Source organism: Micromonospora noduli (assembly GCF_003264365.1).
In the GTDB taxonomy this organism is placed as follows: Bacteria; Actinomycetota; Actinomycetes; order Mycobacteriales; family Micromonosporaceae; genus Micromonospora; species Micromonospora noduli.
Genome location: NZ_PYAK01000043.1, coordinates 1 through 49,938, shown reverse-complemented (window position 1 = coordinate 49,938; position 49,938 = coordinate 1). Strand labels below are relative to the sequence as shown.

43 protein-coding genes are annotated in these 49,938 nt (G+C 72.1%); 28 read left to right on the top strand and 15 right to left on the bottom strand.

Annotated features, from left to right (window positions below; all coding sequences use genetic code 11):
- Positions 1–439 precede the first annotated feature (439 nt).
- Positions 440–4,042 (top strand): ATP-binding cassette domain-containing protein, encoded by a 3,603-nt coding sequence (locus GUI43_RS25025; protein ID WP_112699922.1) that lies wholly within the window; start codon positions 440–442, stop codon positions 4,040–4,042.
- Between the two features lie 13 nt (positions 4,043–4,055).
- Here the strand turns inward: GUI43_RS25025 and GUI43_RS25020 are convergent, their stop codons facing one another.
- From GUI43_RS25020 to GUI43_RS25005, 4 genes are all read right to left on the bottom strand, one after another.
- On the bottom strand, positions 4,056–5,123 hold the full coding sequence (locus GUI43_RS25020) for an NADH:flavin oxidoreductase/NADH oxidase (RefSeq protein ID WP_112699921.1): 1,068 nt from the start codon (positions 5,121–5,123) through the stop codon (positions 4,056–4,058).
- A gap of 69 nt (positions 5,124–5,192) precedes the next feature.
- Complete coding sequence (locus tag GUI43_RS25015) at positions 5,193–6,485, bottom strand: dicarboxylate/amino acid:cation symporter (protein ID WP_181518491.1); 1,293 nt, start codon at positions 6,483–6,485, stop codon at positions 5,193–5,195.
- A gap of 168 nt (positions 6,486–6,653) precedes the next feature.
- On the bottom strand, positions 6,654–7,304 hold the full coding sequence (locus tag GUI43_RS25010) for a DUF998 domain-containing protein (protein WP_249037843.1): 651 nt from the start codon (positions 7,302–7,304) through the stop codon (positions 6,654–6,656).
- Positions 7,305–7,329: 25 nt separating this feature from the next.
- Entirely contained in the window at positions 7,330–8,295 is a 966-nt protein-coding gene (locus GUI43_RS25005; protein ID WP_112586510.1) for a glutathione S-transferase family protein, read from the bottom strand.
- A gap of 104 nt (positions 8,296–8,399) precedes the next feature.
- Between GUI43_RS25005 and pcaF the strand changes: the two genes are divergently transcribed.
- From pcaF to GUI43_RS24950, 11 genes are all read left to right on the top strand, one after another.
- Positions 8,400–9,605 carry a 3-oxoadipyl-CoA thiolase gene (gene pcaF / locus GUI43_RS25000; RefSeq protein ID WP_112586512.1) on the top strand — a complete coding sequence of 402 codons (1,206 nt, stop codon included), beginning with the start codon at positions 8,400–8,402 and terminating at the stop codon, positions 9,603–9,605.
- 110 nt (positions 9,606–9,715) lie between these two features.
- A complete protein-coding gene (locus GUI43_RS24995; RefSeq protein WP_112602000.1) occupies positions 9,716–10,528 on the top strand; it encodes an SAM-dependent methyltransferase in 813 nt (270 codons plus the stop codon).
- 4 nt (positions 10,529–10,532) lie between these two features.
- Positions 10,533–12,722: a putative bifunctional diguanylate cyclase/phosphodiesterase gene (locus GUI43_RS24990; RefSeq protein WP_249037842.1), complete on the top strand. Its 2,190-nt coding sequence runs from the start codon at positions 10,533–10,535 to the stop codon at positions 12,720–12,722.
- Positions 12,723–12,768: 46 nt separating this feature from the next.
- On the top strand, positions 12,769–13,269 hold the full coding sequence (locus tag GUI43_RS24985) for a DUF456 domain-containing protein (RefSeq protein ID WP_112586780.1): 501 nt from the start codon (positions 12,769–12,771) through the stop codon (positions 13,267–13,269).
- A gap of 352 nt (positions 13,270–13,621) precedes the next feature.
- Positions 13,622–15,208: an amino acid permease gene (locus tag GUI43_RS24980; protein WP_112699919.1), complete on the top strand. Its 1,587-nt coding sequence runs from the start codon at positions 13,622–13,624 to the stop codon at positions 15,206–15,208.
- Positions 15,209–15,334: 126 nt separating this feature from the next.
- Positions 15,335–16,699 (top strand): glutamine synthetase family protein, encoded by a 1,365-nt coding sequence (locus GUI43_RS24975; RefSeq protein ID WP_112699918.1) that lies wholly within the window; start codon positions 15,335–15,337, stop codon positions 16,697–16,699.
- A 33-nt stretch (positions 16,700–16,732) separates the two neighbouring features.
- Complete coding sequence (locus tag GUI43_RS24970) at positions 16,733–18,079, top strand: aldehyde dehydrogenase family protein (protein ID WP_373861089.1); 1,347 nt, start codon at positions 16,733–16,735, stop codon at positions 18,077–18,079.
- Between the two features lie 5 nt (positions 18,080–18,084).
- Positions 18,085–18,852 carry a 3-oxoacyl-ACP reductase gene (locus tag GUI43_RS24965; protein WP_030489498.1) on the top strand — a complete coding sequence of 256 codons (768 nt, stop codon included), beginning with the start codon at positions 18,085–18,087 and terminating at the stop codon, positions 18,850–18,852.
- Between the two features lie 53 nt (positions 18,853–18,905).
- Positions 18,906–19,601, top strand: coding sequence for a gamma-glutamyl-gamma-aminobutyrate hydrolase family protein (locus GUI43_RS24960; RefSeq protein WP_112586522.1), 696 nt, complete (start codon positions 18,906–18,908; stop codon positions 19,599–19,601).
- Positions 19,602–19,648: 47 nt separating this feature from the next.
- On the top strand, positions 19,649–20,200 hold the full coding sequence (locus GUI43_RS24955; protein ID WP_112586524.1) for a pyridoxamine 5'-phosphate oxidase family protein: 552 nt from the start codon (positions 19,649–19,651) through the stop codon (positions 20,198–20,200).
- A gap of 193 nt (positions 20,201–20,393) precedes the next feature.
- Positions 20,394–24,053, top strand: coding sequence for a SpoIIE family protein phosphatase (locus GUI43_RS24950; RefSeq protein ID WP_112586526.1), 3,660 nt, complete (start codon positions 20,394–20,396; stop codon positions 24,051–24,053).
- Positions 24,054–24,068: 15 nt separating this feature from the next.
- Here the strand turns inward: GUI43_RS24950 and GUI43_RS24945 are convergent, their stop codons facing one another.
- Positions 24,069–24,383: an STAS domain-containing protein gene (locus tag GUI43_RS24945; RefSeq protein ID WP_181518489.1), complete on the bottom strand. Its 315-nt coding sequence runs from the start codon at positions 24,381–24,383 to the stop codon at positions 24,069–24,071.
- A 95-nt stretch (positions 24,384–24,478) separates the two neighbouring features.
- Between GUI43_RS24945 and map the strand changes: the two genes are divergently transcribed.
- Both map and GUI43_RS24935 read left to right on the top strand, forming a co-directional pair.
- Positions 24,479–25,336: a type I methionyl aminopeptidase gene (gene map / locus GUI43_RS24940; protein WP_112586528.1), complete on the top strand. Its 858-nt coding sequence runs from the start codon at positions 24,479–24,481 to the stop codon at positions 25,334–25,336.
- Positions 25,333–26,046 (top strand): VIT1/CCC1 transporter family protein, encoded by a 714-nt coding sequence (locus tag GUI43_RS24935; protein ID WP_091400358.1) that lies wholly within the window; start codon positions 25,333–25,335, stop codon positions 26,044–26,046. Before map ends, GUI43_RS24935 begins: the two co-directional genes overlap by 4 nt.
- Positions 26,047–26,052: 6 nt before the next feature.
- Here the strand turns inward: GUI43_RS24935 and GUI43_RS24930 are convergent, their stop codons facing one another.
- The 7 genes from GUI43_RS24930 to GUI43_RS24900 form a co-directional block, all read right to left on the bottom strand.
- The gene (locus GUI43_RS24930) at positions 26,053–26,781 is read right to left on the bottom strand and encodes a nucleotidyltransferase domain-containing protein (protein ID WP_112601981.1); all 729 of its coding nucleotides are present in this window, start codon (positions 26,779–26,781) and stop codon (positions 26,053–26,055) included.
- A gap of 92 nt (positions 26,782–26,873) precedes the next feature.
- Positions 26,874–27,374 (bottom strand): nitroreductase/quinone reductase family protein, encoded by a 501-nt coding sequence (locus GUI43_RS24925; RefSeq protein ID WP_112586532.1) that lies wholly within the window; start codon positions 27,372–27,374, stop codon positions 26,874–26,876.
- A gap of 74 nt (positions 27,375–27,448) precedes the next feature.
- The gene (locus tag GUI43_RS24920; RefSeq protein WP_112699917.1) at positions 27,449–30,223 is read right to left on the bottom strand and encodes an FtsX-like permease family protein; all 2,775 of its coding nucleotides are present in this window, start codon (positions 30,221–30,223) and stop codon (positions 27,449–27,451) included.
- Positions 30,220–30,978: an ABC transporter ATP-binding protein gene (locus GUI43_RS24915; protein ID WP_112586536.1), complete on the bottom strand. Its 759-nt coding sequence runs from the start codon at positions 30,976–30,978 to the stop codon at positions 30,220–30,222. The genes GUI43_RS24920 and GUI43_RS24915 overlap by 4 nt, the downstream gene beginning before the upstream one ends.
- A complete protein-coding gene (locus GUI43_RS24910) occupies positions 30,951–31,553 on the bottom strand; it encodes a PadR family transcriptional regulator (protein WP_112699916.1) in 603 nt (200 codons plus the stop codon). The genes GUI43_RS24915 and GUI43_RS24910 overlap by 28 nt, the downstream gene beginning before the upstream one ends.
- 52 nt (positions 31,554–31,605) lie before the next feature.
- Positions 31,606–32,043 (bottom strand): ferritin-like domain-containing protein, encoded by a 438-nt coding sequence (locus GUI43_RS24905; protein WP_030337610.1) that lies wholly within the window; start codon positions 32,041–32,043, stop codon positions 31,606–31,608.
- Positions 32,040–32,567, bottom strand: a complete 528-nt coding sequence (locus GUI43_RS24900) for a hypothetical protein (RefSeq protein ID WP_225855206.1) — start codon at positions 32,565–32,567, stop codon at positions 32,040–32,042. The genes GUI43_RS24905 and GUI43_RS24900 overlap by 4 nt, the downstream gene beginning before the upstream one ends.
- 155 nt (positions 32,568–32,722) lie before the next feature.
- Here GUI43_RS24900 and rimP point away from each other — a divergent pair, with 155 nt between their 5' ends.
- The 9 genes from rimP to GUI43_RS24855 all read left to right on the top strand — a co-directional run bounded on the left by rimP (position 32,723) and on the right by GUI43_RS24855 (position 40,689).
- Positions 32,723–33,415: a ribosome maturation factor RimP gene (gene rimP / locus GUI43_RS24895; RefSeq protein ID WP_112699915.1), complete on the top strand. Its 693-nt coding sequence runs from the start codon at positions 32,723–32,725 to the stop codon at positions 33,413–33,415.
- Positions 33,412–34,455 (top strand): transcription termination factor NusA, encoded by a 1,044-nt coding sequence (nusA, locus tag GUI43_RS24890; protein ID WP_091400372.1) that lies wholly within the window; start codon positions 33,412–33,414, stop codon positions 34,453–34,455. The genes rimP and nusA overlap by 4 nt, the downstream gene beginning before the upstream one ends.
- A gap of 16 nt (positions 34,456–34,471) precedes the next feature.
- Positions 34,472–34,804, top strand: coding sequence for a YlxR family protein (locus tag GUI43_RS24885; RefSeq protein WP_112699914.1), 333 nt, complete (start codon positions 34,472–34,474; stop codon positions 34,802–34,804).
- Between the two features lie 93 nt (positions 34,805–34,897).
- Positions 34,898–37,921 (top strand): translation initiation factor IF-2, encoded by a 3,024-nt coding sequence (infB, locus tag GUI43_RS24880; RefSeq protein ID WP_112601983.1) that lies wholly within the window; start codon positions 34,898–34,900, stop codon positions 37,919–37,921.
- 91 nt (positions 37,922–38,012) lie between these two features.
- Positions 38,013–38,309: a DUF503 domain-containing protein gene (locus tag GUI43_RS24875; RefSeq protein ID WP_091400377.1), complete on the top strand. Its 297-nt coding sequence runs from the start codon at positions 38,013–38,015 to the stop codon at positions 38,307–38,309.
- 127 nt (positions 38,310–38,436) lie between these two features.
- Entirely contained in the window at positions 38,437–38,925 is a 489-nt protein-coding gene (gene rbfA, locus GUI43_RS24870) for a 30S ribosome-binding factor RbfA (RefSeq protein WP_112699913.1), read from the top strand.
- On the top strand, positions 38,922–39,971 hold the full coding sequence (locus GUI43_RS24865; protein ID WP_112699912.1) for a DHH family phosphoesterase: 1,050 nt from the start codon (positions 38,922–38,924) through the stop codon (positions 39,969–39,971). The genes rbfA and GUI43_RS24865 overlap by 4 nt, the downstream gene beginning before the upstream one ends.
- 101 nt (positions 39,972–40,072) lie before the next feature.
- Positions 40,073–40,480, top strand: a complete 408-nt coding sequence (locus GUI43_RS24860; protein WP_112586549.1) for a hypothetical protein — start codon at positions 40,073–40,075, stop codon at positions 40,478–40,480.
- Positions 40,480–40,689, top strand: coding sequence for a DUF6186 family protein (locus tag GUI43_RS24855; protein WP_181518492.1), 210 nt, complete (start codon positions 40,480–40,482; stop codon positions 40,687–40,689). The genes GUI43_RS24860 and GUI43_RS24855 overlap by 1 nt, the downstream gene beginning before the upstream one ends.
- A gap of 445 nt (positions 40,690–41,134) precedes the next feature.
- On the opposite strand, the gene GUI43_RS24850 is transcribed toward GUI43_RS24855, so the two are convergent.
- Positions 41,135–41,974: a hypothetical protein gene (locus GUI43_RS24850; RefSeq protein ID WP_112586553.1), complete on the bottom strand. Its 840-nt coding sequence runs from the start codon at positions 41,972–41,974 to the stop codon at positions 41,135–41,137.
- A gap of 203 nt (positions 41,975–42,177) precedes the next feature.
- Here GUI43_RS24850 and GUI43_RS24845 point away from each other — a divergent pair, with 203 nt between their 5' ends.
- Positions 42,178–43,500, top strand: coding sequence for an MATE family efflux transporter (locus GUI43_RS24845; protein WP_112699911.1), 1,323 nt, complete (start codon positions 42,178–42,180; stop codon positions 43,498–43,500).
- A gap of 22 nt (positions 43,501–43,522) precedes the next feature.
- Here GUI43_RS24845 and GUI43_RS24840 read toward each other — a convergent pair whose 3' ends face one another.
- Both GUI43_RS24840 and GUI43_RS24835 read right to left on the bottom strand, forming a co-directional pair.
- On the bottom strand, positions 43,523–44,521 hold the full coding sequence (locus tag GUI43_RS24840) for a hypothetical protein (protein ID WP_112699910.1): 999 nt from the start codon (positions 44,519–44,521) through the stop codon (positions 43,523–43,525).
- Positions 44,522–44,531: 10 nt separating this feature from the next.
- Positions 44,532–44,834: a hypothetical protein gene (locus GUI43_RS24835; protein ID WP_112699909.1), complete on the bottom strand. Its 303-nt coding sequence runs from the start codon at positions 44,832–44,834 to the stop codon at positions 44,532–44,534.
- A gap of 201 nt (positions 44,835–45,035) precedes the next feature.
- Between GUI43_RS24835 and truB the strand changes: the two genes are divergently transcribed.
- The 4 genes from truB to GUI43_RS24815 form a co-directional block, all read left to right on the top strand.
- Positions 45,036–45,920, top strand: coding sequence for a tRNA pseudouridine(55) synthase TruB (gene truB, locus GUI43_RS24830; protein WP_112699908.1), 885 nt, complete (start codon positions 45,036–45,038; stop codon positions 45,918–45,920).
- A 75-nt stretch (positions 45,921–45,995) separates the two neighbouring features.
- Positions 45,996–46,925, top strand: a complete 930-nt coding sequence (locus tag GUI43_RS24825) for a bifunctional riboflavin kinase/FAD synthetase (RefSeq protein ID WP_112699907.1) — start codon at positions 45,996–45,998, stop codon at positions 46,923–46,925.
- Positions 46,926–47,124: 199 nt separating this feature from the next.
- The gene (gene rpsO, locus GUI43_RS24820; RefSeq protein WP_030337594.1) at positions 47,125–47,394 is read left to right on the top strand and encodes a 30S ribosomal protein S15; all 270 of its coding nucleotides are present in this window, start codon (positions 47,125–47,127) and stop codon (positions 47,392–47,394) included.
- 227 nt (positions 47,395–47,621) lie between these two features.
- Positions 47,622–49,938, top strand: a 2,317-nt coding sequence (locus GUI43_RS24815) for a polyribonucleotide nucleotidyltransferase (protein WP_112699906.1), incomplete at its 3' end; no start/stop codon positions are given.

The window sequence follows — 49,938 nt, the reverse complement described above, 5'->3', positions numbered from 1 at the left end:
CGCCGAACCGGCCCTCACCGGGTGATCCACTCGGGTTCACGGAAGTCGGGGCATCCCGGACGCCCGGACACCCCGACTTCATGAAACCCGAGTCGATCAAGAAGCCTCTGACGGCGACGCCTTGGCTAGACCGCATCAGATCGGGCGAAACGCCTGGGATGCCGGTGGAGCCGCCGGAGTTCTGCCGGCCGGCATCTGGTCCGCCACTGTGGCGTGCGTTGCCGGCTGCTGGCGGCGCTGACCTGAAACCGACGGTTTGTGCCACGTGTCTGGTTCGGGAAACGGGCGGCGTGGCCGTGGCCGGCAGCGTCGAGCAGGTCGGCTGCCGCCGCTGGCGGAACTGACGGAAGTCCAGCTCAGGGGCGGGAAAATCGGTTGAGTTGACGGGGTGGTGCCGGCAGGCTGAGGTCTCCGCCACCCACGTCCCGGAGGACTTTCCATGCGCCTGCTCCGTGATCTGTGGGGCACTTCGACCCGTCGTGTGACGATCGTGGCCGTCCTGATCGTGCTGGGTGCCGCTGGGCAGGCGGGTGCGTCGGCGCTGGCCGGCGCGGTGCTGGTGCATCGTTCGGCTGGCTTCTTCGCCGTACTGGCCGCGGCCCTGGTCGCCGTGGTCCTCAGCGACCTCGCTGTGAGTCTGCTGATGGCCGGCCTGACCGCCGACTGGTCCGCCGACGTGCGTCGCCGGCTCTGCCGCGTGGCTCTCGGGCAGGACCTGCCCACCTTGGAGACCACTCCGGTGGGCGAGTTGCTGGACCGGATCGACGGGGACGTCTATCAGGTGGCGTCGGCAATTCGTAACCAGGGCACCCGGCTCGCCCAGGGCCTCTGCGTCGGTCTGTTGTCGATGGTCGTGGCGCTTTTCGTGTGGTGGCCGGCCGGGATCGCGATGGTGCTGCTCACTGTGGTGCTCGCGGTCGGCCTGCGCCGGCCCACGGCGCGGATCGGCCCGGCCCGGATGGCCGAGGAGGAGGCGTGGTCCGACCTGGCCGCCGTGATGGAGGAGGCGGTGCACGGCCAGGACGACGTTCGCACCAGTCTGGCGCGGCCGTACGTGCTGCGGTTGTACGCCCGGCGGGCCTCCGCCGTGCTGTCCCGTGGCCTGGTGGTCTGGGTGCTGTCCGCCCGGGTGGCGACGGTGGCCACCGCGACGATCCGGGCGGGCATCGGCGCTGTGGTGCTCGGCGGTGCCTGGGCGTTGGCCACCGGCCGGATCGACGCCGCGCGGCTCACCGCCATCTGGCTGCTCGCCCTGGCCTTCGGGGCGACAGCGGAACACGTCAGCCGGATGGTGCCGGAGATCCAGGAGGCGCTCGGCGCGTGGGCGCGGGTGCAGTTGCTCTACAAGGCCCGGCAGGAGCCGGTCGGCGGGGCCAGCCCGAGCGAGGGTGACCTGCGCATCCGGGATCTGACATTCGGGTACGGGGAGAGTGACCGAGGTGCCGCGCTGCGCGGGCTCAGCCTCACCTTCGCGCGCGGTCGCTCGTACGCGCTGATCGGGCGGACCGGTTCGGGCAAGTCGACGCTGGCGAAGGTGCTCACCCGGGCGGTCGACGTGCCGCCGGGCACTGTCTTCCTTGGCGGCACCGACCTGTGCGACCTCGACGTCGAGCAGCTGCGCCGCTGGGTGGCGTTGGTGCCGCAGCGCACCGAGATCCTGGCCGGCACGCTCGCCGAGAACGTGGCGCTCTTCGACCCGGAGTTGCTCGAAGCGGCTGCTCGGGCGCTCGACGAGCTGGGCCTGGCCGGCTGGATCGCCGAGCTGCCGGACGGGTTGACGACCCGGCTGGGGGAGGGCGGGCATGTGCTCTCCGCCGGTCAGGAGCAGTTGGTGGCGTTCGCCCGGATCCTGGTCCGGGAGCCGCACGTGGTGATCCTCGACGAGGCCACCGCTCGGCTGGACCCGGTCACCGAGGCGCGGGTGCAGCGGGCCACCGAACGACTGCTGCGCGACCGGATCGGCATCGTCATCGCGCACCGACTCTCCTCGGTGCGCCGCTGTGACGAGGTGGTCGTCCTGGCCGACGGCGCGGTGGTCGAGGCCGGTCCGCTGGAGTCGTCGACCCGCTTCGCGGAACTGTTGGCGACCAGCCACGCTGCCGCGTACGCGACTGTGGCGCCGGCCGGTCGCAGCGGCGTCGGCACCGACCTTCTGGTCGGCCCCGGTCCGGACGCGTGGCCGAGCGAGCCGGCGCCCGCGCGGGGCGAGCCGGTCGCGCCGACCGAGCATGCCGCCGCCTGGCCGACCGAGCCGGCGCCCGCGCGGGCCGAGCCGAATAGGCAGACCGCGCCGGCGACACCGCCGAACGGCACGCAGGGCGCGGTCGGGCCGACCCGGGCCGACCCGCCGCCGCTGCCGCCGGTGCCGCAGGCCCGGACGCTGCGGGAGATCTTCCGACTCTGCACCAACGATCCCCGGTACGGTGCGGCCGCGATCGTGCTGTTCCTCGGGCTCAGCCTGCTCGGGCTGGACGGCCCGGTGCTGCCCTGGCTCTGGGCGGACCTGGTCGACGGGACGGGCAACCCGTACCTGCCGGCGGTGGGGATCGTCGCCGGGTTGCTGGTCACCCTGCCGCTGCCGTTCTACACCCACGTCTGGTTCCCGCAGTGGTGGGTGCGGCAGATGCTGAGGATCGGCCTTCGCCTGGTGCACGGGCAGACCGGGCCGCGCCGGGTCAGCTCACACACCCCCGCCGAGGTGGTGGCGCAGGGCGGGGACACCGAACGGGTGGTCCAGCTCGCCGACAACGTGCTGGACCAGACCGTCGCGCTGGTGCTCGTGGTCGCCATGACGGCGGTCACCGGCAGCGTCGTACCCGGGCTGTTCTTCCTCGGCACGATGGTCGTCTCCGGGCTGGCCGCGACGTTGTTCGGGCCGAAGCTGGAGCGTGCGGCCCGGGCGACCGTGGCGGCGCGGGCCTCCTTCGCCACGGCGCTGGTCTCCGCGCTCTCCGCGGCGCGGACGGTGAAGCTCGCCGGCGCGACCACTGCGGTGCTGCGCCACCTGGCGGGCCTGGACGTGCTGCGCAGCGACCGGCAGCGGCGGGAGATCTCGGTGCAGGTGTGGGCGCGCTCCACACCGTCGATGGCCAGTGGGCTGTTGCCGATCGGCGCCTGGGCGCTCTACCTGAACGGCTCGCTCTCCGCCGGGGCGGTGCTGGTGGCCGTCTCCACCCTGGGCGCGGCCCGCTGGTTCGCCTGGACGACGGCGTCGTTGATCTCGCAGCTGCCCTCGGCGCGGGTCTGGACCCGGCGCACGGCGGCGATGACCGGGGTGAGCGCGTACTCCGCGGGGGTGCCGGAGGTCGACCTGACCGCCGGGACGGCGCCCGCGCCGACCATGCCGCCGCGGCATCCGCTGCGCCGGCTGGAGCTGCGCGGCTTCGGGGTGGTGCACTCCGACGGCACGGTGGCCGTCCGGGACGTGGACCTGATCGTGCAGCGGGGGCAGTTGGTGCTGGTCGTCGGGCCGGTGGGGTCGGGCAAGTCCTCGTTGCTGCGCGGGCTGGCCGGGATCGTGCACCACACCGGCGAGCTGGCCTGGAACGGTGACCCGGTCACCGAGCCGGAGCTGTTCCTACGTCCCAACCAGGTCGGCTACGTCGGTCAGTTGCCCCGGGTGCTCTCCGGCACGGTGGCCGACAACATCGCCCTCGGGCACCAGGTGGACGCGGCGGGGGCGGTCAGCACCGCCCAGCTCGACCATGACCTGGCCGCCGCTGGTGGTGGGCTGGGCCTGCTCATCGGGCACAAGGGCACCCGGCTCTCCGGCGGGCAGTTGCAGCGGTTGGCGCTGGCCCGGGCGCTGGCGCCGCGTACCGAACTGCTGGTCGCCGACGACGTGTCGTCGGCGCTGGACGTCACCACCGAGCTGGCGCTGTGGCAGGCGTTGCGCGGCCACGGGGTGACAGTTGTCGGCTCGACCGCGAAACGCGCCGCGTTGGTCCGGGCCGACCACGTGGTGGTGCTGCTCGGCGGCACGGTGGCCGCCCAGGGCACCTGGCAGGACCTGGAGGGCGACTGGTCGCACCTGGCCGGCTGACCGGCGGTCGGGATCAGGAGGCGCGGGCGTACTGGGCGGGGCCGGAGTATGCGACGCCGAGCTTCGCGGCGGCCCGGCGCGGCCAGTACGGGTCGCGTAGCAACTCCCGACCCAGCAGCACCAGGTCGGCCTCGCCGCTGGCGACGATCTGCTCGGCGTGCTCGGGCTCCACGATGAGGCCCACCGCGCCGGTCGGAACGCCCGCCTCCCGGCGGATCTGGGCGGCGAGCGGCACCTGGTAACCCGGGCCGAGCGGGATGCGCTGTTCCGTGCTCACCCCACCGGAGGACGCGTCGACCAGGTCGACGCCGACGCCGGCCAGCTCACCGGCGAGCACCACGCTGTCCTCGATCGTCCAGCCGCCCTCGACCCAGTCGGTGGCGGAGATCCGGGTCAGCACCGGCACGTCCTCGCCGACCGCGGCGCGCACCGCGCGGGCCACCTCCAGGGTGAGCCGCATCCGGGCGGCCCGGTCGCCGCCGTACGCGTCGGTGCGGCGATTGGTCAGCGGCGAGAGGAACTCGTTGAGCAGGTAACCGTGGGCGGCGTGGATCTCCACGGCGGCGAAGCCGGCGGCCAGGGCGCGTTCGGCTCCGGCCGCGAACGCCTCGACCACACCGGCGATGCCGGCCTCGTCGAGGCTGGTCGGCGTCCGGTAGTCGGCGGTGAACGGCTCCGAACCGGGGGCGACGGGCGTCCAGCCGCCTTCGGCGTCCGGCACACCACCGCGCTCGGGTGCCCACGGCCGGTAGGTGGAGGCCTTGAAACCGGCGTGCGCGAGCTGCACGGCCGGCACTGCGCCGTGGGCGGCGACGAACGCGGTCACCGGCTTCCAGGCGTCGACGTGCGCGCCGGACCAGAGGCCGGTGTCCTGCGGGCTGATCCGGCCCTCGGGGAGTACGGCGGTCGCCTCGGTCAGCACCAGGCCGGCACCGCCGACCGCGCGGCTGCCGAGGTGGATCAGGTGCCAGTCGGTGGGCAGGCCGTCGGGGCCGGCGGAGTACTGGCACATGGGTGCCATGGCGATCCGGTTGGGCAGTGTGACCCCGCGCAGGGCCAGGGGAGTGAACAGGGAGCTCATGGGGTCATCCTCTCCGACACGGCGACGGGCCCCCGGGGAGAGGGGCCCGTCGCCGTACTGGTGAATCGGTCAGGCAGGAACAGGGCTGAGCTCGGGCCGGGTGTCGGCGACCGGCTCCGGGTCGGTCAGGTCACGCCGGCCTGCGGACTCGTACGCGGCGCGGTCGAGAGTGCCCTCGCGGGCGGCGACCACTGTCGGCACCAGCGCCTGCCCCGCGACGTTGGTGGCGGTGCGGATCATGTCGAGGATCGGGTCGATGGCCAGCAGCAGGCCGGCGCCGGCCAGCGGCAGGCCCAGCGTGCTGAGGGTCAGGGTCAGCATCACGATCGCGCCGGTCAGGCCGGCGGTGGCTGCCGAGCCGACCACCGAGACGAAGGCGATCAGCAGGTAGTCGCCGATGCCGAGGTGCACGCCGAACACCTGGGCCACGAAGATCGCGGCGAGGGCCGGGTAGATGGCGGCGCAACCGTCCATCTTCGTGGTGGCGCCGAAGGGCACCGCGAAGGAGGCGTACTCGCGGGGCACGCCGAGTCGCTCGACGGAGCGCTGGGTCACCGGCATGGTGCCGACCGAGGAGCGGGACACGAAGCCCAGCTCGATCGCCGGCCAGGCGCCGGCGAAGAAGCGCAGCGGGTTGAGGCGACCGGCCAGGATCAGCACCAGCGGGTAGACCACGAACAGCACGATGGCGCAGCCGACGTAGACGGCTGTGGTGAACTTCGCGAGGGGGGCCAGCAGGTCCCAGCCGTACGAGGCGACGGCGTTGCCGATCAGGCCGAGGGTGCCGATCGGGGCGAGCCGGATGACCCACCAGAGCGCCTTCTGGACGATCTCCAGCAGGGAGCGGTTCAGCGCCACGAACGGTTCGGCGGCCTCGCCGACCAGCAGGGCCGCAGCACCGATGACGACGGCGAGGAAAACGATCTGGAGGACGTTGCCCTCGACGAACGCGCCGACCGGGTTGGTGGGCACGATGCCGGTGAGGAAGTCGGTCCACGAGCCGGTCTTCTTCGGCGCCGCGGCGCCACCCAGGTCGAGGGTCACGCCCTTGCCCGGGTTGGTGAGCAGGCCGAGGCCGATGCCGATGCTCACCGCGATCAGCGCGGTGATGCCGAACCACATCAGGGTCTTGACGGCGAGCCGGGCGGCGTTGGCGACGCCGCGCAGGCTGACCACGCTGACCACGATGGCGGTGAAGACCAGTGGCGGCACGGCCAGCTTGAGCAGTTGGACGAAGAGGCTACCGACGGTGTGCAGGGTGCTGGTCAGCCAGCTCAGGTCGTTGCTGCGGGCAAGGAAGCCCAGCGCGACGCCGAGCACGAGGCCGAGCAGGATCTGCACGGAGAAGGGAATTTTGCGCAGGCTGAAGGGCATGAGGATGTATCCAATTGTCCGGTCCGATCGGGGCAGGCGTAGGAACGCGGCTAGCCCGGACAGATGCCACTGGCCTGCAGTCGGAGATCGACATACAGGCGGACAGTGAGGTCCCAGACATTGGTCATCGCTGGCCGACGATACGCCGATTCCCGCTCATCGGAAGGACCGGAACGCGTGAGGCTCCTTACAGAGGGCCAGCGCGGTGGCGGTACTCACGCCCCACAGCACCGCCAAGGCGAGGATCAGCCGTTCCAGCACCCCCACCACCGGGCCTCGACCGATCACGAGCATCGCCAGCCCCACAGTGGCGCAGAGCGGCAGGGCCAGCGCGGCGGCCATGCCGGCCAGCCGACGCACCGTCCGGCCGGCCGGCCCGGAGACCGCCAGCGTGATCATGGCGAAGACCACCGCAGCGGTCGCCGCGATGCTCGCGCCGCCGTGCACCAGATCCGCCGCCGTCGCGCGCTCGAACGGCGGCAACGGGCAGCCGCCGGAGCAGGTCACCGCCCCCGACACGGCGGTGAACACGGCCCCGGCGGCGAGCAGCGCCGGGGCCGCCGCCCACACCCCGGGGGGCAGCGCCGCGCCGATCAGCAGCAACGCGCCGGCAAGGGCAAGGATCCCGATCCGGTACGTCGCGGCGTGGGCGCTGCCGGCGATGCCCGCCTCGCTGACGTACCCGGTGAACCCTGGACCGGGACCGGCGACCACGGCGAGCGTCACCGCCACCGCACCGGCGAGGGTGCAGCCGGCCGCCGCGGACCCGGCGACCCGGCGGGCGACCTCGCCGCGGGCCCTCGACACGGTCGGGGAGGCCGGCCGACCAGGCTCAGCCACGCCCGTGCGGCGTGCTCCAGCCGGACTCGTCCGGCCCGAGTGGCACGATGCCGCTGGGATTGATCTCCCGGTGTGTGCCGTAGTAGTGCCGCTTGATGTGGTCGAAGTCCACCGTCTCGCCGAAACCCGGCGTCTGGAACAGGTCCCGGGCGTACGCCCAGAGCACCGGCATCTCGGTCAGCTTGTTGCGGTTGCACTTGAAGTGCCCGTGGTACGCGGCGTCGAAGCGGACCAGCGTGGTGAACAGCCGCACGTCCGCCTCGGTGATCGCTCCGCCCATCAGATAGCGCTGCCCGGCCAGCCGCTCGGAGAGCGCGTCCAGCCGGGCGAAGAGCGCCCGGAACGCCTCGTCGTACGCCTGCTGGGAGGTGGCGAACCCGCACCGGTAGACGCCGTTGTTCACGTCGGTGTGGATCTCGGCCATCAGCGCGTCCATCTCGGGGCGCAGTTCCACCGGGTACAGGTCCGGTGCCCCCGCACGGTGCAGCGACCGCCACTCGGTGGAGAAGTCGAGGGTGAGCTGCGGATAGTCGTTGGTGACCACCCGGCCGGTCAGGGTGTCGACGAGCGCAGGCACTGTCACCCGGCCGGTGTAGTCCTGGTCGGTGGCCAGGTACGCCTCGGACAGGAAGCTCACGCCGAGGACCGGGTCGAAGCCGTCCGGGTCGAGGGCGAACGCCCAGCCCCGCTCGTCCCGGATCGGGTCGACGGTGCCCAGCGAGATCGCGTCGTCCAGCCCGAGCAGGCCACGCACGATCCTCGCCCGGTGCGCCCACGGGCAGGCGCGGCACCAGATCAGCCGGTAACGGCCGGCCTCCAGCGGCCAGCGGTCCTGCTCGTCCGGGCCGCCGCCGGGTGGCGAGGTGGAGTCGGCGGTGACCCGACCGGTGAACCGGTTCGGCTGGCGGACGAACGCTCCGCCGCCGCTGGTCTCTGCGCTGAACTGGGCCCGGGCCATGCCGTCAACCTATCCGTTGCCGACGCGGATATCCTGGCGGCCGGCAGCCCTCGTGACCCGGTGGGCGCCCCACCCCCGCCGTCTGCACCCCCTAAGGACTCGCGATGACCGTGGCATACCTGGTGGCCGGTGTCCGCACCCCGATCGGCCGGTACGCGGGCGCGCTCGCCGGCGTCCGCCCCGACGACCTGGCCGCGCACGTGATCCGGGAACTGGTCGCCCGCCACCCGTCGGTGGACTGGGCGCGGGTCGACGACGTCGTGCTCGGCTGCGCCAACCAGGCCGGCGAGGACAACCGCAACGTGGCCCGGATGGCGGCGCTGCTGGCCGGTCTGCCCGAGGGGGTGCCGGGCAGCACTGTCAACCGGCTCTGCGGCTCGGGTCTGGACGCGCTCGCCACCGCCGCCCGGTCCATCGTCGCCGGGGATGCGGAGCTGGTGATCGCCGGCGGGGTGGAGAGCATGAGCCGGGCGCCGTTTGTCATGCCGAAGGCGACGTCGGCGTACTCCCGCTCGGCCGAGGTGTACGACACCACACTGGGCTGGCGGTTGGTGAACCCGTTGATGCGTGACGGGTGGGGGGTCGACTCGATGCCGGAGACGGCGGAGAACGTGGCCGCCGAGTACGGCGTGAGCCGGGCCGAGCAGGACGCCTTCGCGTACCGGTCGCAGCAGCGTGCGGCCAAGGCGCAGGCCGACGGCCGGTTCGCCGAGGAGATCGTGGCGGTGTCCGTGCCGGCCGGTCGTCGCGAGACCCGGCTGGTCGAGGTCGACGAGCACCCCCGGGAGACCTCGCTTGCGAAGCTGGCGGCGCTGCCCACCCCGTTCCGCGACGGCGGCACGGTGACCGCCGGCAACTCCTCGGGCGTCAACGACGGCGCTGTCGCGTTGCTGGTGGCCAGCGAGGCGGCTGTCGCCCGGTACGGCCTCACCCCGCTGGCCCGGATCGTCGGCGCGGCGGCGGCCGGTGTGCCACCCCGGATCATGGGGATCGGCCCGGTGCCGGCCACCCGCAAGCTGCTCGACCGCGTCGGCGTCGAGGTGGGCGCTGTGGACGTGGTGGAGTTGAACGAGGCGTTCGCCGCGCAGTCCGTGGCGGTGTTGCGGGAGCTGGGGCTGCCCGTGGACGCCGACCACGTCAACCCGAACGGTGGGGCCATCGCGCTGGGTCACCCGCTCGGCGCCAGTGGCGCGCGGCTGGCGCTGACCGCAGCCCTGGAGCTGCGCCGTCGCGGCGGACGCCGGGCTCTGGCCACCATGTGCATCGGCGTTGGTCAAGGCATCTCGCTGTTGCTGGAGTCAGCCGCCTAGAGTGGTCCACACCACACGACCCGCGGGTCGACCGGTGCCCACGCGTGCCCGCTGCGCGCCCCGACGCCGGTGCCGTCCCGCGCCGCGGCGATGAACTGGGGAGCACGCTGATGCCGGACGGACTGCCGACCGAGATCGATCTGACCAGGCCGAGCGCGGCCCGGGTGTACGACTACTTTCTGGGCGGAGCGCACAACTTCGAGATCGACAGGCAGTTGGCGGAGCAGATCGCCAGCATGACCCCGAATCTCGCCGCCACCATGCGCTCCGGCCGGGAGTTCCTGCGCCGGGCCGTCCGGGTGCTGCTCGACGCCGGCATCGACCAGTTCCTCGACATCGGCTCCGGAATTCCCACCGTGGGCAACGTGCACGAGGTGGCGCAGGGGGTGAACCCCAAGGCCCGCGTCGTGTACGTCGACATCGACCCGGTGGCGGTCGCGCACAGCCGGGAGTTGCTGGCTGGCAACGAGCTGACCGGGGTCATCCACGCCGACCTGCGTGAGCCGGAGCGGATCCTCGCCGAGACCCGACAGCTCGGGCTGATCGACTTCAGTCGTCCGATGGGCATCCTGCTGGCCGGGGTGGTGCACTTCATCCCGGACGCCGACCAGCCCGAGGCGATCCTGGCCACCCTGCGGGCCGCGGCCGCGCCCGGCAGCTTCCTGGTCGTCTCCCACTCCACCTTCGAGGACCAGCCGCAGGAGATGTTGGACGCCCAGCGCCTCTCCGCCCGCACCGCCACCGAGATCACCCTGCGCTCCCGCGCCCAGGTCACCGGCTTCTTCGGCGACTGGACCGTAGTGGAACCGGGCGTGGTGCACATGCCGCTCTGGCGCCCGGACTCACCGTCCGACGTGGACGAGCACCCGGAACGGTTCGGCGCCTTCGGGGGCGTCGCCCGGTACGACCAGCCCGCCGGCTGATCCCGTGGCCGCCGTCCCGGACCCCGCCGGGGTCGATTCCGGCCGGGACCCCGCCGGGGTCGTCGCCGGTCGGGCGGACGCCCAGGGGTACGCCGCCGACTGGGCCCGCGCGGTGCGCCGGCTCGGTTTCGTGCCGCTCAGCGTGGCCGAGACCGAGCGGCTGCTGCTGGCGCACACGATCCGGCTGGCTCAGGCGGTACGGGCGGAGCCGTTCAGCGCCTACCCGGCCGAGGAGGTCGGGCAGGCTCTGGTGGAGGCGCACCTCACCGAGCCGCAGGCCCTGGAGTGGACGCTGCACGCGCTCGGCGCGACCTTCGGGCGTCGGGTGCTGTGCGACGGTGACCGGCCGGCCGACCTCGCCGACCGGATCGCGGCGTTGCAGGGCGGGCTGGCCGCCGGGTTCGCCCGTGCGTTGCGCGACCGCACCTTCAGCCAGCAGGAGCGGATCGCCCGGTCCGCCTGGCAGGCGCGCGACGAGGTCGAGCAGGCGCTACGCGAGAGTGAGGCGCGGTTCCGGGCGGTGTTCACCGGCGCGGCGATCGGGATCGGGATCGCCGGCGTGGACGGTCGGATCATCGACGTCAATCAGGCGTTCGCCGACATGCTCGGCTACTCGATCGAGGAATTGCGCGAGATCAACGTGGCGTCGCTGTTCCACGCCGACGACGCCGCCGGGATGTGGGAGCTCTACCAGGAGCTGATCGAGGGAAAGCACGACGCCGCCCGGGTGGAGAAGCGCTACCACCGTAAGGACGGCACAGTGGTCTGGACGGATCTCGCCGTTTCGCTGATCCGACACGATGGCCGGCCGCGATTCACCGTCGCGATGATCGAGGACATCACCGAGCGGTACGAACTCCAGCAGCGGCTGCGCTTCCAGGCGCTGCACGACCCGCTGACCGGGTTGCCCAACCGGACGCTGTTCTTCGAGACGTTGGGACGGGTGCTCGACACCGCGGGCACCGGGCAGCAGGTCGGGGTGTGCTTCCTCGACCTGGACGGCTTCAAGGCGATCAACGACAGTCTCGGCCACGACCTCGGTGACCGGCTGCTCGTGATGATCGGCCGGCGGCTGGCCGCGTGCGTGGCCGACCACGGCCACCTGGTCGCCCGGATGGGCGGCGACGAGTTCGTGATCCTCGTCGACGGAGGGGACGACACCGACGACCCGGTCGCCGTCGCGCAGGCCGCGCTGGCCGCCGTCGCGGCCCCGGTCCACGTCGGCGAGCACCAGTTGGCCGTCTCGGCCAGTGTGGGCATCGTGCAGTGCCCGGCCTCGGAAACCAGCGCGTCGGAGCTGATGAAGGCCGCGGACACCACGCTCTACTGGGCCAAGGCGGCGGGCCGCGGCCGGTGGGCGGTCTACGACCCCGAGCGCGGTGCCCGGGACATCGCCCGGTCGGCGCTGGTCGCCGGTCTGCCCGCCGCACTGGAGCGGGGCGAGTTCGTGCTGCACTACCAACCGATCGTGTCGCTGCTGGAGGGCACCATGCTCGCGGTGGAGGCGCTGGTCCGTTGGGAGCATCCGGAACTGGGCCTGATCGGGCCGGACCGGTTCATCGGCCTGGCCGAGGAGACCGGCCTGATCGTCCGGCTCGGCGAGTGGGTGCTGCGGCGGGCCTGCGAGGACGCCGAACGGTGGTGGCGGGAGTTCCCCGACGCTCGGCTGGTGGTCAGCGTCAACCTGGCCGCCCGGCAGGCCGACGAACCGGCCATCGTGGACACCGTCGCCGACGCGTTGCAGACCAGCGGGCTGCCCGCGGAGCTGCTCCAACTGGAGCTGACCGAGAGCGCCGTGATGGGCAGTGCGGGTGAACCCCTGCGCAGCCTGCACCGGCTCGCGGCGCTCGGCGTCCGGCTGGCCGTGGACGACTTCGGCACCGGGTACTCCAACCTGGCGTACCTGCGCCGGTTGCCGATCCACTGCCTGAAGCTCGCCGGTCCGTTCGTCGAGGGCATCCGCGCGGACGGGACCGACGCGGCGGCCGACCACCGCGACGAACGGATCGTCGACGCGTTGGTCCGGTTGGCGCACGCCCTGGAGTTGTGGGTCACGGCCGAGGCGGTGGAGACCGGCGTGCAGGCGGAACGGCTGCGGGCGCTGCGCTGCGACACCGGGCAGGGCCGATACTTCGGTGCGCCCGCCCCGGCCGACGTGATCACCGCCCGGCTGCGCGGCGGAGCGTTGGCGTGAGTGGGGGACCGAACCGGTCCGAAGGGTGGCGACGGAGGGCAGCGGCGTGGACCTGACGGACTCGCAGACGGCGGTGACAGTGGTGGCCGGGCTGGCCATCCTGGCCGGGTTGGCCGGCGTGGTGGTGCCCGGTCTGCCGGCGCTGCCGCTGTGCTGGGGCGGCGTGCTGCTCTGGGCGATCTTCGGCGGCGCCGGCCTGGGTGGCTGGGCGGTGTTCGGCGCCGCCACAGTGGTCGCCGGGGGTGGCGCCGTGATCAAGTACGCGTGGCCGGGCCGGAACCTGAAGCGCACCGGTGTGCCGACGTCCACGCTGCTCGCCGGTGGGGTGCTCGGCATCATCGGGTTCTTCGTGGTGCCGGTCGTCGGCCTGGTGCTCGGCTTCGTCGCCGGGGTGTGGGCGGCCGAACGGCTCCGACTGGGCAGCAACCAGCTCGCGTGGCCCTCCACCGTGCAGGCCCTGAAGGCCGCCGGCCTGTCGATGCTGGTGGAGTTCCTGGCTGGCCTCCTGGTCGCGGCCCTCTGGGTAGCCGGCCTCCTCCTGACCTGACCCACGCCTCTACCGGGTTGATCAAGAGCTTTCGGTCGGGCACGGCCGGAAATCTGACGCAAACCTCTTGATCACGAGGGGGAGTGGGGCGCGGGGCACTTTTCGGGTACGGCGGAGTGGCCGTACGTGAGAGAGAGGCGTGCCCCGCGCCACCGGGTCGGGCGGTCCGAGCGCCCGGGGTGGGCCCTTGTCGGGCCTGGTCACTGGTCCAGGATGCGGCGCGGGGCGGTCGGTCGGCAACGCAATTAGCCCGACGGCGGTGAGATTCCCACCGACTACGTATTGACCGCCTTGATCGGCCGGGACGACACTTTGCCCACTCGCACGCGGAACCACCTCAGGGAGGTGTGCAGTGGCCACGACGCCCGTGCCGACCGCCGAGCAACCAATGGACGAGGATGCCCGACGGCTCGCCGAACTCGGCTACAAACAGGAGTTGCGCCGTAAGTGGAGTGGCTTCTCCAACTTCGCCATCTCCTTCTCGATCATCTCGATCCTGGCCGGCTGTTTCACCACCTTCGGTCAGGCGTGGAACAACGGCGGGCCGGTCGCCATCTCCTGGGGCTGGCCGCTGATCTCGCTGTTCATCCTGATCATCGGCTTCTGCATGGCGGAGCTGGTGTCGGCGTACCCGACAGCGGGTGGGATCTACTGGTGGGCGGCCACCATGGGCCGCCCGGTGCACGGCTGGTTCACCGGCTGGCTGAACCTGATCGGTCTGGTGGCGGTCACCGCCTCGGTGGACTACGGCTGTGCGACGTTCCTCAACCTCACCATGTCGGCGCTCTTCGACGGCTGGGCCGGGACGCTGCGTCAGGCGTTCGTCCTGTTCGTGATCATCCTGGTGCTGCACGGGCTGATCAACATCTTCGGGCACCGGATCATCGACGTACTCCAGAACGTCTCGGTCTGGTGGCACGTTGCCGGCGCGGCTGTCGTGGTCGCCATCCTGGTCTTCGTGCCCGACAACCACCAGAGCTTCCAGTTCGTGTTCACCGAGCGGTTCAACAACTCCGGCTTCGGCGACGGGGACATCGGCGGACTGACGTTCTGGTTCTACGTGCTGCCGCTGGGCTTCCTCCTGACCCAGTACACGATTACCGGCTTCGACGCCTGCGCGCACGTCTCTGAGGAGACCCGGGGCGCCTCCCAGGCCGCGGCCCGCGGACTCTGGCAGTCGATCTTCTACTCGGCGGTCGGCGGCTGGATCCTGCTGCTGGCGTTTCTCTTCGCGGCCACCGACGTCGAGGCGGTCAACGCCGCGGGCGGCTTCTCCGGCGCCATCTTCGAGTCCGCGCTGACCCCGGTCTTCTTCAAGATCGTCATCATCATCTCGACCATCGGCCAGTTCTTCTGCGGCATGAGCTGCGTGACCTCGATGAGCCGGATGGCGTACGCGTTCAGCCGGGACCGTGCCGTACCCGGATGGCGGCTGTGGTCGAGGGTCGACCGCAACGGCACCCCGGTCAACGCGATCATCGGCGCCACTCTGGCCGGCCTGGTGCTGACCCTGCCGGCGCTGTACGAGAGCTCCGCCGGTATCCCGATCGCCTTCTACGCGGTCGTCTCCGTCGCGGTACTCGGGCTCTACCTGTCGTTCCTCATTCCGATCGCGCTCCGACTGCGGATGGGCGACCGGTTCGTCCCGGGGCCGTGGACGCTGGGCCGCAAGTACAAGCTGCTCGGCTGGATCGCGGTGATCGAGATCGCGATCATCGCCGTCTACTTCGTGCTGCCGATCGTGCCAGCCGGAGTGCCCGGCAACGACGAGTTCACCTGGTCGGCGGTGAACTACGCGCCGCTCGCCGTCGGCGGGGTGCTACTGGTGGTCGCCGTCTGGTGGTACGCCTCGGCCCGCAAGTGGTTCACCGGCCCTGTTCGTACCGTCGAGGAACCCGCTGTGGCGGCCGACCCGGCGCCGGTCGACGGCCCGGTCTGATCGGCACCCGGCGGGACGGGCGGTGCTGCCGTCCCGCCGGCCGACGGCCGGGTTTGCCGCACGTGCCGCCGGGGGCATTGACGGTGATCCGGTTTGCCAGTAGACCTTGGTGATGGAGGCCCGCGAATGAGGAAAGCTCCGCTCACGCTGGAACAACTGCGGGTCGCCGTCGCCGAGGGTGAGATCGACACCGTGGTGCTGGCCCTCGTCGACATGCAGGGCCGGTTGCAGGGCAAGCGGTTCCACGCGCCCTTCTTCCTCGACCAGGTGGTGACCAACGGCAGCGAGGGCTGCAACTACCTGCTCGCCGTGGACGTCGACATGAACACAGTCGACGGGTACGCGATGTCGAGCTGGGAACGCGGCTACGGCGACTTCGCGATGGTGCCGGACTTCGCCACGTTGCGTCGGGTGCCCTGGCAGCCCGGCTCCGCCCTGTTGCTGGCAGACCTGACCTGGCTCGACGGCTCGGGTGACGTGGTCGCCTCGCCCCGGCAGATCCTGCGCCGGCAGCTGGACCGGCTGGCCGAGCACGGGCTGACCGCGTACGCCGGCACCGAGTTGGAGTTCGTGCTGTTCCGCGACTCGTACGAGGACGCCTGGCAGCGTGGCTACCGCGACCTCACCCCGGCCAACCAGTACAACGTCGACTACTCGCTGCTCGGCACCGCCCGGGTGGAGCCGCTGCTGCGCCGCATCCGCGTCGAGATGGCCGGCGCGGGGCTCACCCCGGAGAGCGCCAAGGGTGAGTGCAACCTCGGGCAACACGAGATCGCCTTCCGGTACGACGAGGCGGTGGCCTGCGCCGACCATCACGTCATCTACAAGAACGGCGCCAAGGAGATCGCCGCCCAGGAGGGGATGGCGATCACCTTCATGGCCAAGCCGAACGAGCGGGAGGGCAACTCCTGCCACATCCACTTCTCACTGCGGGACCAGTCCGGTTCGTCGGCGATGCTCGGCGACGGACCGGCGCACCTGTCGCAGACCGGGCAGCGGGTGCTCGCCGGGCTGCTGGCCACCATGCGGGAGTTCAGCCTGCTCTTCGCCCCGAACATCAACTCCTACAAGCGCTACCAGCCGGGATCGTTCGCCCCGACCGCGCTGCGCTGGGGTGTCGACAACCGCACCTGCGCACTGCGGGTGGTCGGGCACGGGCAGGGCATGCGAGTGGAGAACCGGGTGCCCGGCGCCGACGTCAACCCGTACCTGGCGATCGCCGGGCTGGTCGCCGGGGCGCTGCACGGCATCGACGGCGAGCTGGAGCTGGGTGCGGAGTGCACCGGCAACGCGTACGACGACCCGGAGGCCGAGCGGGTTCCCGGCACCCTGCGCGACGCCCTGGCCCTCTGGGAAGGTTCCACTGTGGCCCGGGAGGCGTTCGGCGCCGAGGTGGTGGCCCACTACGCCAACCAGGCGAGGGTCGAGCTGGCCGCCTTCGACGCCGCGGTGACGGACTGGGAGCTGACCCGTGGTTTCGAACGCCTCTGACCACGTGAGGATGGAGGTGGCGGTGTGACGGTCCTGGTGGACCCGGCTAGCGGGGTGGGGTTTCGGGAGGTTGCGGCGGCCTCGGTGGACGAGGTTGACGCGGCCATCTCGCGGGCGGCTGCCGCTTTCGAGACCTGGCGTCAGGTGGGTGCGGGTGATCGGGCACGGTTGCTGCGGCGGTTCGCCGCCGTGGTCGACGCGCATCTGGACGAGTTGGCAGTGCTGGAGGTGCGCAACTCCGGGCACACCGTCGGCAACGCCCGGTGGGAGGCGGGCAACGTCCGCGACGTCCTGGATTACTACGCCGGCGCGCCCGAGCGGTTGACCGGGCGGCAGATTCCGGTGCCCGGCGGGTTGGACGTCACCTTCCACGAGCCACTCGGTGTGGTCGGCGTGATCGTGCCCTGGAACTTCCCGATGCCGATCGCCGCCTGGGGGTTCGCCCCGGCGCTCGCCGCCGGCAACACAGTGGTGCTCAAGCCCGCCGAACTGACCCCGCTCACCGCACTGCGCCTGGCCGAGTTGGCCCGCGAGGCCGGCCTGCCCGACGGCGTCTTCACCGTCATCCCGGGCGAGGGCTCGGTCGTGGGGGAGCGGTTCGTCACCCACCCGGCGGTCCGCAAGATCTGCTTCACCGGCTCCACCGAGGTCGGCACCCGGATCATGGCCGGCTGCGCCGCCCAGGTGAAGCGACTCACCCTGGAGTTGGGTGGCAAGAGCGCGAACATCGTGTTCGCCGACGCCGACCTGGAACGCGCCGCCGCGACCGCGCCGGGCGCGGTCTTCGACAACGCCGGCCAGGACTGCTGCGCACGGTCGCGGATCCTGGTCCAGCGTTCGGTGTACGACCGGTTCCTGGAACTGCTCGAACCTGCGGTACGGGCGGTGCGGGTCGAGGACCCGTCCCGCGACACCGCCGAGATGGGCCCGCTGATCTCCGCCGCCCAACGGGACCGGGTAGCCGGTTACCTCGCTGGGGCGACTGTGGCCTTCACCGGCTCCTGCCCCGACGGCCCCGGGTTCTGGCACGCACCCACAGTGCTGCTGGCCGACTCGCCGGCCGACCGGCACTGGCGGGAGGAGATCTTCGGCCCGGTGGTCTCGGTGCTGCCGTTCGACGACGAGGCGGACGCGGTCCGGCTCGCCAACGACACCGAGTACGGCCTCTCCGGCTCGATCTGGACCCGGGACGTGGGTCGGGCCCTGCGCCTGGCCCGCGCCGTCGACTCGGGCAACCTCAGCGTCAACTCGCACTCCTCGGTGCGCTACTGGACCCCGTTCGGCGGGATGAAGCGCTCCGGGCTCGGCCGCGAGCTGGGCCCGGACGCGCTGCACTCCTTCACGGACGTCAAGAACGTGTTCATCGCGACGGAGGAGTGACGCCAGTGCAGGGTCGGTTGCAGGACCGGGTGGCAGTGGTCACCGGAGCGGGCAGTGGCATCGGGTTGGCCACCGTGCGGCGGTTCGCCGCCGAGGGGGCCCGGGTGGTGTGCGTGGACATCGACGCGGCGGCCGGTACGAAGGCCGCCGAGGAGTGCGGCGGAGAGTTCGTGGCCACCGACGTGGCCGACGAGTCGGCGGTACGCGACCTGTTCGACGGGGTGGCCGACCGGCACGGCCGGGTGGACATCGCGTTCAACAACGCCGGCATCTCCCCGCCGGACGACGACTCCATCCTGGACACCGGCCTGGACGCGTGGGAGCGGGTGTTGCGGGTCAACACCACGAGCGTCTACCTGTGCTGCAAGTACGCCATTCCGCACATGCGTCGGCAGGGCAAGGGCTCGATCATCAACACGGCCTCGTTCGTGGCGTTGATGGGTGCGGCCACGTCGCAGATCGCGTACACCGCGAGCAAGGGCGGGGTGCTGGCGATGACCCGGGAGTTGGGTGTGCAGTTCGCCCGTGAGGGCATCCGGGTCAACGCCCTCTGTCCCGGCCCGGTGGCCACCCCGTTGCTGCTGGAACTCTTCGCCGCCGACCCGGAGCGGGCCGCCCGTCGGCTGGTGCACGTGCCGATGGGACGCTTCGGGCAACCGGAGGAGATCGCCGCCGCGGTGGCGTTCCTGGCCAGCGACGACGCCTCGTTCATGACCGCCGCGCAGTTCGTGGTCGACGGCGGCATCACTGGCGCCTACGTCACGCCTCTGTGAGCGCGAGGAGTGAGCCGGGTTTGCGAGCCCCGCAGTCGCGAACCGTGCCAGCTATGAGAAGGCCGCTGATCGGGGTCAGCGCGTACGTCGAACCCGCCGACTGGGCGGTCTGGCGGGGTGTGCGGGCGGTGCTGGTACCCGAGGCGTACCCGCGGGCGGTGGCGGCCGCGGGTGGCCGGGCGGTGGTCCTGCCACCGGACGACGTGGACGCGGACGTGGTGGCAGTCCTCGACGGGTTGCTGTTGGCGGGTGGCGCGGACGTCGGCCCGGGGCGGTACGGCCAGCCGCCCGACCCCCGTACCGAGGATCGGCCGGACCGGGACGCCGGCGAGTTGACAGTGTTGGCCGCCGCGCTCGCCGCCGAGGTGCCGGTGCTGGGCGTGTGTCGGGGGATGCAGTTGCTCGCTGTCGCGTACGGCGGCACCTTGCACCAGCACCTGCCCGACGTGGTGGGTCACGAGGCGCACCGCCCCGCGTCCGGGGTGTACGGGGCGCACGCGGTGCGGTTCGCGCCGGGGAGCCTGGCCGCCTCGGTGCTGGCCGGTGTCGACCAGGTCAACTCGTACCACCACCAGGCGGTCGCCGATCCGGGCCGGCTCACAGTGACCGGTTGGGCGGGGGACGGCGTGGTCGAGGCGGTGGAGGACCCGGCCCTGCCGTTCGTGCTCGGAGTGCAGTGGCATCCGGAGAACGAGTCGGATCCCGCCCCGATCACCGCGTTGGTGCAGGCCGCCGGCCGGCGGGTGTGACTGAGATCGCCCCCGCCCGTCGATGGCACCGGTGGGAGGATCGGGGCATGGGCAAGGTTTATCCGGAGATCGACTGTCGACTGCGTGACTTCATCGTGGCGCAGCCGCTCTTCTTCGTGGCGACCGCCCCGTCCGGGGTCGAGGGGCACGTCAACGTGTCTCCGAAGGGCATGCGGGGCACGTTCGTGATCCTCGGCCCGCACCGGGTTGCCTACCTCGACTATCACGGCAGTGGAGCGGAGACCATCGCCCACCTGCGGGACAACGGCCGGATCACGCTGATGTTCTGTGCCTTCGACGGCCCGCCGAAGATCGTCCGGTTGCATGGTCGGGGCAGCAGCGTCGCGGTCACCGAGGACGCCTTCGCCGATCGGCTCGCCGAGTTTCCCGCACCGCCGGACGTGCACGCCGTCCGGGCGGTCATCACGGTCGAGGTGGAGCGGGTCAGTGACTCCTGCGGATACGCGGTGCCACTGATGGACTTCCGCGCCGAACGTGATCTGTTACTCACCTCACACTCTCGCCGCAGCGCCGATGATCTGGTCGCCTACCGGGCCACCAGGAACGCGGCAAGCATCGACGGACTGCCGGTCTTCTGACTCGTCAGAGCGTTCAGCCCGCCGCCGTTCGACGCCGCCGTCCACCCGCACTGTCCGGTGCCCGACGACCCAGGTGTACGTAACCAGCGTCCGTCGCTCGTGATGCGTTACGTTGCTGGTCCGCTGGGGTACAAGTCGAAGCACGGCGGGTGAAGATCAACGGTCGAGGGGTACGGCCGGAGCGGGAGGCTGCATGAGCTCGGCCCAGGGGGGCGCGGACATCGGGCATCCCGCCCTGTCCGGTCGCGAGACCCCGCCGATGCTGGCGGCCGCGTTCGCGGCCGGCGGCGAGATGGGCGAGCGGCTGGCCTCCTTCGACTGGTCCTCCGGTCCGCTGGGCGAGCCCGGTCAGTGGCCTCCGGCGCTCTCCAACGCGGTCGGCATGATGCTCGCCTCCAGCGCGCCGATCGTCATGTTCTGGGGCGACGAGCAGTTGGCCTTCTACAACGACGCCTACCGGCCGACCATCGGCGGCAAACACCCGGACGTGATCGGCCAACCGGCCCGCGCGAACTGGGCGGAGACCTGGCCGGTGCTCGGCCCGCTGCTCGACAGCGTCCGGAGCACCGGCCGCTCCTACCGGGGCGAGGACCATCCCTTTCTGCTGGACCGTTACGGCTTCGTCGAGCAGACCTACTTCAACGTCTCGTACGACCCGATCCGGGGGGACGACGGCTCGGTCAGTGGCGTCTACTGCATCGTCAGCGAGACCACCGGGCGGGTGCTCGGCGAGCGTCGACTGCGAGCGCTGTCCGAGCTGGGTGCCGAGCTGACCGATATCGGCAGCGCCACGGAACTGGGTCGGACCGCCGCCGGGGTGCTCGGCCGGCACCGGGCGGACGTGCCGTTCGCGCTGATCTATCTGGCTGACGACAACGACCAGCTCACCCTGGCCGGTTGCACCGGCACCACGCCGCCCGCCGTCGATGTCACAGCGCAGTTGTTGGCCCGGCTGACCGCCGATGGCGCGCCCGCCACGATCGAGGTGGCCGCTCTGTTCGACGCGTTGCCTGTCGACGCCGCCGACCAGGCCCTCGTGCTGCCGCTCACGGCGACCAACCAGACCGTCGGCGCGCTGGTCGTCGGCGTGGCCCGTCAGCTGCCGCTGAGCGACGACTACCGCGACTTCCTCGGCCTGGTCGCCGCCCAGATCTCCCGGGCGGTCGGCATGCAGCGGGCGTACGAGCAGGAACGGGCCCGCGCTGCCGAGTTGGCTGCGCTGGACCGGGCGAAGACCAACTTCTTCGCCAACGTCAGCCACGAGTTCCGCACCCCGCTGACCCTGGTGCTCGGCCCGCTGGAGGACATGCTGGCCGACCCGGAGCTGCCCGCCGCCGAAACCGACCGGCTCACCATGATGCACCGCAACGCGCTGCGCCTGCTCAAGCTGGTCAACACAGTGCTGGACTTCTCCCGACTGGAGTCCGGTCGGCTCGCGGCCCGCTACCAGCCCACCGACCTCGCCGGTTACACCGCCCGGCTGGCCAGTACCTTCCGCTCGGCCACCGACCGGGCCGGGTTGCGACTGGTGGTGGACTGTCCGCCGCTGCCGACACCGGTCTTCGTCGACCGGGACATGTGGGAGAAGATCGTCCTCAACCTGGTGTCGAACGCGGTCAAGTTCACCTTCGACGGCGAGATCCGGGTGCGGATCCGGGCCGTCGAGGGCGCGGCCCGGCTGGAGGTGACGGACACCGGCGTCGGCATCGTGCCGGACGAACTGCCGCACGTCTTCGAACGGTTCCACCGGGTGCCCGGGGTGCGGGCACGCACCCACGAGGGCACCGGCATCGGCCTCGCGCTGGTCCGGGAACTTGTCGAGATGCACGGCGGTGAGGTCGGGTTGACCAGCACTGTCGACGTGGGCAGCACCTTCACGGTGACCGTTCCGTTCGGCTCGGCGCACCTGCCGGCGGACCGGGTGGCGGCGTTCGACCCGCTGCCCGTGGGTGAGCCCGAGCAGGCCCGGCTCTTCGTGGCGGAGACCGCGCTGTGGGCCGGTGTCGCGTCGGCACCCGAGCTCGACCGGCAGCCGGCGAAGGGCACCTCGGCTGGCCGGATCCTGGTCGTCGACGACAACGCCGACCTGCAGGAACACGTCAGCCGGCTGCTCTCCCCGACCTGGGACGTGGTCACCGCGAACGACGGGCTCGATGCCCTGCCGCTGGCCCGCGAGGGCGGGTTCGACCTGGTGCTCACCGACGTGATGATGCCCCGGTTGGACGGGTTCGGGCTGGTGAGCGCGCTGCGCTCGGACTCGCGTACCCGGCACGTGCCGATCGTGCTGCTCTCCGCCCGTGCCGGCTCCGCGGAGGCCGTCGCCGGTCTCGCCGTCGGCGCCGACGACTACCTCACCAAGCCGTTCTCCGCGCAGGAGCTGATCGCCCGGGTCCGGGCCAACGTCGAGCTGGGCCAGCTGCGCGGGCAGATCATCCGCCGGCTCCGCGCGCTGGCCGACGCGGCGGTGGCGGTGAACACCGCCCGATCCACCGCGGATGTGCTCCAGGTCGCCGCCCGACACGCGTTGAGCCTCGCCGAGGCGGCTCGGGTGGTGGTCACCGCCGCTGAGGCGCGCTTCGAGGCGGACGGCGGCGGCACCACCGCCGCCGACCCGTCCTTCGTGACCGAGCTGGCCGGCACTACCGGCAAGCAGCTCGGTGAGCTGCAGGTCTGGCGGGCAGCCGGCGACGAGGCGCAGGCCGACGACGCCGCGTTGACCCAGCTGGCCCGGCTCGTCGGGGTGCGACTGGAGAACGCCCAGCTCTACGAAGCCGAACACCGCATCGCCACCACCCTGCAGCACAGCCTGCTGCCCCGGTCGCTGCCTCAACTGCCCGGCGCGGTGGTGGCCAGCCGTTATCTGCCGGGCAGCGCCGACGTCGAGGTCGGCGGCGACTGGTACGACGCGATCGCGCTGAACGGCGACGAGCTGGTGCTGGTCATCGGCGACGTGGTCGGTAAGGGCGTCCGGGCCGCCGCGGCGATGGGGCAGCTGCGCAACGCGCTGCGGGCGTACGTGCTGGAGGGCTTCGATCCGGGTGAGTCGCTGACCCGGCTCAACCGGCTGGTCGGCTCCACCGAGGGCCGCTCCTTCGCGACGGTGGTCTGCCTGCTGTTCAACCCCCGCACCGGTCGGCTGCGGTACGCGAGCGCCGGTCATCCGTCCCCACTGTTGATCACCGGAGGCGACGTGGCGTTCCTGCACGACCGGGCGCTCGGTCCACCGGTCGGCGCCCTACCCAACGCGACGTACGAGTCGGTCGAGGGCGAGTTGCCGGCCGGCACTCGACTGCTGCTCTACACCGACGGGCTGATCGAGGACCGTCAGCTCGGCATCGATGCCTCACTGGCCCAGCTGCGCATCGACGCGGCCAGCCCGAGTGAGCACGTGGTGGACCTGATCGACGCGGTCGTGGAGCGGGTCACCGGACGGCCGCGCCGTGACGACGTGGCGGTTCTCGCCCTGGAGGCGGCGGAGCTGAACCGCTTCGCGCTGCGGCTACCGGCGGACCCGACACGGCTCAGCGTGCTCCGGAAGCGGCTGGAGGACTTCCTGATCGCGCACTCCGTCGGCGAGACCGACCTGTTCGACCTGACCGTCGCCGTCTCCGAGGCCGCCGCCAACGCCATCGAGCACCCGGTCCACCCCGCCGAGGCCATGATCAGTGTGGAGGTGGCCATCGAGGATCGGACGGTGACGGCCACGGTGCGCGACAGCGGGCAGTGGCGGGAGTCGACCGGCTCCGGCTTCCGGGGCCGCGGCCTGGCCCTGATCAGAGCGCTGGGCGATCTGTCGGTACGGCGTACCGCTGAGGGCACCGAGGTGACGCTGCGCCGGCAGTTGCAGGACTGACCGCGCGCCGGGTGCCTAGGCCGGGTCGAGCCAGCTCTGCTCGCCGAGGCCGGAGATCTCCAGCACCCGACGGACCTGCCGGGACGGGCGAACGGTGAGCCGGCCCGGCAACTCCTGGGCGAGCCGGACCAGGGCGTGGATGGCGGCCGAGTCGAAGAAGGTGACAGCACTCAGGTCGAGAGTGATCTTCCCGGCGGGCTCGCGCAGCGCCGTCTGGAGCATCGTGTCCGCGGTTGCCATGTCGACCTCGCCGGCCACCACGACGTGGAGGTGGTCACCGTCGATCTCGGCGCTGGCGGAGAAGACGGGCGGTGCTCCCCCTTGATCCACGCTGACACCATGGCACAGCCACCCTGGCAGGGCAACAACCTCCACCGGGCGGCCGTGGCGCGGGTCACCAGCGGCCCCGGCGATAGGCTTGCGGCATGACCGTCCGTCCGCCGCTGACACCAGGCACGCTCTCCCCGATGCGACCGGTGCCACCCCAGATCGCCCGACCCGAGTACGTGGGCAAGGCGCGTCCGCGGGAGTGGCGTGGCTCGCACGTGCAGACGCCGGAGACCATCGAGAAGATGCGGCTCGCCAGCCGGCTCGCCGCCCAGGCGACCCAGCTCGCCGGCGAGCACTGCAAGCCCGGCGTGACCACCGACGAGATCGACAAGGTGGTGCACGAGTTCCTCTGCGACCACGGCGCGTACCCGTCGACGCTGGGCTACAAGGGCTTCCCGAAGTCCTGCTGCACCAGCCTCAACGAGGTCATCTGCCATGGCATCCCGGACACCACGGTCCTGACCGACGGCGACATCATCAACGTCGACGTGACCGCGTACATCGGTGGGGTGCACGGTGACACCGACGCCACCTTCTGCGTCGGCGAGGTCAGCGAAGAGGCCCGGCTGCTGGTCGAGCGGACCCACGAGGCGATGATGCGCGGCATCCGCGCCGTCGCCCCGGGGCGCCAGATCAACGTGGTGGGCCGCGTCATCGAGTCGTACGCCAAGCGGTTCGGCTACGGCGTGGTCCGCGACTTCACCGGCCACGGCATCGGTGAAGCCTTCCACAGCGGCCTCTACGTGCCGCACTACGACAGCCCGCGCCCCACTGACATCATGGAACCCGGGATGACGTTCACCATCGAGCCGATGATCACCCTCGGCACCTACCAGTACGACATGTGGGACGACGGGTGGACAGTGGTCACCAAGGACCGGAAGTGGACGGCGCAGTTCGAGCACACCATCGTGGTGACCGACGACGGCCACGAGATTCTGACCCTGCCGTGACCGACACCCCAGCGGCGCTGCGCGAGGCGCACCACGCGGACGTCTCCGGCGGCTGGCTGCGCCCGGCCGTCTTCGGCGCGATGGACGGCCTGGTCACCAACATCGCCCTGATCGCCGGCGTCGGCGGCGGCGGGGTCTCGCCCCGCAGCATCGTGCTCACCGGCAGCGCCGGCCTCGTCGCCGGTGCGATCTCCATGGGCCTCGGCGAGTACACCAGCGTGCGCTCCGCCAACGAGCAGGTCGCCGCCGAGGTGGCCAAGGAACGACGGGAACTGGAACGGCACCCCGAGGCGGAGGCCCGGGAGCTGGCCGACGCGTGGGTGGCCCGGGGCCTCCCCCGGGACCTCGCCACCCAGGTCGCCGAGGCGGTGCGGCGCGACCCGGAGGAGGCGCTGCGGGTGCACGTCCGCGAGGAGCTGGGCGTCGACCCTGACGACCAGCCCAGCCCGTGGGCCGCGGCGATCTCGTCGTTCCTGTTCTTCTCGATCGGCGCGCTGGTCCCGCTGCTGCCGTACCTGCTCGGCGCCACCGAACTGTGGCTGGCGCTCGCCGTCGGCGGGCTCGGGCTGTTCGCCGCCGGTGCCGTGGTGGCCCGCTTCACCCACCGTCCCTGGTGGACCAGTGGGCTGCGCCAGCTGCTGCTGGGCGCCGCGGCGGCCGGGGCCACCTACCTGATCGGCTCGCTGATCGGCGTACCGGGCGGGCTGTGACGCGCCTCAGGTGCTGAGCAGCTCGTCGATCGTGCCGTCGACCGCACGACCACGGGCGGCCAACTCCTCGGCCTGCCGGGCCAGCACCACACCCACCTCGGTCATGTCCGCGCCGGCCAACCCGGTGCGCCGCACCGCGTCCCCCGGGTCGCGGAAGTACGTGCGACTCAGCAGACCGTTCACCGTGGCCGCTGCCAGCCGGGCCTCACCGAGCATCAGCAGAGCCTGATCGGTCTCGTACCACTCGGCGAGCCGGGCCGCCCGGGAGTGCGCCGCGCTGCCCCTGTACCACGCCTGGCGGGCCGCTGTGCTGAACTCCGCCGGCCGGGCCCGAGCCAGCCGGCCGAGGTGCTCGTCGCGCAGCGTCCGCAACCAGCCCGTCGGATCGTGCAACGCCTGCGTGGTGACGTACCGGTCGGCGGTCAGCGGCCAGAGCGGGGAGAGCACCCGGGCCTGGGCCAGGTAGTCCTCGGCGGCGGCCACCGTCAGATCGACGAGCACCCCGTCCACCCGCCGGGTTGCCGGCGGCGGGCCCGTCCCGGGCCGATAGGTGACCACCAGCATTCCCGCCTCGCGGTCCCCGCCGCCGTCGTCGTCCCCGTGCGCCAGAGGCCCGTGCACCGCGATCGCGAGCGCATCGGCCGGGAACCGCCGTCGGACCGCCTCGGCGACCCGCTCCGCGACCGTCCACCGTCGATCGTCGACGCCCCGGTCGACACCGGCCAGCTCACTCACCGGGCCAGCTCTGTTCGCGGCTGCGGGGCTCGCAACCCCGGCTCACGCCTCGCGCTCACGGGACCACCTCGCTTTGGCTACCGAGCGTCAGCCTAGCCAGCCGACGGCGGAGCTTCGGGTGCGCCGCGCCCGGTCGGGGCCAGCCGGAAGATGTGGATCTCCCGGCCACCGGCCCGCTGCACGTACGTGTGGTACGCGGGCCACGCGGTGACCAGCAGCTGCCACAACCGGTCCCGTTCGGCGCCGGAGGCCCGCTCGGCCCGCACCGCGACCCGCCGGCCCTTCACGTCCACCTCGGCGGCGGGATCGGCGAGCAGGTTCATCGCCCAGCCGGGGTGGTGGGTCTGCCCCCAGTTGGAGCCGATCACCACGTACGCGTCGCCGTCGGGCACGTAGAGCAGCGGATTGCTGCGGGGCTTGCCGGAGCGGCGGCCCGTTGTGGTGATCAGCAGGGAGGGGAGGAGGCCGAGCGCTACCACCCGGCCCCGGGTGAGTCGACCAACCATCCGATCGGCCGGAACCAGCAGGCGCGCGGTGGCGCCGAACCAGCGCTGATGACCGACTCGACGGACGACATTCCTGAGCACTGACACGCCGATCAGTCTGCCGGCTGCCCGGCCCCGGCGGCACCCCCGCGCGGTCCCCTTTCGGTCGCCCGGCGGATCGGTCAGTCCAGCCGCCGTTCGATCGGCAGTCGGGCCCGGGTGAACAGGCCCGCCCCGAGCATCGCCACCACCGGCACCAGCACCAGGACCCCGAGCGCGGGCCACGGCACCAGAAAGGGGTACGGATCTGATACCGGCCAGTCACTGGCGTACTGCCGGTTCACCGATACCAGCACGATCGCGGCGGTGCCGAGACCGGCCACGATGCCGAGCACCGAACCGAGACCGGCGATGACCCCGGCCTGGCAGATCGCCAGCAGCCGGCGTACCGCTGGGGCCGCGCCGACGGCCGCGAGGGTGGTCAGCTCGGCGCGTCCCTCGGCGGCGGCGAGCGCGGTGGCGATCCCGGCCGCCCCCACGGTGATCAGTCCGGCCGCCGCCGCGAGCAGCAGGAGCAACGGTGAGACGTCGCGTGGGGCGCCACCGCTCTCCACGCTCAGCGCGAGCGTCCCGAATGGCCGCAGGACGGCGGCGAACCGTGCCTGTTGCTCCTCGTCGGGCGGGGTCGTGGTGCCGATCACCCAACCGGTCTGGGACCAGCTCAGGTCGAGTTGGCGGGCGGCGGCGGCGGACAGCAGCAGACGGGACTGGCCGGTCGCACGGGTCAGCGCGTACCCCGGAAGATCGTGGACGGTGATCGGCCGGTCCGGCCCGGCCTCCACCTCGCCGACCCGGACGGTCACCAGGCCGTCGTGCAGGTAGCGCGGGTCGGTCACCACCACGCCGCCGGCGCGCAGGACGGCCGTGGCGGCGGCGGTCGTGGCCGGGTCCACGCCGGTGAGCAGGGGCAGTGCGGTCCCGTCGTCGACTCCGGGTTCCACGTAGCCGCCGAAGTAGTCCGCCTCGCGGATCTGGCAGCGGGGATCGGCGCGGGCCTGCTGGCGCTGGGCCGCGGGAAGTTGAACGCCGGGCTGCCAGGGGCAGGCCCGGGTCAGCGGGAGCACCGGTGCGATGTCGCAGTAGCCGGTGCGCCCCGCCCCGCAGGTTGGCGTCTGCACCGGGGCGACAGCGCCGACCCCGAGGTGATTCCGGGCCGCGTCGGTGATCTGGGCCAGCGTGGGCTGCCCGGCCGATCCGACCGGGTTGACCATCACGTGGCCGGTCGGCAGCGCCGGCCGGTAGGCACGCGCGTCGCGGGCGTCGTCGCTGGCCAGGTATCCGCCGAGGGCGACGCTGCTCGCGACGGCGGCCATCACGGCGCAGATGGCCGGTGCCGCGGCTGCCCGGTTGCGGCTGGCATCGCGCAGCGCGATCCGTGGTGCCAGCGGCAACACCCGGCCGAGGCGGGCGAGCACCCCGAGCAGCGTGGGCGTGCAGCAGACCAGGCCCAACTCGCCGAGGATCAGCCCGGTGAGAACCACCGCCGGCGAAGTCTTGGTGGCCCCGAACGCCGCCAGCCCCGCCCCGCCGACCACCAGTGCCAGTCCGAGAGCCAACCACCGGCCCGGGGATTTCGCCGGGGTGCGTCGTCCGGCGAGCCCGGCGCTGACGTCCTGCCGGGCGGCGGTCCAGGCCGGTGCCAGCGCGGCGAGCACCCCGGCCAGCACCGCGACGCCACCGAGCAGGACCAGCGCGCTCGGCCAGCAGCGGTAGCCGCCGAAACGGGCGCTGAAGACGTACTGCTCCATCAGCGGGCGACCGGCGAACGCCGCGCCGACGCCGACCAGCAGGCCGGCGGCGGCCCCGAGCACACCCAGCACCACACCGTCGGCCAGCACGACCCGGCGAAGCTGGGCGGCGTCCCCGCCCGCCACCGCGACCAGCGCCAGATCCCGTCGGCGGCGACGGACTCCGACGGCGAAGGCCGGCCCGACCAGCAGGACGACCTCCAGCAGCCCGAGGCCGGCGATCAGGACGACGGTGCCCAGGTCGTTCGGGTTGTCCCCCATGATCGACCCGAGCCATGTCCGGTCCGCACCGGTGGCCGAGCCGAGGTGCCGCGCGGTGACCACCACCCCACGGTCGTTGAGCCGGGACACCAGCGCCGCGTCGACGGTGCCCGGCACGTCCGCCAGCCAGACTCCGTCCAGCTCCGGGCCGGTCGATGGCGCGGCCCCCGGGTGCAGCGCCACCACCGGTCCGAGGTCGTCGGGAAACTCGACCACCCCCACCACGGTGTACGCCCTGCTCCCGTCGGCGGCGGCCACGGCGTGGCCGAGGCGCAGGTCCAGGCGACGCAGCGCCACCGGACTGACCGCGACCTCACCGGGCTGCTGCGGCGCCCGGCCGGCCCGGAACCGCACCAGCCCGCGGGCCAGCGGATCGTCGAGGTCCAGCACCCGACCGTTCACGACCTCGTCGCGGTGCGGGCCACGCAGGTTCAGCGGGACGTGCTGACGCACCTCGGTGACTCGGCTGCCCGGCCCGAGCAGTGCCGTCAGCTGGGCCGCGCTGACCTTCGCTGGGGGCTCGCCGTCGCGGGTGTACCAACCCTCACCCCACTCGTCCTGCCCCACCGGGCCGTTGGCGATCCACTGCAGCTGCGCGTCGGCCACGCCGAGCCGGCGCTCGATGCGTTCCTGTGGGGTCAGCTCGGCCATGTCGTAGCTCGCCGCCAGGAAGGCCAGCGCCGCCACCGGCATGGCGATCATCGCGAGCACCAGCGCGGTCCGCCGCCGGGACCGGCGCGACTCGCGCCGGGCGATCCGCAGCGCCGCCCGCCAGGAGCCGGTCAGCTCGGCGAACCGTCGTCGGCCGACCGGGGCGGGCGGCGCGACCGGCCGCGGCGTCGCGGTGTCGGCCCGACCGGGGACCCGCGCCGGACGGCGAGTGGTCACCGGTCGCTGCCGGACAGCAGCTGCTCGACACTGCCCAGCGGTGCCGTCGTGTCGACCAGCACGCCGTCGCGGAGGAACACCACCCGGTCGGCCCAGCCGGCGTGCCGCGCCTCGTGGGTGACCAGCACTCCGGCGGCTCCGGCGTCGATCCGGCGGCGCAGCAGGTGCAGCACCGCCTCACCGGTCTGGGAATCCAACGCCCCGGTGGGCTCGTCGGCGAGGACCAGCCGGCGTTCGCCCACCAGTGCGCGCGCGATCGCCACCCGCTGCTGCTGCCCTCCGGAGAGCTGGTCCGGGAAACGGTCACCCAACGCGGGCAGACCCACCTCGGTGAGCGCGGCCATGGCCAGTGCGCGGGCCCGACGTCCGCTGGTCCCGTCGAGTTCCAGTGGGAGCGCGACGTTCTCCAGTGCGCTCAGACTGCCCAGCAGATTGAGCTGCTGGAAGATGTAGCCGATCCGACGGCGGCGCAGCTGGGCCAGCCCGCGGCGGTCCAGGGCCCCCAGCGGTTGCCCCTCGACCCGGACCTCGCCGCCGGTCGGACGGTCCAACCCACCGGCGAGAGCCAGCAGGGTCGATTTGCCGGAGCCGGACGGCCCCATCACGGCGACCAGCTCGCCGGGCCGGACGACCAGGCTGACGCCGCGCAGCGCGTGCACCGCCGCCGGCCCGGCGCCGTGGGTGCGGTGGACGGCGCGTAGCTCCAGCACCGCGTCGTCCGATCCGCTCACCGTCTTGCCTCCTCGCCGGCCCATCGAGCCGCGTCCCGCGCGTCGGCGTCATCGGGTCGGGGAACGGGAGGCGCCGGGCCGCTGGGTTGGTGCCGGACCAGACTGGTCTCGCAGTGGTCCAGCCAGCGCACCTCGGCCTCGGCCTGAAACACCATCGAGTCCAGCACGAGGCGCCAGGGAAGGTCCTCCGGCCGGTTGCTGCCGTACTTCAACCGGGTCAACTCCTGAAGGGCCCGCATCGTCGCGCTGCGTTGGGCCTGCACCACCGACCGGACGTCGACCCCGGGGGTGGTCAGCGCCAGCGCCAGCTTGATCGCCAGCTCGTCGCGAGGGCGGTCGGTACGGCTGATCGGGGTGGCGAACCACAGCGCCAGGTCCGCCCGGCCGGCGTCGGTGATTTCGTACGGGCGCTGCCCGGCCTCGCTCTCCGGCAGCGGGCGCACCAGACCGTCCCGTTCCAGCCGGGACAACGTGGTGTAGACCTGCCCGATGTTCAGTGGCCAGGTCGAGCCGGTCGACTCCTCGAACGCGGCGCGCAGCTGGTAGCCGTACATCTGGCCGCGTTCGAGCAGGGCGAGCAACCCGTGACGGATGGACATGGCAACGGAGTATGCATACCTGGTATGCGTACCGCAACCGGAGTGGAGCGGCTCAGGTCGGTCGACCGGGAAACGGGACAGTCAGCGGGGTCAGCCCGGCAGTCTTGCGCCACCGGGTGGCCCGCACGGCGTACTCGACAAGGGCGGCCAGCGCCTGGTCCCGGTCGGCGCCGGTGGTGGACGCCAGGGCGGCCCGCCAGTGCGCGGCCGTGCGCTCCTCCACCTCGGCGGCGAGCCGCAGGGCGCTGGCCCGGTCGGTGACCGGGAACGGCAGGGCGTACCCGGCGCGGTCCGGCGGGACGACGCCGCCGGCCGTGGTGAGCTGCACCACCAGCGCGTCGCGCCGGCGTCGATGCGCGGCCTCCGCCTGGCGTGCCGCGTCCCGCGCCGCTCCGCTGAGCCGGACACCGATCCGTCCGTAGGCGTAGATGGCCGCGTACTCGGCGGACAGGGCGGAGGCGAGTGCCTCTCCGGCGGACGGCTGCCTCACTTCAGTGCCTCCTGGTGAGTTGCCCGGGCGGCGACGATCGACCCGAGCAGCGCCGCCCGTTCCGCGGGCGCCGCGGCGCAGGCGGCGGTGGCGGACTGCTGGGCGGTCTTCTCCAACGCCCGCAGGGCGGCGCGCGCGCCCTTCGGGTCAGCGGCCGGGGCGGTGGTCGGGGCGGCGGAGGCTGCCGACGGCACTGTCACGCCGATCACCCGGGCCAGTTCGGTGGCGTGCGCGGTGTGCGTCTCGGCGATCGGGTTGAGCCGGTCGGCGAGCTCGGGATGGGCGGTCGCGCTCGCCCGGTACGCGGCGGCCAGCGCGAGTGACTCGTCCACCATCGGCCGCAGCGGGTCGGGCGGCGGGGCTGGTTGGTCGTCGCGGTCGAAAAGATCACAGCCGGTCAGCGGCGTCACGGCGCCGCCGAGCACCAGCAGCGCCCCGGCACTCAGGAGCTTTCGCCGGGAATGTCCGGATGCTTGGTCGCGCTGTGTCGTTCTGCCGATCCCCACCGGCCAAGTCAACACCATCCGTGCCGGTCCGGGGGTCACCGGCGTCGGTGCGCCGCCCGGTCCGCCGCCGGGCAGGCGCGTTACGCTCTGCGCAACCACCGGCGTGTCCACTCCAGTGGCGTGCCGGCATGGCGGGACGACCGGTCCCCGTCGACCAGGGAGAGGGTGCGGAGATGACGCAGCGTGGCCGTGCCACCAGGCCGACGGGTCGACCCCGCGGTGCTGCGGGCCCGCGCGGCGGTGACCTCGCCGCCCGGCGGGACCGACTGCGGGCCGTGATCGAGCCGGTGGTCAACGACGCCGGCTACGACCTGGAGGACCTGTCGGTTTCCCGGGCCGGCCGCCGGCACGTGGTGCGGGTGATGGTGGACACCGACGGCGGGATCGACCTGGACGCCGTCGCGGACGTCTCCCGCGCGGTCTCGGCCGCGCTGGACGCCGCGGAGGAGACCGGTGGCGACATCGTCGCCGGCGAGTACCAGCTGGAAGTCAGCTCGCCCGGCGTCGACCGGCCGCTCACCCTGCCCCGCCACTGGCGGCGCAACGTGGGCCGACTGGTCAAGGTCACCGCCCGGGGCGCGGCCGCGCTGCCGGGCCAGCGGGGCGAGCAGCCCGCGGGTGACCGTCAGCTGACCGGCCGGGTGGTCGCGGCCGACGACGAGGGCGTGCACCTGGAGACCGACGACGGCCGCGCCGCCTGGGCGTACGCCCAGCTGGGCCCGGGCCGCGTGCAGGTCGAGTTCACCCGGCTCGCCGAGCTGGGTGAGCCGAACGACGAGTTCGACGACGCGGACGATTCCGACGAGATCGACGACGATTCAGACGACATCGACGACGAAGATGATGTGGAGGACGAGGAGAGGTGAACATCGACCTCGCGGCGCTGCGCGCACTCGAGCGCGAGCGGGAGATCCCGTTCGACACGATTCTCGCGGCGATCGAGACCGCGTTGCTGACCGCCTACCGGCACACCGACGGGGCCGAACCGCACGCCCGGGTGGAGATCGACCGCAGGTCGGGCGCCGCCCTGGTGTACGCGCAGGAGATGGATGCCGACGGCAGCCTGGTGCGGGAGTGGGACGACACCCCGCACGACTTCGGCCGGATCGCCGCCATGACCGCCAAGCAGGTGATCCTCCAGCGGTTGCGGGAGGCCACCGACGAGGTGCACTTCGGTGAGTACGTCGGCCGCGAGGGTGACCTGGTCACCGGCGTGGTGCAGGCGCACGAGACGCGTACCGAGAAGGGCATCGTCAGCGTCGACCTGGGCAAGCTGGAGGGCGTGCTGCCGCAGTCCGAGCAGGTGCCCGGCGAGCGGTACGCGCACGGCGAGCGGGTCCGCTGCGTGGTGGTGCACGTGGCCAAGGGCATGCGCGGGCCGCAGATCACCCTGTCCCGGTCGCACCCGGCTCTGGTCAAGAAGCTCTTCGCGCTGGAGGTGCCGGAGATCGCCGACGGCACCGTCGAGATCGGCGCGATCGCCCGTGAGGCGGGCCATCGCACGAAGATCGCCGTCCGCTCCACCACCCCCGGGGTGAACGCCAAGGGCGCCTGCATCGGCCCGATGGGTCAGCGGGTGCGTGCCGTGATGAGCGAGCTGCACGGTGAGAAGATCGACATCATCGACTGGTCGGACGACCCGGGCACCTTCGTCGGCAACGCGTTGTCGCCGGCCAAGGCGCTGCGGGTCGAGGTGGTCGACCTGGCCAACCGGGCCGCCCGGGTGACCGTTCCCGACTTCCAGCTCTCGCTGGCGATCGGTCGGGAGGGGCAGAATGCCCGACTCGCGGCCCGATTGACCGGTTGGCGGATCGACATTCGTTCCGATGCGGAGCAGGCGGCGCCGGCCGCGCGTGGGGTAACTGATCACGTGCGGGAGCCGGGCGGCGCGATCTCGGGGAGCTAGGGGTAGACTTCCTCCAGTGGTACGACGCGCGCAGCCGGAGCGCACCTGTGTGGGTTGCCGGCAACGTGCGCCGGCCAGCGAATTGCTGCGGGTCGTCGCGGTCAGGGGCGAGGCTGGTCACAGTCTCCGGCCTGATCCGCGCCGCAGGCTGCCGGGTCGGGGAGCGAACATGCACCCGGATCCGGCCTGCTTCGCGCTGGCGGTGCGGCGCCGCGCCTTCGGGCGTGCGCTGCGCAGCACCGAGGTCCTCGACCACGGTGCGCTGGCGGAGCACGTCGATGCGCCAACCACTACGTCCGGTCAGCCCGACCGGGCGAGGGTCGCTAGCAGGGTAGGACGACCGACATGAGCACACGATGAAGTCCCTGAAATGACCAGGCTTCAAGTGCACGAGTGAGGTCGCTGCGGGTGCTGCCCGCACGACCTCGGAGTGAGGAGTGCAGTGGCAGGCAAGGCCCGCGTACACGAGCTTGCAAAAGAGCTCGGGGTCGAGAGTAAGACCGTTCTCGCCAAGCTGAAGGAAATGGGCGAGTTCGTGAAGTCCGCGTCCAGCACCGTCGAGGCGCCCGTCGCCCGGCGGCTGCGTAACGCATTCGTCGCGTCCGCCGGAGCCCCGGCTCCGGCCGCCCCGTCGGCGCCCGCGTCGACGCCGGCTTCAAGCCCGACCCCGACGCCAACCCCGGCCCCGGGCGCGCCCCGGGTCTCGGCCAAGCCGATGCCGCCTCGGCGGCCGGCCGCGCCGGCACCCGGTCCGAAGCCCAAGGGTCCGGTTCCCGGTGCCCCGCAGACGGCGACCCCGGTCGCCAAGCCGGCGAGTGCCCACGACATCGAGGTGGCGGCCGCGGAGGCGCGTGCCGCCGCGCTGAAGGCTGAGCAGGAGGCCGCGGTCAAGGCCGCGCAGGCCGCCCGCCAGCAGCAGCGGGACAACCCCGTTCGCCGGGAGCCTCCGGCAGACGGCGGTAACCGCCCCGGCCCTCGGCCGGGTCCTGCGGCGATGCCGCCCCGTCCCGGTTCGCCGGCAGCTCGTCCGAGCACGCCGGCTCCCGGTCCGGGTGCCCGTCCGGGCGGTCGTCCGCCGGCGCGCGGTGCCGGTAACAACCCGTTCGGCATCCAGGGTGGCCAGCAGCAGCGGCCCCCGGCCGCCGGTGCGGGTGGCCCTCGGCCCAACAGCCCGGCAGGCATGCCGCCGCGGCCGAGCCCGAACTCCATGCCGCCGCGGCCCAGCCCGGCGTCCATGCCGAGTCAGCGTCCGGCTGCCGGTCGCCCCGGTCCCGGTGGCGCTGGTCGTCCCGGTGGCGGTGGCGCTGGTCGTCCCGGTGGCGGTGGCGGTGGCTTCCGTGGCGGTCCCGGCGGTGGTGCCGGCGGCGGCGGTGGCGGTTACCGAGGTGGCCCTGGTGGCGGGGCGGGTGCCGGCGGTGGCGGTGGCTACCGTGGCGGTCCCGGCGGCGGTGCGGGTGCTCCCGGTGGCGGTTTCCGTCCGGGTGGTCCGGCCGGTGGCGGCGGTCGTCCGGGTGCGGGCGGTCGTGGCCGTGGCGGCGGCGCCGCGGGTGCCTTCGGGCGTCCGGGTGGTCGGCCGACGCGCGGTCGCAAGTCCAAGAAGCAGCGCAGACAGGAGTTCGACAACCTGTCGGCTCCGACCATGAGCTCGGGTGCTCCCCGGGGTCAGGGTCAGATCGTCCGGCTCTCCCGTGGCGCCTCGCTGTCCGACTTCGCGGACAAGATCAACGCCAACCCGGGTTCGCTGGTCCAGGAGATGTTCAACCTGGGCGAGATGGTCACCGCGACCCAGTCCTGTTCTGACGACACCCTGCACCTGCTGGGTGAGCACCTGGGCTTCGACATCCAGATCGTCAGCCCGGAGGACGAGGACCGCGAGCTGCTCGCGCAGTTCAACATCGACCTCGACGCGGAGGTGGCCGAGGAGCGTCTGGTCAGCCGTGCGCCGGTGGTGACCGTCATGGGTCACGTCGACCACGGTAAGACCAAGCTGCTCGACGCCATCCGTAAGGCGAACGTCGTGGCCGGTGAGGCGGGTGGCATCACCCAGCACATCGGTGCCTACCAGGTCCACGTCCCGCATGAGGGCGAGGACCGGGCGGTCACCTTCATCGACACCCCGGGTCACGAGGCGTTCACCGCCATGCGTGCTCGTGGTGCCCAGGTCACGGACATCGTGATCCTGGTCGTCGCGGCCGACGACGGTGTGATGCCGCAGACGATCGAGGCGTTGAACCACGCCAAGGCGGCCGACGTGCCGATCGTGGTCGCGGTCAACAAGGTCGACAAGCCGGACGCCAACCCGGACAAGGTCCGCCAGCAGCTGACCGAGTACGGCCTGGTCGCCGAGGAGTACGGCGGCGAGACCATGTTCGTCAACGTGGCAGCCAAGCCGGGCATCGGCATCGAGGAACTGCTCGAGGCCGTCCTGCTGACCGCCGACGCGTCGCTGGAGCTGACCGCTCCGATCGACGGGCCGGCTCAGGGTGTGGCCATCGAGGCGCACCTGGACAAGGGTCGCGGTGCGGTGGCGACGGTGCTGGTCCAGAAGGGCACTCTGCGGGCGGGCGACTCGATCGTTGCCGGTGGGGCGCACGGCCGGGTCCGGGCCATGCTCGACGAGAACGGCAACCAGCTCACCGAGGCTGGGCCGGCGCGTCCGGTCATGGTGCTGGGTCTGACCGCGCCGCCCGGCGCGGGAGACACGTTCCTGGCCGCGGCGGACGACCGCACGGTGCGGCAGATCGCCGAGCAGCGGCAGGCACGGCGGCGGGCGGCGTCCTTCGCCAACTCCCGTGGTCGGGCCACCCTCGAGACGCTCATGGAGCAGCTCAAGGAGGGCGAGAAGACCTCGCTCAACCTCATCCTCAAGGGCGATGTCTCCGGTTCGGTGGAGGCTCTCGAGGACGCGCTGTTCAACCTCGACATCCCCGAGGAGGTCCAGCTCAAGGTCCTCGACCGGGGCGTCGGCGCGATCACCGAGAGCAACGTCATGCTCGCGAGCGCCTCGTCCGAGCCGGTCACGATCATCGGCTTCAACGTGCGGGCCTCGAACAAGGTCCGTGAGATGGCCGACCGCGAGGGCGTGGAGATCCGGTACTACACCGTGATCTACCAGGCCATCGAGGAGATCGAGGCAGCGCTCAAGGGTCTGCTCAAGCCGGAGTACGAGGAGGCCGAGCTGGGCAGCGCGGAGATCCGCGATGTCTTCCGCTCGTCCAAGATCGGCAACATCTCCGGTTGCATCGTCCGGTCGGGCATCATCCGACGCAACGCGAAGGCTCGCCTGCTTCGGGACGGGGCGGTCGTGGCGGACAACCTCACGATCACCTCGCTCAAGCGGTTCAAGGACGACGCCACCGAGGTCCGCGAGGGCTTCGAGTGCGGTCTGACCCTGGGTGGTTACAACAACGTCCAGGTCGGCGACGTCATCGAGACCTTCGAGATGCGGGAGAAGGTTCGCGCCTGATCCGGCAGTGACACGCTGATCAAGGGGTTTACGCCGACTCGGCGTAAACCCCTTGATCATGCGGGGCGCGTTGGCGGTATCGTCCGGGGCGATGTTCACCGGAACCGCGGTCTTCGACCTGCTGCTGCCGGGCGACTCACGGTCGCTCAAAGCCAAGAGATCATATGTACGGCCGATCGTGGCGGCGCTGCGCCGCTTCGAGGTGTCGGCCGCCGAGGTGGGTGCGCTCGACCTGCATGGTCGAGCGCAGCTGGCGGTGGCCGTGGTGGCCGCCGAGACGGCGCACGTCCGCGAGGTGCTCGACTCCTGTGAGCGCCTGGTGGCCAATCGCCCCGAGGTCGAGTTGCTGTCGGTTCGACGCCGGCTCTACGGCGTGGACGACGACTGACCATGGTGCCGGGCTGTGCCGGGCGACCGGAGCGGCCCCGAAGGTAATGTTCGAGATGTTGGCCGGTCGGCCGGCGGCCTGCGGGCCGCCGGGTCGGCCGGAAGCAGGACGCCGTGGAGGTGGCGAGATGTCTGATCCGGCCAAGGTACGCCGGCACGCGGAACGGGTGCGTGAGCTGGTCGCGTCGGTGGTGCGGAGCCAGATCAAGGACCCGCGGCTCGGGATGATCACCATCACCGATGCCCGGATTACCGCTGACCTGCGTGACGCGACGGTCTTCTACACAGTGCTCGGTGACTCGGTGGCCCAGGCGGACACCGCGGCGGCGCTGGAGAGCGCCAAGGGGCTGCTGCGCAGCACTGTCGGCAAGGCCCTCGGGCTGCGCCACTCGCCGACCCTCACGTTCGTCCTCGACGACGTGCAGGACCAGGTCAAGCACATCGACGACCTGCTCGCCGCCGCCCGCAACGCCGACGCCGAGGTGCAGCGGCTCGCCGCCCAGGCGAAGTACGCGGGCGAGGCCCAGCCGTACCGGGTGGACGACGAGGACGAGACGGACGAGGCCGACGAGGCCACCGACGTCAAGGAGACCCCGCGGGGTGGGGAAACTCGGTGACCAGCACCGCAAGCGCCCCGTCCGCCGGGGCAGCCGGGCTCGGCCCCGCCGAGGCGGACTGGGCCGCGGCCGAGGCGTTGGTGCGGGCTCTCCCGCCGACCGCCCGGGTGCTGCTGATCTGCCACATCAATCCGGACGGCGACGCGCTGGGCAGCATGCTCGGCTTCGGCCTGGGCCTGCGGCAGTTCGGCGTACGCGACGTGCAGGCGACCTTTCCCGGGCCGCCGGAGCTGCCGGAGCCGCTCCGGGGGCTGCCCGGGCTGGACCTGCTGGTCCCGGCGGACGCCGCCGACCCGGCGCCCGATCTGGTGATCTGCTTCGACGCGGCGAGCGAGTCGCGTCTCGGCGAGTTGGCCGGGCGGTTGTCGTCGGCGGGTGCGGCGCTGGTGCTCGACCACCACGCCTCCAACCCCGGTTTCGGCACTGTCAACCTGGTCGACGCGGGTGCGGCGGCCACGTCGGTCGTGGCCGAACAACTGTTGGCCCGGCTCGGGGTGGTGGTGGATCCGGCCATCGCCGAGTGCCTCTACGTGGCGCTGACCACTGACACCGGCTCGTTCCGGTTCGAGGCGACCACTCCGGCGGTGCACCAGATGGCCGCGCGATTGCTGGCGACCGGCATCTCGCCGGGTGACATCTCCCGGCGGGTCTTCGACACCCGGCCCTTCGGCGCGGTCCGCCTCTTCGGTGAGGTGCTCGGCCGGGCTCGACTGGAGCCGGCCGCCGCCGGAGGTCGCGGCCTGGTCTGGACCTTCGCCACCCTCGATGACCTGGCCCGGCACGACCAGCGGCCGTACGTGCTGGAGGCGCTGATCGACTCCGTGCGCTGCACCGCCGAGGCGGATGTGAGCTGTGTGGTGAAGCAGACCAGGCCTGCCGAGTGGGCGGTGTCGATGCGCAGCAAGGGCGCGGTGGACGTCAGTCGGGTCGCGGTGGCGCTGGGCGGTGGTGGGCACACGTTCGCGGCCGGGTTCACCGGTCGGGGCACCGCCGAGCAGGTGGTCGAGTCGATCCGCGGTCAGCTGGACGCGGCGCTCATCGGCTGACGAGCCTTCGGCCGCCATCGATCCGTCGGTCCGGAAGATCAGGGTCAGCTCCGGGGAGTGTTGGTCTTCCCGCGTTCCGTGATACCGGGAAGAATTGCGGGATGGAGCAGCCGCACGACCTCACCGTGGAGGCCCCCCGCGCCTGGGACCGGCCCGCCGTCTCCGTTCCGGTCCTCGTCTGCCTGTCGCTCGTCGGTGGCCGGTTCGCGTCCTTCTCCACCGAGGCGAATCTGTTCACCCTCGGGACGGGTGGGGTGCTGATCTGGCTCGGTCTGAGCAACCGGGTGCCCCGTCGGCCGGCGCCGCGCCGGCTGGGCACGGGGGCGGTCTGGTGGGCGGTGCCGGTGGTGGTCTTCGGGGTCTTCGAGGGCGTGACCTTCGTGCTGGCTGCCGGCGATGACTTTCCCACCTTCTCCCGGTTGGCCGATCCTCTCCTGGAGGATCAACTGACCCGGTCAGCGGTCTGGTTCGCCTGGTTGGCAGCCTTCTGGGGGCTGGTGCGGCGATGATGCGCGCGCTCGCGATCGGCGGCTTCCTCGCCGCGCTGATCCTCTTCGCGGTGGTCGAGTGGTTGGCCCGGCGGGAGGGGTCACGGATCCCCACCCTGGGCGAGGTCTGTGCCTATGTGATGCGCTACGAGGTCGGTCCGGTGCCGGTGGGCCGGATCGGTCTGTTCGGGTTCTGGTGGTGGCTGGGCTGGCACTTCCTGGCTCGCTGAGCCGGGCTGCCGACCGTCCAAATGGCGGGAACCGTAAGCAGTATGTGGACCTGAACGATAACTTGGGAGAAGGCCGGTGCCGCGTAGCGGTGCAGGTCATGGGCGGTGGTGCCACACCCCGTGCCGCCTCCCTCCAGGGTCGGATCGACCCGGGCTCACGCTGCCCAGTCGGCTGCTCCGGTAACCCCGGACCGCCGTGGGGCGCTCAGCAGGACCGCCCGTGAGGGCCGCCGCGTGTCGGCGGCTCACGCCCTGGGAAGGGGAGCGCCACCATGCCGAACAAGCCCAAGCCCGAGACCACCACCGACGACGCCCGCGAGCAGGCCCGCCGCGCGCTGCAGACGTCGATGGACACCCGTCAGTGACTCGTCTCGACTGGTGGTGACGCCGCCGACGCGCCGCGCCGACGGCGTGACCGTCCGGCCGCCACTGGGGGTCGAGTCGTTCAGGACAGGAACGTGTCCAGGGCCGCCTCGATGGTGCCGGAGTCCGGCGTCGCGTACGCCCTCATGGTGGTCTTGTCGTACGAGATGAAACTCGGGCACCTGTTCGTCGGGGCGGTCACGGTGCCGCCGTCGCCGATCTTCTCGGCGGTCCTGGCCGAGTAGAAGGTCAGGGTGTAGCGCGACGAGACGTAGTCGATGGTGACCTTCTTCTCCGCCTTGTCCTTGTACTGACACTTCTTCGGGGCGCCCTGGCTGCCCTCGTCGAACTTCAGGCAGCCGACCACCGACACCTTCTGGTAGTCCGCGCCCTTGGCGTAGTAGGACTTGTCCGAGGGGACGTACGTCGACGACCAGGACGTCGGCCGGTCGGGGTTGTTCGAGAACGTGTACGCCTTGGCGCCGGCCGGGCCGCTGTAGGGCGCCGCGTTCAGGATCGGGCTGCCTTCGCAGACGTTCGCCAGGTCGCTGGAGTATCGGGCGGTCATCGAGTTGTTGTTCGGTGGGTCCGCCTGCCCCGGCGTGGGGACGGTCCCCGCGCCCGGCGTGCTGCCGGTGCCCAGCGTGGGGGTGGAGGACGTGCCCCGTGCGGGCTCGTCGTCATCGTAGGCGAGCAGGAGGCCGATTCCCGCGCCGCAGATGGCGAGTATGACGACCACCGCGCCGGCGACCAGCCCGATGATCAGGCCCTTGTTCGACCTGTCCGGCGCCGGTGGCGGTGGTGTGCCGTAGTACGGCTGGGGTGGTGGCTGTCCGTACGGCGGGTAGCCGCCCTGCTGCGGGGCCGGCGGGCCGCTCCAGGGGGTGACGTTCGGGTCGGGCGGAGGGTAACTGTCGCTCACTGTAATAAGGCCTATCGCTGTCGTGATGCCCCCCGCGTGGGAGCCTCGGACAGGGTAGTGAGCGCCGCAAACCGGGATGCCGGCGACACGGAGCGCAGCAGGGCCTCGATCCCCGGTGACGTCCGCCGAGCCGGTCGAGTGTGGGTTCGTAAGTTACCAGTGGCCTTGTGCTCCTTACCGTGGCCATGCCAGGATCGGCGGCGATGAACCACGCCACCACCGCTCACCGACCCGCCTCGCCCCGGCGGATCGCCGCGCTCGCACTGCCGGCCCTCGTGGTGCTCGCCGCCGAGCCGCTCTACGTGCTGGTCGACACCGCCGTGGTCGGTCACCTCGGCCGGGTGCCACTCGCCGCGCTCGCCGTCGGAGGCACGGTCATGACGCTCACCGCCTGGGTGGGCACCGTGGTCGCCTACGGCACCACCGGCCGCGCCGCCCGCCGCTTCGGCGCCGGTGACCGGGCCGCCGCTGTCGCCGAGGGCGTCCAGTCGTCCTGGTTGGCGTTCGGCGTCGGTCTGCTGATCGCGATCGGCATGCAGGTCGGCGGCGGCGCGCTCGCGCGTACCCTCGCCGGTGGTGGTGGCGAAGTCGCCGACGCCGCCGCCCAGTGGTTGCGGATCGCGGCCCTCGGCGCTCCCGGCCTGCTCCTCGCCGCCGCCGGCAACGGCTGGCTGCGCGGCGTGCAGGACACTCGCCGCCCCCTGTACTTCGTGCTCGGCCCCAACCTGCTCTCCGCGCTGCTCTGTCCGCTGCTGGTCTACCCCGGCGGGCTGGGTCTGGTCGGCTCGGCAGTGGCCAACGTCGTCGCGCAGACGCTCTGCGGGGTGCTCTTCGCCGCCGCCCTGATCGGTGAGCGGGTGTCGCTGCGACCCCAACCTCGTGTGATCCGCCAACAACTGGTGCTCAGCCGCGACCTGCTGATCCGTGGGCTGGCGTTCCAGGCCAGCTTCCTGTCCGCGACCGCCGTCGCCGCCCGCTTCGGTGCCGCCGCCGTCGGTGCCCACCAGATCGCCCTGCAACTCTGGTTCTTCACCGCCCTGGTGCTCGACGCCCTCGCCATCGCCGCGCAGTCCCTGGTCGGTGCCGCGCTCGGCGCCGGCGACGACGCGGGTGCGCGGGCGCTCGCCCGCCGGGTCGGGCTGCTCGGCGGCGTCTGCGGCGTGGGCTTCGCGCTGCTCGTCGCCGCCGGCGCGGGCGTGGTGCCGTCGTGGTTCAGCTCCGATCAGGGAGTACGCGAGCAGGCCATGGTGGCCTGGCCGTGGTTCGTCGTCATGCTTCCGCTGGCCGGGGTGGTCTTCGCCCTCGATGGCGTGCTGATCGGCGCCGGCGACGTGCGTTACCTGCGCAATCTCACCATCGTGGCGGCGCTCGGCGGCTTCCTGCCGGCCATCTGGCTGGCATACGCGCTCGACCTCGGGCTGGGCGGCATCTGGGCCGGGCTCACAGTGTTCGTGGTGATCCGGCTGGTCGCCCTGCTGCTGCGACTGCGCAACGGCAGGTGGGCGGTGACCGGCGCGGTCCGCTGACCGGGTCGCCGGTGCCCGCCGGTCAGCAGCGCATGGTGGTCGGCGCGGGCGCGCCAAGGTCGAAGATGGTGCCGGGATCGCCAGCGGGTATCCGCTTCCCGTGCAGGGCTGCCAACCAGTACTGCTCGCGGACCCAGCCGTCCCGCAGCTGAGCGCAGTCCGCGTTCCAGGTGATGGCCTCCGCTGAACCGAGCCACAGACCTTTGGAGGACGCCTGCACGTCGTCCGGGTGCGGCACCTGCCAGACCACCCGGTCGCGGAGTGCCACCACAGCGGCTCCGGCGGGGGCCCGCGGGTCCACGTTGAACGGGTACGCCCACACGAACTCCGTGGAAACCTCCAACAGTCGGATCCCCTTCTCCTCGGTGGTGGCCCGGTAACTGATCCGGCCGGCGGCTCGCGCGCCGGGCTGCCACTGTGACGGCGACGCCATCCGGGTCGCGTATCGAAGGAAGCTATTGGTGGTGAAGTCCGGCCGGAGCCGCTCGCGGGCGTCCGGGGCGAGCAGCGCCAGGAACGGCTCGGGATCACCCATGAACATCGAGGTGTCGAGCCGGCTCTTGATCAACGCCTTGCGTACCGACTCCAGTGCGGTCCGCACCTGGGTCGCTGTGAACGGCCCGGTGGCCTTGGCCGCCGGCATCCGCACGGCCTCCTCACCCGGCGCGAAGGAGGCCGCTGGCGACCCGGCAAACAGGTCGCGTGGCTCGCCGACCCTGCTCACCGGCGGGGTGGGGCTCGCCGTGGGGCTCGCCGAGGCGGATGCGGAGACACCATCGGTAACTCGACCGACCAACACCACCCCGCCGACGACCATCAGCACGGTCAGCACCAGGCCGAAGCCGAGCAGTAGCGCCCCGTTGTGCCGGGCCGAGAAGAAGCGGACCCGGTCCCACCCGGTGGGCTGGTGCTCGGTCTGCGGTGCCCGCAGCCAGTCCGGTAGCTGCACCGGGTTGACCTGCGCCACCGCGGCGGGCGGCGTTGGTGGGTCGACCGGGTCCGTCGGTGTGGTGCTCTCCATGGTTCCTCCGTCAGTATTCGCCGCTGGTGGCCAGCGCGAGCAGGTAGTAGGTGCCGGTCACCAACGCGGTCCCGAGGACGACTGCCACGACGAACGACAGCACGGCGACGAGGTGCGGATGCGACTCGCTCCATCTGCTCCGGCCGCGCCAGTGCCACACCGCCCGGCGGGCGGCCCGAAGCGCCGGCCAACCCTCGATCAGCTCGTCGACATATCGTGCCGGCGTTCGCCGCTTCGGCGTCGGCTGCCGCATCCACTGCGGTAGGTCGACGCGAGCGCGGTGCTCGTGGCCGGGAGGTCGGTCGGAGGTCATCGGCGGTCCTGGTCCCTTGGCGACGGCATCGGGCGGATGATCTTCGCATCCATGACGGTCGGTCGGCTGCCCCACTCGACCTTCCGCCGGATGGACGCCTCGTCGCGACGAACCGGCCCAGACCGCGTGAGCGGAGGCTGGGGTCACGCCGGGCCTGCCCACGCACTGCGCAGTGGGGGGCATCTGGCAGGCTTGGCCGACGTGAGCACCGATGGTCTGATCGTGGTCGACAAGCCCGGCGGCATGACGTCGCACGACGTGGTGGCGCGCATCCGCCGACTGGCGAAGACCCGACGGGTCGGGCACGGCGGCACCCTCGACCCGATGGCGACCGGCGTGCTGGTGATCGGTGTCGGCCGGGCCACCCGGCTGCTGACCTACGTGATCGGCGCGGGCAAGAGCTACACCGGCACCATCCGGCTCGGCCAGACCACGGTCACCGACGACGCCGAGGGCGACGTGACCGCCACCCTGCCGGCCGGGCAGGTCACCGACGACGCGATCCGGTCGACGCTGGCCGGGCTGAGCGGCGAGGTCGACCAGGTGCCGAGCGCCGTCAGCGCCATCAAGATCGACGGGCAGCGGGCGTACAAGCGGGTCCGCGACGGGGAGAGCGTCGAGCTGCCGGCGCGGCGGGTCACCATCTCCCGGTTGGAGGTGCTGGCGATCCGTCGCAGCGAGCCGGACGTGGTCGACGTGGACGTGGACGTGACCTGCTCCTCCGGCACGTACATCAGGGCCATCGCCCGGGACGCCGGCCTGGCGCTCGGCGTCGGCGGGCACCTCACGGCGCTGCGGCGTACCGCTGTGGGTGGCTTCACCCTCGCCGAGGCGGCGACGCTCGACGAGTTGGAGCAGCGCGCCCCGGACGTGGTGAACCTGCCACTGGACGCGGCGGCCGACCGGTTCTTCGCGCGCCGGGAGGCCACGCCGGACGAGGCCCGGGTGCTCGCCCACGGTGGGCCACTGGACCCGGCCGGCCTCACCGGGCCGTACGCCGTCTTCGGGCCGACCGGCGGCCTGATCGCTATCGTCAGCGAGCGGGACGGGCGGGCCCGCGCGGAGATCGTGCTCGCACCGGCCTGACAGCGCAGCGCAGGTCCGCCGGCCCGCAGCCGGCGGTGTCGACCCGCCGCCGGCGGGACAGCAGAGAGGAACGGCATGCAGCGGTGGCGGGGCTACGACGCGGCGCCCGGCGGGTGGGGACGCTCGGTGGTCACCATCGGCGTCTTCGACGGCGTGCACAAGGGGCACCAGGCGACGATCGGGCACGCGGTGGCCCGGGCCCGCGAGTTGGGTGTGCAGTCGGTGGTGGTCACCTTCGACCCGCACCCGGCCGAGGTGGTCCGCCCCGGTTCGCACCCGGCGGTGCTCACCGAGCCGGCCCGTAAGGCCGAGCTGATCGAGGCGCTGGGCGTGGACGTGCTCTGCGTGGTGCCGTTCACCCCGGAGTTCTCCCGGGTGCCGGCCGAGCAGTTCGTGCACGACGTCCTTGTCGAGCACCTGCACGCGGCGTTGGTGGTGGTCGGCAGCAACTTCCGCTTCGGGCACCGGGCCGCGGGCGACGTGGCGTTGTTGGAACGGCTGGGTCAGACGTTCGGCTTCGGCGTGGAGGGCGGCCCGCTGGTCGCCGAGGACGGCACCGTCTTCTCCTCCACGTACATCAGGTCCTGCGTCGACGCGGGTGACGTGGGCGCCGCGGCCGCCGCGCTGGGCCGCCCACACCGGGTGGAAGGCGTCGTGGTCCGCGGCGACCAGCGGGGCCGGGAACTGGGCTTCCCCACCGCCAACCTGCTCTGCCACCGGTACGCGGCGGTGCCCGCCGACGGCGTCTACGCGGCCCGGCTGATCCGCCGCGGTCAGCACGAGCCGCTGCTGGCGGCGGTGTCAGTGGGCACCAACCCGACCTTCTCCGGCCGGGAGCGGCGGGTGGAGGCGTACGCTCTGGACTTCTCCGGCGACCTGTACGGCGAGCGGCTGGCGCTGGACTTCGTGGCGCACCTGCGTGGTCAGATCCGGTACGACTCGATCGAGCCGTTGATCGCCCAGATGAATCAGGACGTCGAGCGCACCCGGCGCGTACTGGCCTGATCGTGGTGGGGTGACGGGCCGCCACCGAGGCCCTTCGCCGGGTGTTACCGGCGAGTGCTGGTAGTCTTGCCGGGACGTCGGGTGACCGGCGTGGGGCCTCGCGTGCCTGCTCGACGCCGCGGGTGCGAGGTACCGGTCCGTTCCCGGTCCATCGGGACGACGGACACCCACTTGATCAACCCATCGAAACAGGGAGAACATGGCGCTCGATCAGGAAGCCAAGGCCAGCATCCGCGCGGAGTACGCGACCGCCGAGGGCGACACCGGTTCGCCGGAGGTCCAGGTTGCGGTCCTCACCAAGCGGATCGCCGAGCTGACCGAGCACCTGAAGGTGCACAAGCACGACCACCACAGCCGCCGTGGGCTGCTGCTGCTGGTCGGCCGGCGCCGTCGGTTGCTCAACTACGTCCAGAAGAAGGACATTGCCCGCTACCGGTCGCTCATCGAGCGGCTCGGTCTGCGCCGGTGACGTGACGGGGGAGTGGCCGGACGGCCGCTCCCCCGTACCGCGTCCCACCTGAAGAAACACGGGCCGCGCGACCACCCGAGAGGGAGCCGGTCAGCGTACCGGTCTCCGGTAGTGGCCCCCGGGAACTCCGGCATCATGCCGGCCACCCGGGCGCTTCGATCGAAGACCGGCCGGCTGAGCAGCTCCCCGATGTCGTGGGCCCACGACGCGAAGGAGCACGACAGCACATGACCGAGACCAAACTCGGCACCGAATCCCGCACCGCCGTGATCGACAACGGGTCCTTCGGCACCCGCGAGATCACCTTCTCCACCGGTCGGCTGGCTCGCCAGGCCGCCGGTTCCGTCATCGCCCAGCTGGGCGAGACGGTCGTTCTCTCCGCCACGACCGCCGGTAAGCACCCGAAGGAGCAGTTCGACTTCTTCCCGCTGACCGTCGACGTCGAGGAGCGGATGTACGCCGCGGGCCGCATCCCCGGCTCGTTCTTCCGCCGTGAGGGTCGGCCCAGCGAGGACGCGATCCTCACCTGCCGGCTGATCGACCGGCCGCTGCGCCCGTCCTTCGTCAAGGGCCTGCGCAACGAGGTCCAGGTCGTCGAGACCATCCTCGCGCTCGACCCGCAGCACCCGTACGACGTCGTGGCGATCAACGCCGCCTCGATGTCGACCAAGCTCTCCGGCCTGCCGTTCTCCGGCCCGATCGGGGCGACCCGCGTCGCCCACATCGACGGCCAGTGGGTCGCCTTCCCGACCCTGGAGGAGCTGGCTCGCGCCACCTTCGACATGGTCGTGGCCGGCCGCACGCTCGAGGACGGCGACGTCGCGATCATGATGGTCGAGGCCGAGGCCACCCCGAACGCCGTCGCCCTCATCTCGGCCGGTGCCACCGCCCCGACCGAGGAGGTCGTCGCCAGCGGTCTGGAGGCCGCGAAGCCGGCGATCCGTGAGCTGTGCCGCGCGCAGAGCGAGCTGGCCGAGGTTGCCGCCAAGCCGGTCACCGAGTTCCCGGTCTTCCTGGACTACCAGGACGACGTGTACGACGCCGTCTCCGAGCTGGCCCGCGGCGACGTGGCCGAGGCGATCACCATCGCCGGCAAGGCCGACCGCGAGGAGGCCCTGGACCGGGTCAAGGGCCGGGTCGCCGAGGAGCTGGGCGCACGGTTCGAGGGTCGGGAGAAGGAGCTCAGCGCTGCCTTCCGGTCGCTGACCAAGTCCGAGGTGCGCAACCGCGTGCTGCGCGAGCAGGTCCGCATGGACGGGCGTGGCCCGCGCGACATCCGGGCGCTGACCGCCGAGGTCGGCGTGCTGCCCCGGGTGCACGGTTCGGCGCTGTTCGAGCGGGGCGAGACCCAGATCCTGGGCGTCACCACGCTGAACATGCTCCGCATGGAGCAGATGGTGGACACGCTGTCCCCCGAGAACCGCAAGCGCTACATGCACAACTACAACTTCCCGCCGTACTCGACCGGTGAGACCGGCCGGGTCGGCTCGCCGAAGCGTCGCGAGATCGGCCACGGCGCCCTCGCCGAGCGCGCGCTGATCCCGGTGCTGCCGTCGCGCGAGGAGTTCCCGTACGCCATCCGGCAGGTGTCGGAGGCGCTCGGCTCCAACGGCTCCACCTCGATGGGTTCGGTCTGCGCCTCGACGCTGGGTCTGCTCTCCGCGGGTGTCCCGCTGAAGGCGCCGGTCGCCGGCATCGCGATGGGGCTCATCTCCGACGAGGTGGACGGCAAGACCCAGTACGTGACGCTGACCGACATCCTCGGTGCCGAGGACGCGTTCGGTGACATGGACTTCAAGGTCGCCGGCACGCCGGAGTTCGTCACCGCGCTCCAGCTCGACACCAAGCTCAACGGCATCCCGTCGGACGTGCTGGCCGCCGCGCTGCAGCAGGCGAACGAGGCCCGCCAGGTCATCCTCGGGGTCATGAAGGCGGCGATCGAGGCTCCGGCCGAGATGTCCGACTACGCTCCGCGGGTCACCACCGTCAAGATCCCGGTGGACAAGATCGGCATGGTGATCGGCCCGAAGGGGCAGACCATCAACGCGATCCAGGACGAGACCGGCGCCGAGATCTCCATCGAGGACGACGGCACGATCTACGTCGGCGCCACCAACGGCCCGTCGGCCCAGGCGGCCGTCGACCGGATCAACGGCATCGCCAACCCGACGCTGCCGAAGCAGGGCGAGCGGTTCCTCGGCACTGTGGTCAAGACCGCCGCGTTCGGCGCGTTCATCTCGCTCCTGCCGGGCCGTGACGGCCTGCTGCACATCTCCAAGGTGGGCGACGGCAAGCGCGTCGAGCGTGTTGAGGACTTCCTCAACGTCGGTGACCGGGTCGAGGTCGAGATCGCTGACATCGACGCCCGCGGCAAGATCTACCTCGACAAGGTCCGCCCGGAGGGCACCGAGGCTCCGGCCGCCGGTGAGGCCGCCGCTGGCGACCGGCCGGCTGGTCGGGACCGGGGCGACCGGGCTCCGCGTGACCGCGGCGACCGCGAGCGTGGCGGCGACCGTGGCGGGCGTGGCCCGGAGCGCGGCGGCG

Bases quoted from the DNA above. Each gene is read 5' to 3' on its own strand.
- pcaF (WP_112586512.1), top strand. From the start codon at position 8,400: ATGACCGTGGCATACCTGGTGGCCGGTGTCCGCACCCCGATCGGCCGG.
- GUI43_RS24915 (WP_112586536.1), bottom strand. From the start codon at position 30,978: ATGGGCCGGCGAGGAGGCAAGACGGTGAGCGGATCGGACGACGCGGTG.
- map (WP_112586528.1), top strand. From the start codon at position 24,479: ATGACCGTCCGTCCGCCGCTGACACCAGGCACGCTCTCCCCGATGCGA.
- GUI43_RS25005 (WP_112586510.1), bottom strand. From the start codon at position 8,295: ATGGCCCGGGCCCAGTTCAGCGCAGAGACCAGCGGCGGCGGAGCGTTC.
- GUI43_RS24910 (WP_112699916.1), bottom strand. From the start codon at position 31,553: ATGTCCATCCGTCACGGGTTGCTCGCCCTGCTCGAACGCGGCCAGATG.
- GUI43_RS24875 (WP_091400377.1), top strand. From the start codon at position 38,013: ATGTTCACCGGAACCGCGGTCTTCGACCTGCTGCTGCCGGGCGACTCA.
- GUI43_RS24835 (WP_112699909.1), bottom strand. From the start codon at position 44,834: ATGACCTCCGACCGACCTCCCGGCCACGAGCACCGCGCTCGCGTCGAC.
- rimP (WP_112699915.1), top strand. From the start codon at position 32,723: ATGACGCAGCGTGGCCGTGCCACCAGGCCGACGGGTCGACCCCGCGGT.
- rbfA (WP_112699913.1), top strand. From the start codon at position 38,437: ATGTCTGATCCGGCCAAGGTACGCCGGCACGCGGAACGGGTGCGTGAG.
- GUI43_RS24840 (WP_112699910.1), bottom strand. From the start codon at position 44,521: ATGGAGAGCACCACACCGACGGACCCGGTCGACCCACCAACGCCGCCC.
- GUI43_RS24825 (WP_112699907.1), top strand. From the start codon at position 45,996: ATGCAGCGGTGGCGGGGCTACGACGCGGCGCCCGGCGGGTGGGGACGC.
- GUI43_RS24955 (WP_112586524.1), top strand. From the start codon at position 19,649: ATGGGCAAGGTTTATCCGGAGATCGACTGTCGACTGCGTGACTTCATC.
- GUI43_RS24975 (WP_112699918.1), top strand. From the start codon at position 15,335: ATGAGGAAAGCTCCGCTCACGCTGGAACAACTGCGGGTCGCCGTCGCC.
- GUI43_RS24855 (WP_181518492.1), top strand. From the start codon at position 40,480: ATGCGCGCGCTCGCGATCGGCGGCTTCCTCGCCGCGCTGATCCTCTTC.
- GUI43_RS24860 (WP_112586549.1), top strand. From the start codon at position 40,073: ATGGAGCAGCCGCACGACCTCACCGTGGAGGCCCCCCGCGCCTGGGAC.
- GUI43_RS24950 (WP_112586526.1), top strand. From the start codon at position 20,394: ATGAGCTCGGCCCAGGGGGGCGCGGACATCGGGCATCCCGCCCTGTCC.
- GUI43_RS24960 (WP_112586522.1), top strand. From the start codon at position 18,906: ATGAGAAGGCCGCTGATCGGGGTCAGCGCGTACGTCGAACCCGCCGAC.
- GUI43_RS24845 (WP_112699911.1), top strand. From the start codon at position 42,178: ATGAACCACGCCACCACCGCTCACCGACCCGCCTCGCCCCGGCGGATC.
- GUI43_RS24995 (WP_112602000.1), top strand. From the start codon at position 9,716: ATGCCGGACGGACTGCCGACCGAGATCGATCTGACCAGGCCGAGCGCG.
- GUI43_RS25020 (WP_112699921.1), bottom strand. From the start codon at position 5,123: ATGAGCTCCCTGTTCACTCCCCTGGCCCTGCGCGGGGTCACACTGCCC.
- GUI43_RS25025 (WP_112699922.1), top strand. From the start codon at position 440: ATGCGCCTGCTCCGTGATCTGTGGGGCACTTCGACCCGTCGTGTGACG.
- GUI43_RS24900 (WP_225855206.1), bottom strand. From the start codon at position 32,567: ATGGTGTTGACTTGGCCGGTGGGGATCGGCAGAACGACACAGCGCGAC.
- rpsO (WP_030337594.1), top strand. From the start codon at position 47,125: ATGGCGCTCGATCAGGAAGCCAAGGCCAGCATCCGCGCGGAGTACGCG.